This window comes from Paraburkholderia sp. Ac-20336 (assembly GCF_017105025.1).
GTDB lineage: Bacteria > Pseudomonadota > Gammaproteobacteria > Burkholderiales > Burkholderiaceae > Paraburkholderia.
The window spans coordinates 1-54,875 of record NZ_JAAGPS010000005.1; the positions used below are offsets into that span (position 1 = coordinate 1).

At 61.8% G+C, this 54,875-nt stretch carries 60 protein-coding genes, 4 tRNA genes and 1 pseudogene (1 of these 65 running past the window's edge); 32 read left to right on the forward strand and 33 right to left on the reverse strand.

Annotated features, from left to right (window positions below; translation table 11 throughout):
• Positions 1-213 precede the first annotated feature (213 nt).
• The gene (locus GXB81_RS03405; protein ID WP_167046742.1) at positions 214-1,230 is read left to right on the forward strand and encodes a class 1 fructose-bisphosphatase; all 1,017 of its coding nucleotides are present in this window, start codon (positions 214-216) and stop codon (positions 1,228-1,230) included.
• Between the two features lie 74 nt (positions 1,231-1,304).
• Positions 1,305-1,380 (forward strand) — tRNA-Thr (locus GXB81_RS03410).
• Positions 1,381-1,386: 6 nt separating this feature from the next.
• Here the strand turns inward: GXB81_RS03410 and GXB81_RS03415 are convergent.
• The 12 genes from GXB81_RS03415 to GXB81_RS03470 all read right to left on the reverse strand — a co-directional run bounded on the left by GXB81_RS03415 (position 1,387) and on the right by GXB81_RS03470 (position 11,037).
• The gene (locus tag GXB81_RS03415) at positions 1,387-1,878 is read right to left on the reverse strand and encodes a hypothetical protein (protein ID WP_205988380.1); all 492 of its coding nucleotides are present in this window, start codon (positions 1,876-1,878) and stop codon (positions 1,387-1,389) included.
• Positions 1,878-2,105 carry a hypothetical protein gene (locus tag GXB81_RS03420; RefSeq protein WP_205988381.1) on the reverse strand — a complete coding sequence of 76 codons (228 nt, stop codon included), beginning with the start codon at positions 2,103-2,105 and terminating at the stop codon, positions 1,878-1,880. The genes GXB81_RS03415 and GXB81_RS03420 overlap by 1 nt, the downstream gene beginning before the upstream one ends.
• Position 2,106: 1 nt before the next feature.
• Positions 2,107-2,508 carry a hypothetical protein gene (locus GXB81_RS03425; RefSeq protein WP_205988382.1) on the reverse strand — a complete coding sequence of 134 codons (402 nt, stop codon included), beginning with the start codon at positions 2,506-2,508 and terminating at the stop codon, positions 2,107-2,109.
• Between the two features lie 87 nt (positions 2,509-2,595).
• Positions 2,596-2,946, reverse strand: a complete 351-nt coding sequence (locus GXB81_RS03430; RefSeq protein ID WP_205988383.1) for a hypothetical protein — start codon at positions 2,944-2,946, stop codon at positions 2,596-2,598.
• A 9-nt stretch (positions 2,947-2,955) separates the two neighbouring features.
• Positions 2,956-3,444 carry a hypothetical protein gene (locus GXB81_RS31860; RefSeq protein WP_346777773.1) on the reverse strand — a complete coding sequence of 163 codons (489 nt, stop codon included), beginning with the start codon at positions 3,442-3,444 and terminating at the stop codon, positions 2,956-2,958.
• A gap of 354 nt (positions 3,445-3,798) precedes the next feature.
• Entirely contained in the window at positions 3,799-4,350 is a 552-nt protein-coding gene (locus GXB81_RS03440; RefSeq protein WP_205988384.1) for a hypothetical protein, read from the reverse strand.
• 87 nt (positions 4,351-4,437) lie between these two features.
• The gene (locus GXB81_RS03445; protein ID WP_167046590.1) at positions 4,438-5,472 is read right to left on the reverse strand and encodes a D-cysteine desulfhydrase; all 1,035 of its coding nucleotides are present in this window, start codon (positions 5,470-5,472) and stop codon (positions 4,438-4,440) included.
• 11 nt (positions 5,473-5,483) lie between these two features.
• Positions 5,484-6,236, reverse strand: coding sequence for an amino acid racemase (locus GXB81_RS03450; RefSeq protein ID WP_205988385.1), 753 nt, complete (start codon positions 6,234-6,236; stop codon positions 5,484-5,486).
• 45 nt (positions 6,237-6,281) lie between these two features.
• Complete coding sequence (locus GXB81_RS03455) at positions 6,282-7,394, reverse strand: porin (protein ID WP_205988386.1); 1,113 nt, start codon at positions 7,392-7,394, stop codon at positions 6,282-6,284.
• Positions 7,395-7,551: 157 nt separating this feature from the next.
• A complete protein-coding gene (locus tag GXB81_RS03460) occupies positions 7,552-8,451 on the reverse strand; it encodes a polysaccharide deacetylase (RefSeq protein ID WP_241016220.1) in 900 nt (299 codons plus the stop codon).
• Between the two features lie 80 nt (positions 8,452-8,531).
• On the reverse strand, positions 8,532-9,848 hold the full coding sequence (locus GXB81_RS03465; protein WP_167046580.1) for an MFS transporter: 1,317 nt from the start codon (positions 9,846-9,848) through the stop codon (positions 8,532-8,534).
• A 49-nt stretch (positions 9,849-9,897) separates the two neighbouring features.
• Positions 9,898-11,037 carry a M20 family metallopeptidase gene (locus tag GXB81_RS03470; RefSeq protein WP_167046577.1) on the reverse strand — a complete coding sequence of 380 codons (1,140 nt, stop codon included), beginning with the start codon at positions 11,035-11,037 and terminating at the stop codon, positions 9,898-9,900.
• A 154-nt stretch (positions 11,038-11,191) separates the two neighbouring features.
• Here GXB81_RS03470 and GXB81_RS03475 point away from each other — a divergent pair, with 154 nt between their 5' ends.
• Positions 11,192-12,124: a LysR family transcriptional regulator gene (locus tag GXB81_RS03475; RefSeq protein WP_167046575.1), complete on the forward strand. Its 933-nt coding sequence runs from the start codon at positions 11,192-11,194 to the stop codon at positions 12,122-12,124.
• Between the two features lie 142 nt (positions 12,125-12,266).
• On the opposite strand, the gene GXB81_RS03480 is transcribed toward GXB81_RS03475, so the two are convergent.
• From GXB81_RS03480 to GXB81_RS03490, 3 genes are all read right to left on the reverse strand, one after another.
• Positions 12,267-12,974, reverse strand: coding sequence for an alpha/beta fold hydrolase (locus tag GXB81_RS03480; protein WP_205988387.1), 708 nt, complete (start codon positions 12,972-12,974; stop codon positions 12,267-12,269).
• A 55-nt stretch (positions 12,975-13,029) separates the two neighbouring features.
• Entirely contained in the window at positions 13,030-13,908 is an 879-nt protein-coding gene (locus GXB81_RS03485; RefSeq protein ID WP_205988388.1) for a DMT family transporter, read from the reverse strand.
• 65 nt (positions 13,909-13,973) lie between these two features.
• Complete coding sequence (locus tag GXB81_RS03490) at positions 13,974-14,627, reverse strand: TetR/AcrR family transcriptional regulator (protein WP_241016221.1); 654 nt, start codon at positions 14,625-14,627, stop codon at positions 13,974-13,976.
• A 230-nt stretch (positions 14,628-14,857) separates the two neighbouring features.
• On the opposite strand from GXB81_RS03490, the gene GXB81_RS03495 reads away from it, so the two are divergent.
• The 5 genes from GXB81_RS03495 to GXB81_RS03515 all read left to right on the forward strand — a co-directional run bounded on the left by GXB81_RS03495 (position 14,858) and on the right by GXB81_RS03515 (position 18,569).
• Positions 14,858-15,439: a TetR/AcrR family transcriptional regulator gene (locus GXB81_RS03495; RefSeq protein ID WP_167046563.1), complete on the forward strand. Its 582-nt coding sequence runs from the start codon at positions 14,858-14,860 to the stop codon at positions 15,437-15,439.
• A gap of 98 nt (positions 15,440-15,537) precedes the next feature.
• The gene (locus GXB81_RS03500) at positions 15,538-16,041 is read left to right on the forward strand and encodes a hypothetical protein (protein WP_167046562.1); all 504 of its coding nucleotides are present in this window, start codon (positions 15,538-15,540) and stop codon (positions 16,039-16,041) included.
• 118 nt (positions 16,042-16,159) lie between these two features.
• Positions 16,160-16,795: a hypothetical protein gene (locus GXB81_RS03505; RefSeq protein WP_205988389.1), complete on the forward strand. Its 636-nt coding sequence runs from the start codon at positions 16,160-16,162 to the stop codon at positions 16,793-16,795.
• 56 nt (positions 16,796-16,851) lie between these two features.
• Entirely contained in the window at positions 16,852-17,718 is an 867-nt protein-coding gene (locus GXB81_RS03510; protein WP_241016222.1) for a cytochrome b/b6 domain-containing protein, read from the forward strand.
• A complete protein-coding gene (locus tag GXB81_RS03515) occupies positions 17,715-18,569 on the forward strand; it encodes a molybdopterin-dependent oxidoreductase (protein ID WP_205988390.1) in 855 nt (284 codons plus the stop codon). Before GXB81_RS03510 ends, GXB81_RS03515 begins: the two co-directional genes overlap by 4 nt.
• On the opposite strand, the gene GXB81_RS03520 is transcribed toward GXB81_RS03515, so the two are convergent.
• Both GXB81_RS03520 and GXB81_RS03525 read right to left on the reverse strand, forming a co-directional pair.
• Positions 18,535-19,125 carry an HD domain-containing protein gene (locus GXB81_RS03520; RefSeq protein WP_167281559.1) on the reverse strand — a complete coding sequence of 197 codons (591 nt, stop codon included), beginning with the start codon at positions 19,123-19,125 and terminating at the stop codon, positions 18,535-18,537. The two genes, GXB81_RS03515 and GXB81_RS03520, sit on opposite strands and share 35 nt — an antisense overlap.
• Positions 19,126-19,178: 53 nt before the next feature.
• Complete coding sequence (locus GXB81_RS03525) at positions 19,179-20,126, reverse strand: AraC family transcriptional regulator (protein ID WP_240159173.1); 948 nt, start codon at positions 20,124-20,126, stop codon at positions 19,179-19,181.
• A 195-nt stretch (positions 20,127-20,321) separates the two neighbouring features.
• On the opposite strand from GXB81_RS03525, the gene GXB81_RS03530 reads away from it, so the two are divergent.
• Complete coding sequence (locus GXB81_RS03530; protein ID WP_167046548.1) at positions 20,322-21,065, forward strand: SDR family oxidoreductase; 744 nt, start codon at positions 20,322-20,324, stop codon at positions 21,063-21,065.
• Positions 21,066-21,096: 31 nt separating this feature from the next.
• Positions 21,097-21,864 (forward strand): SDR family oxidoreductase, encoded by a 768-nt coding sequence (locus GXB81_RS03535; protein WP_205988391.1) that lies wholly within the window; start codon positions 21,097-21,099, stop codon positions 21,862-21,864.
• Positions 21,865-21,895: 31 nt separating this feature from the next.
• Here GXB81_RS03535 and GXB81_RS03540 read toward each other — a convergent pair whose 3' ends face one another.
• Positions 21,896-22,201: a hypothetical protein gene (locus tag GXB81_RS03540; protein ID WP_167281563.1), complete on the reverse strand. Its 306-nt coding sequence runs from the start codon at positions 22,199-22,201 to the stop codon at positions 21,896-21,898.
• A gap of 77 nt (positions 22,202-22,278) precedes the next feature.
• On the opposite strand from GXB81_RS03540, the gene GXB81_RS03545 reads away from it, so the two are divergent.
• From GXB81_RS03545 to GXB81_RS03555, 3 genes are all read left to right on the forward strand, one after another.
• Positions 22,279-23,121 (forward strand): alpha/beta hydrolase, encoded by an 843-nt coding sequence (locus tag GXB81_RS03545; protein WP_241016223.1) that lies wholly within the window; start codon positions 22,279-22,281, stop codon positions 23,119-23,121.
• Positions 23,122-23,768: 647 nt separating this feature from the next.
• Positions 23,769-23,918 (forward strand): hypothetical protein, encoded by a 150-nt coding sequence (locus tag GXB81_RS03550; RefSeq protein ID WP_167046539.1) that lies wholly within the window; start codon positions 23,769-23,771, stop codon positions 23,916-23,918.
• A gap of 351 nt (positions 23,919-24,269) precedes the next feature.
• Complete coding sequence (locus GXB81_RS03555) at positions 24,270-24,875, forward strand: chorismate mutase (protein WP_205988393.1); 606 nt, start codon at positions 24,270-24,272, stop codon at positions 24,873-24,875.
• Between the two features lie 40 nt (positions 24,876-24,915).
• On the opposite strand, the gene GXB81_RS03560 is transcribed toward GXB81_RS03555, so the two are convergent.
• Positions 24,916-26,085 (reverse strand): exonuclease domain-containing protein, encoded by a 1,170-nt coding sequence (locus tag GXB81_RS03560; protein WP_205988394.1) that lies wholly within the window; start codon positions 26,083-26,085, stop codon positions 24,916-24,918.
• Positions 26,086-26,500: 415 nt separating this feature from the next.
• On the reverse strand, positions 26,501-26,704 hold the full coding sequence (locus GXB81_RS03565) for a cold-shock protein (protein ID WP_062128797.1): 204 nt from the start codon (positions 26,702-26,704) through the stop codon (positions 26,501-26,503).
• A 398-nt stretch (positions 26,705-27,102) separates the two neighbouring features.
• Here GXB81_RS03565 and GXB81_RS03570 point away from each other — a divergent pair, with 398 nt between their 5' ends.
• Both GXB81_RS03570 and GXB81_RS03575 read left to right on the forward strand, forming a co-directional pair.
• Positions 27,103-27,351 carry a hypothetical protein gene (locus tag GXB81_RS03570; RefSeq protein ID WP_167046530.1) on the forward strand — a complete coding sequence of 83 codons (249 nt, stop codon included), beginning with the start codon at positions 27,103-27,105 and terminating at the stop codon, positions 27,349-27,351.
• A gap of 529 nt (positions 27,352-27,880) precedes the next feature.
• Positions 27,881-29,029, forward strand: a complete 1,149-nt coding sequence (locus GXB81_RS03575) for a porin (RefSeq protein WP_167281568.1) — start codon at positions 27,881-27,883, stop codon at positions 29,027-29,029.
• Between the two features lie 94 nt (positions 29,030-29,123).
• Here the strand turns inward: GXB81_RS03575 and greB are convergent, their stop codons facing one another.
• Positions 29,124-29,693: a transcription elongation factor GreB gene (greB, locus tag GXB81_RS03580; protein WP_167046524.1), complete on the reverse strand. Its 570-nt coding sequence runs from the start codon at positions 29,691-29,693 to the stop codon at positions 29,124-29,126.
• A 127-nt stretch (positions 29,694-29,820) separates the two neighbouring features.
• Between greB and GXB81_RS03585 the strand changes: the two genes are divergently transcribed.
• Positions 29,821-29,897: transfer RNA gene (locus tag GXB81_RS03585), tRNA-Arg, on the forward strand.
• A gap of 79 nt (positions 29,898-29,976) precedes the next feature.
• Positions 29,977-30,053, forward strand: a tRNA-Arg gene (locus GXB81_RS03590).
• A 130-nt stretch (positions 30,054-30,183) separates the two neighbouring features.
• Here GXB81_RS03590 and GXB81_RS03595 read toward each other — a convergent pair.
• From GXB81_RS03595 to GXB81_RS03615, 5 genes are all read right to left on the reverse strand, one after another.
• Positions 30,184-30,669 carry a phage protein NinX family protein gene (locus tag GXB81_RS03595; protein ID WP_167046840.1) on the reverse strand — a complete coding sequence of 162 codons (486 nt, stop codon included), beginning with the start codon at positions 30,667-30,669 and terminating at the stop codon, positions 30,184-30,186.
• Between the two features lie 145 nt (positions 30,670-30,814).
• Positions 30,815-33,175 carry a bifunctional (p)ppGpp synthetase/guanosine-3',5'-bis(diphosphate) 3'-pyrophosphohydrolase gene (locus GXB81_RS03600; RefSeq protein WP_167281570.1) on the reverse strand — a complete coding sequence of 787 codons (2,361 nt, stop codon included), beginning with the start codon at positions 33,173-33,175 and terminating at the stop codon, positions 30,815-30,817.
• 82 nt (positions 33,176-33,257) lie between these two features.
• Complete coding sequence (gene rpoZ / locus GXB81_RS03605; RefSeq protein WP_008921215.1) at positions 33,258-33,461, reverse strand: DNA-directed RNA polymerase subunit omega; 204 nt, start codon at positions 33,459-33,461, stop codon at positions 33,258-33,260.
• 60 nt (positions 33,462-33,521) lie between these two features.
• On the reverse strand, positions 33,522-34,205 hold the full coding sequence (gene gmk, locus GXB81_RS03610; protein ID WP_167046519.1) for a guanylate kinase: 684 nt from the start codon (positions 34,203-34,205) through the stop codon (positions 33,522-33,524).
• Positions 34,206-34,224: 19 nt separating this feature from the next.
• Complete coding sequence (locus GXB81_RS03615) at positions 34,225-35,148, reverse strand: YicC/YloC family endoribonuclease (protein WP_167046516.1); 924 nt, start codon at positions 35,146-35,148, stop codon at positions 34,225-34,227.
• 485 nt (positions 35,149-35,633) lie between these two features.
• Between GXB81_RS03615 and rph the strand changes: the two genes are divergently transcribed.
• The 5 genes from rph to GXB81_RS03640 all read left to right on the forward strand — a co-directional run bounded on the left by rph (position 35,634) and on the right by GXB81_RS03640 (position 39,316).
• A complete protein-coding gene (gene rph, locus GXB81_RS03620) occupies positions 35,634-36,371 on the forward strand; it encodes a ribonuclease PH (RefSeq protein WP_167046513.1) in 738 nt (245 codons plus the stop codon).
• Positions 36,368-37,045: an RdgB/HAM1 family non-canonical purine NTP pyrophosphatase gene (gene rdgB / locus GXB81_RS03625; protein WP_167046510.1), complete on the forward strand. Its 678-nt coding sequence runs from the start codon at positions 36,368-36,370 to the stop codon at positions 37,043-37,045. Before rph ends, rdgB begins: the two co-directional genes overlap by 4 nt.
• Positions 37,042-38,271, forward strand: coding sequence for a radical SAM family heme chaperone HemW (gene hemW / locus GXB81_RS03630; protein WP_167046507.1), 1,230 nt, complete (start codon positions 37,042-37,044; stop codon positions 38,269-38,271). The genes rdgB and hemW overlap by 4 nt, the downstream gene beginning before the upstream one ends.
• Before the next feature lie 65 nt (positions 38,272-38,336).
• Positions 38,337-38,426, forward strand: a tRNA-Ser gene (locus GXB81_RS03635).
• A 479-nt stretch (positions 38,427-38,905) separates the two neighbouring features.
• Positions 38,906-39,316 carry a hypothetical protein gene (locus GXB81_RS03640; protein ID WP_167281585.1) on the forward strand — a complete coding sequence of 137 codons (411 nt, stop codon included), beginning with the start codon at positions 38,906-38,908 and terminating at the stop codon, positions 39,314-39,316.
• A 61-nt stretch (positions 39,317-39,377) separates the two neighbouring features.
• Here GXB81_RS03640 and GXB81_RS03645 read toward each other — a convergent pair whose 3' ends face one another.
• A complete protein-coding gene (locus tag GXB81_RS03645; protein ID WP_167046837.1) occupies positions 39,378-39,608 on the reverse strand; it encodes a hypothetical protein in 231 nt (76 codons plus the stop codon).
• Positions 39,609-39,864: 256 nt separating this feature from the next.
• Positions 39,865-41,085 (reverse strand): Bcr/CflA family multidrug efflux MFS transporter, encoded by a 1,221-nt coding sequence (locus GXB81_RS03650; protein ID WP_205988395.1) that lies wholly within the window; start codon positions 41,083-41,085, stop codon positions 39,865-39,867.
• 325 nt (positions 41,086-41,410) lie between these two features.
• Here GXB81_RS03650 and GXB81_RS31310 point away from each other — a divergent pair.
• The 4 genes and pseudogenes from GXB81_RS31310 to GXB81_RS03670 all read left to right on the forward strand — a co-directional run.
• Positions 41,411-41,923, forward strand: a pseudogene (locus GXB81_RS31310) (hypothetical protein); the annotation flags it as partial.
• 541 nt (positions 41,924-42,464) lie between these two features.
• Positions 42,465-43,748 carry a glutamate-1-semialdehyde 2,1-aminomutase gene (gene hemL, locus GXB81_RS03660; RefSeq protein WP_205988396.1) on the forward strand — a complete coding sequence of 428 codons (1,284 nt, stop codon included), beginning with the start codon at positions 42,465-42,467 and terminating at the stop codon, positions 43,746-43,748.
• 71 nt (positions 43,749-43,819) lie between these two features.
• A complete protein-coding gene (ribD, locus tag GXB81_RS03665) occupies positions 43,820-44,971 on the forward strand; it encodes a bifunctional diaminohydroxyphosphoribosylaminopyrimidine deaminase/5-amino-6-(5-phosphoribosylamino)uracil reductase RibD (RefSeq protein ID WP_167046495.1) in 1,152 nt (383 codons plus the stop codon).
• Between the two features lie 15 nt (positions 44,972-44,986).
• On the forward strand, positions 44,987-45,622 hold the full coding sequence (locus GXB81_RS03670) for a riboflavin synthase (RefSeq protein ID WP_205988397.1): 636 nt from the start codon (positions 44,987-44,989) through the stop codon (positions 45,620-45,622).
• 469 nt (positions 45,623-46,091) lie between these two features.
• Here the strand turns inward: GXB81_RS03670 and GXB81_RS03675 are convergent, their stop codons facing one another.
• The 4 genes from GXB81_RS03675 to GXB81_RS03690 form a co-directional block, all read right to left on the reverse strand.
• Positions 46,092-46,490, reverse strand: a complete 399-nt coding sequence (locus tag GXB81_RS03675; RefSeq protein ID WP_205988398.1) for a hypothetical protein — start codon at positions 46,488-46,490, stop codon at positions 46,092-46,094.
• 173 nt (positions 46,491-46,663) lie between these two features.
• On the reverse strand, positions 46,664-47,146 hold the full coding sequence (locus GXB81_RS03680; protein ID WP_205988399.1) for a hypothetical protein: 483 nt from the start codon (positions 47,144-47,146) through the stop codon (positions 46,664-46,666).
• A 398-nt stretch (positions 47,147-47,544) separates the two neighbouring features.
• Entirely contained in the window at positions 47,545-48,729 is a 1,185-nt protein-coding gene (locus tag GXB81_RS03685; protein ID WP_346777774.1) for an MFS transporter, read from the reverse strand.
• A 124-nt stretch (positions 48,730-48,853) separates the two neighbouring features.
• Positions 48,854-49,327 (reverse strand): hypothetical protein, encoded by a 474-nt coding sequence (locus GXB81_RS03690; protein ID WP_205988401.1) that lies wholly within the window; start codon positions 49,325-49,327, stop codon positions 48,854-48,856.
• A 158-nt stretch (positions 49,328-49,485) separates the two neighbouring features.
• On the opposite strand from GXB81_RS03690, the gene GXB81_RS03695 reads away from it, so the two are divergent.
• The 5 genes from GXB81_RS03695 to GXB81_RS03715 all read left to right on the forward strand — a co-directional run bounded on the left by GXB81_RS03695 (position 49,486) and on the right by GXB81_RS03715 (position 53,028).
• On the forward strand, positions 49,486-49,905 hold the full coding sequence (locus tag GXB81_RS03695; RefSeq protein WP_205988402.1) for a MarR family winged helix-turn-helix transcriptional regulator: 420 nt from the start codon (positions 49,486-49,488) through the stop codon (positions 49,903-49,905).
• 170 nt (positions 49,906-50,075) lie between these two features.
• Positions 50,076-50,285 (forward strand): hypothetical protein, encoded by a 210-nt coding sequence (locus tag GXB81_RS03700; protein WP_205988403.1) that lies wholly within the window; start codon positions 50,076-50,078, stop codon positions 50,283-50,285.
• Between the two features lie 305 nt (positions 50,286-50,590).
• On the forward strand, positions 50,591-50,776 hold the full coding sequence (locus GXB81_RS03705) for a hypothetical protein (protein ID WP_205988461.1): 186 nt from the start codon (positions 50,591-50,593) through the stop codon (positions 50,774-50,776).
• A 79-nt stretch (positions 50,777-50,855) separates the two neighbouring features.
• Positions 50,856-52,790 (forward strand): chloride channel protein, encoded by a 1,935-nt coding sequence (locus tag GXB81_RS03710; RefSeq protein WP_205988404.1) that lies wholly within the window; start codon positions 50,856-50,858, stop codon positions 52,788-52,790.
• The gene (locus GXB81_RS03715) at positions 52,774-53,028 is read left to right on the forward strand and encodes a hypothetical protein (protein WP_205988405.1); all 255 of its coding nucleotides are present in this window, start codon (positions 52,774-52,776) and stop codon (positions 53,026-53,028) included. Before GXB81_RS03710 ends, GXB81_RS03715 begins: the two co-directional genes overlap by 17 nt.
• A gap of 19 nt (positions 53,029-53,047) precedes the next feature.
• Here GXB81_RS03715 and pal read toward each other — a convergent pair whose 3' ends face one another.
• Entirely contained in the window at positions 53,048-53,536 is a 489-nt protein-coding gene (pal, locus tag GXB81_RS03720; RefSeq protein ID WP_205988406.1) for a peptidoglycan-associated lipoprotein Pal, read from the reverse strand.
• Between the two features lie 396 nt (positions 53,537-53,932).
• Here pal and GXB81_RS03725 point away from each other — a divergent pair, with 396 nt between their 5' ends.
• Positions 53,933-54,875: the 5' portion of a chloride channel protein gene (locus GXB81_RS03725; RefSeq protein WP_205988407.1), read on the forward strand. The gene runs 389 nt beyond the window's last position; the window shows 943 of its 1,332 coding nt (coding positions 1-943); its start codon is at positions 53,933-53,935; its stop codon lies off the right edge, out of view.

The following is a 54,875-nucleotide window of genomic DNA, read 5'->3' on the forward strand; positions in this document are numbered from 1 at the left end:
CCACGCGCGGGCCGCGGCGCTCGCGGCGAGCGTCAGCGGCAACGCCGCCGGCAAGGCGCGCCGCAAGGGCTGAAGGCTGCCGCGCCATACGTGCGGCAAACGATGCCACGCCGCACCACACGGCGTCGCACGCCTCAGCACAGCAAATGCATGGAGCCGACACAACGAACGGTTAAAATCCCGATATTCCTCTAGCCTCCCCGGAGTACAGCAATGTCTTTGCAACGTCGTACCACTCTCACGAAGTACCTGATCGAGCAGCAGCGCGAAACCAACAACCTGCCTGCCGACCTGCGCCTCCTGATCGAAGTCGTTGCGCGTGCCTGCAAGGCGATCAGCTACCACGTCAGCAAAGGCGCGCTCGGCGATGCGCTCGGCTCGGCGGGCAGCGAAAACGTCCAGGGCGAGGTGCAGAAGAAGCTCGACATCCTCTCGAACGAAATCCTGCTCGAAGCCAACGAATGGGGCGGCAACCTGGCTGGCATGGCGTCCGAGGAAATGGAGCAGTTCTTCCCGATCCCGGCCAACTATCCGAAGGGCGAATACCTGCTCGTGTTCGATCCGCTCGACGGCTCGTCGAACATCGACGTCAACGTGTCGATCGGCACGATCTTCTCGGTACTGCGCTGCCCGGACGGCCATCAGGCCACCGAGCAGTCGTTCCTGCAACCGGGCACGCAGCAGGTCGCCGCGGGCTATGCGGTGTACGGCCCGCAAACCGTGCTCGTGCTGACCACCGGCAACGGCGTGAACTGCTTCACGCTCGATCGCGAACTCGGCTCGTGGGTGCTCACGCAAAGCGACATGCGCATTCCGGTCGAAACGCGCGAGTACGCGATTAACGCCTCGAACGAGCGTCACTGGTATCCGCCGGTTCAGCAGTACATCGGCGAACTGAAGGCCGGCAAGGAAGGTTCGCGCCAGGCCGACTTCAACATGCGCTGGATCGCATCGATGGTCGCCGACGTGCATCGTATCCTCAATCGCGGCGGCGTCTTCATGTACCCGGCCGACAAGCGCACGCCGGACAAGCCGGGCAAATTGCGTCTGATGTACGAAGCGAATCCGATGGCGTTCATCGTCGAGCAAGCCGGCGGCGCCGCGACCAATGGCGAAAAGCGCATCCTCGACATTCAGCCGAAGAGCCTGCATGAGCGCGTCGCGGTGTTCCTCGGTTCGAAGAACGAGGTCGATCGCGTGACCCGCTATCACCTCGAAGCGAAAAAGTGATCTCGAAATAAAAAAATGCGCCGAGGGGCTTGCCAAAGCACCAAAGTAATCCCTATAATCTCGCTTCTCCTGATGCCGGAATAGCTCAGACGGTAGAGCAGCGCATTCGTAATGCGAAGGTCGGGGGTTCGATTCCTCTTTCCGGCACCAACAGATTCAAGCACTTAGCCCAGCCCTAACCGGCTGGGCTTTTTGCTTTCTGAATCCGTGTAAGGGCCGGTGTAAGTGATTTTTCGCTATGTTTTGCACCGACCCACACAGGCGGCACGACGGGGCGGATTTCAGGTCACGCGCCCCTTCCGCCTGACCGGTTTCCCATACGCCGCTTGCTTCTTCGCCGACCGCTTGCACTTCGGCTTCGGTCAGGTCGGTAAAGCGGCGCAGTTCGCCCCCGGCGCGCACCAGCAGATAGACCGCGATCATCAGCAACGTCCCGACCACGGACCGGTCATCCGGTCGACAGTAGTCGAGTTCGGTCATCCGCTCCCGGCTCGCGTGACGCAAGATCAGGCTTGACACGCTCGTATGCACCTGCGCGCAAAGCACCCGATACCACGTATAGGCTTCGCCCAAACCCGCCCGCTTCAGCGACCATGGCGGCGGCATGGATCGGCTTGTGCATTCGAGCGATGCTCTATCGATATTCATCAATCTCGACCGTGCCACCCATCGCTTCCATCATCGCCGTGATCCCCCACATCGTCGGACAGCAATTCGGAAAGTTCGTCCGGGCGGAGCGCCCGCATCGCCTTCTCGATTTTCCTGTCATATTTGCGATCGTTCGGGTCAAGCCCGCCAGGGCGTGCCTTGCGCGCGTACTTCTGTACGAAGCAACCAAGTTCGCCAGCCAGGCGCGCGCGCTTTGTGATTCGCATCTCAATCGAATGATTGCGGCACAATCCGGCCACCTTCAATCACAAGATGCCGCGCATCGCGTTTTTTCTCGAAGAACCGCCAGTCCTCATCGTCCCCCGCTCCGTTCGTTGCTACGATCAAACGGAACGATTGCGACAGAGAAATGACCAGGCCGCATTCCGAGTTGGCCGATATACCTTCGACAATGACCGGGGCAAGTCGAGCTAACGCTTCTCTCAGAGAAATTACAAACGCGTTGACTTCCTCATCAAAACCCACCAGGGATTTTTCAGTCGGGATACTTTTTCCCGCCTTACTCAAGGTCCAGGCGCACTGAATATGCAAAGCCCATGCGCTGACTTGCCTGGGTACGCCATAGAAGTTTCTCTCCTCATGCTTCGGTCCAAAACCCAAGATGAGCATATCCGCTGCGCGACTAATGCCAGTCCACTGCAAAACCTTTTAGCACGGACAAACGCCATTCTATTTCTATGGCAGGGACTCTCATACTCATGCCGCAATAACCTCTAACGTTTCAAACTCGATAACAAGTTCTGCGCCACAGGTTGAGAAAAGCTGCGCAATTTTGCAAGGTTGTCTATCCGTCCAATGTTGGGACTTGGCGAGTACCAGTTGCGCTTTCTCATAACGCGGAGTTCCCGGTTCCAGTACTTTAATCTCGTATACGATGTTCTGTAGCCCGAGATCTTCGAGTACACACCGGTTCATCCCCACGAAAGATACGGACGCGCGCTGGTCTTGCAGGTACATACCAAGTGTTAGTGTTTCGCGTTCTTTTGATACATGAAGCGTGTCCATATACCAGTCATGAAAATACTCAAAATCTTTCAAATTATCCATATCGCAATATTAATAAGGGAGAATTGACACGGCATTCCCAAGGTCACGACTCCGGCCATCCCAATTGTGCGAATGCGGCGCACCAAAACCATGGTCGTGATCAAAATCAATATCAACGGCAGCGTTGCCGTTGGCATCATACAGCCGCAATTGCCCACTTCCAGATGGATTCTCGACCCACGTATTAGGCGGGCCGTTCTCAATTGGCATACCGCCATAGGTTTCAGCATCGCCGTTAGGCGCGTCAAGCGGCTTGTACCCGAACGGCTGTGCATTGCCGAGGTGCTGCGGCGGGGTTCGTGAGCGTCCGCGACAATCGCACGTCCATGCGATGCCCAAGGCTTCGGCCATCTCGTAACCGGTTGGCAGCGAGCGCAGCCGGTCAAACGGAAAGAACTCGCCGGTCTCGACGTTATAAGCCCGTGCCGATGGCATCGGCGGGAAATTGGAATAGATCGAATAGATAATGCGACAACCCAGACACTCTTTCTGGTCCAACCGATCCGCCCACCGTTTTCCTGTTTCATTTGCTCCATTTTTCAGGCCTGGTTGAAAACGTTCACCGTAAGCGCGCGGGCCGGTCGCGCGCTATCAGATAACTCCGAATTTGCCAGCTGAAGGGCTAACCCCTGATGGAGAACATGCAAAGGCAAACCAACGTGTACAACGATGGCCGCGCACCGCCTTCTTCGCTTCGGATAGCGAGCGGCCCGGTTCGACAATCGTGTGTGCGCAACAGACCGAAAAAAAGCCCGCGCAAGGCGGGCATGAGAGCAGTCGCAATGCGTTACCTGGGCGCGTGTCGACCACCTGTGACGATCCTACGCCAATTCGATGCGTGTGCAACGGTGCTCAGGGCTCGCGTATGAAGTCACCATCAGGAGCACCCACGCGCTCAAGCTGCTCGCGCACGAGGTCTGTGAGCACACGTAACGCGGCATCCGGGTCCACACCCAGGCGTGCCGCGAGAATCGGCGCGATACGCGCGGGCCAGTTGAGCCACGCATCACGCGCGCCTCTTGCCTCTTCGAAGAGCACACGGCGCGCGACATCGATTGCCACCACCGTGCCCGCACGCTGTTCGTACTCAAGCTGTCGAAGGCCCGCGAGTGCGTGCTCTTTCGCAAGCGTGATCCGCGCGAATTCCGTGGCCGTGCTCGGCGCAGCACCACCGGGGCGCTTGAGCGGCCTGCCCGGTTTGCGCTTCGGCGTGCCATCGGCGTTGATCTCGGTTTGCGGCAACTCGCTTTTTTTCTTTGGCACTGGCGCGCCTTTTTTTTCCGGCAGTGGTGTGCCACTTCGTGCGCGCGAGCTTCGGATTCGTAATGCAAAGGTCGGGGGGTCGATTTCTCTTTCCTGAATTTCAAGCAGTTCCGAGATGTTCCTGAAACCCGCGATAGCCAAAGCTTCGCGGGTTTTTTGTTGTCTACTCAGGGATTCACATACCGCGCCTCGACGCGAGCGAACCTCCCTGCGCTGTACCGTTGCACGTTACGCCGACGTACGCGTATCGGTAGCAGGCGCCAGCTGACTCGCAAACGGTTCGAGATAGCCGAACAGTGCGGCGCTACCACCCGTGTGCACGAATACGACGTTTTCGTCGCGGTCGAAGTGCCCCTTGCGAATCAGGTCGATCAGTCCGGCCATGCCCTTCCCCGAATAAACCGGATCGAGCAGGATGCCTTCGGTCTGTGCGACCAGCGTGACCGCTTCGATCATGCCCGGTGTCGGCAGACCGTAGCCGTCCCCGACGTAGTCGCAGTTCGCAATCACGCGCTCGCGCTTAACGGCATCCGGCATGCCAAGCTGCGCCGCCGTTTCGCACGCGAGACGGTAGACGCTGGCCTCCTGCGCCTCCTTCGGCGCGCGCACACCGATGCCGAGCACGCCGATTCCGCTATTCATGCCGTCGAACCCGGTGACGAGTCCGGCCTGCGTACCGGCGCTGCCGGTCGCATGCACCACGCGATGCACGACCAGATTCTGCTGATTGGCCTGGACCAGGATTTCCATCGCGCAATTGACATAGCCGAGCGCACCGATCCGGTTCGAACCGCCGCCGGGAATCACGTACGGTTTGCCGCCGGCCGCCCGAACTTCGTCGGCAACCGCCTGCATCGCCGCATTCATGTCGGTGCCGGCCGCGTACGTGCGCGTCGGCGCGCCCATGAGCCGTTCGAGGAATACGTTGCCGGAATACAGGTAGTTGCTGTCGCGATTGCCGGTCCGGTCTTCGAGCAGGATGATGCAGCGCAGCCCCAGCCGCGCCGCCGCCGCCGCGGTCTGCCGCGCATGGTTCGACTGCGTCGCGCCCTGCGTGATGACGGTGTCGGCTTGCTGCGCGAGCGCGTCGGCCATCAGGAATTCGAGTTTGCGGGTCTTGTTGCCGCCGGTCGCCAGCCCGGTGCAGTCATCGCGCTTGATATACAGCCTGGGACCCTTGAGTAAGGCGCTCAGGCGCGGCATGGGTTCGAGCGGCGTGTTCAGATGTCCGAGCGATAGGCGAGGAAACTTCGAGAGATGCATAGCAGACCTTGTCAATGGGAGTGAATCGGAAGAACGGGAAGTGCCTCGGCAACGCGCGCGTAACGTACGCAGCGCTGCGCGAGATTCGAGGTCGCATCGAGCACAGGGCACGGCGCGTCATGTTCGGATAGCGCGAGCGGCACTTCCGTGCAGCCCGAGACGATCGCCTCCGCGCCGGCGTCCGCGAGACTCGTCGCGAGAGCACGCATGCCGGCGCGAACCTCGTCGGACACCTCGCCTCGCTTGATGCGATAGATCAGCTGCATGAACGTCTCCTGGCAAGCCGGCGCGAGAACCAGCGCTTCGCGTCCCCGCGCGGCGAAAGCACGCTGATACAGTTGCGCGTCGACGCAACCGCGCGTTGCCAGTACTCCGATGCGTTTCGCAGTCGGCCAGCGCCGGCTGCATGCGTCGCCGGCTTCTTCGACCATGCTGACGAACGGCACCGTCAGCGCCGCCCGAATGTCGGCCTCGTACGCGTGCGCGGTGTTGCAGGCCATCACGACAAAGTCGGCCCCCGAGCGTACGAGACCGGCCGCCATCCCGGCAAGCGCCGGGCCCGGAGAAGGCCCGGCGCCGGCGAGCGCGACGTTGCGATCCGGTACCTTAGGATTGCAGTCGATCAGTATTCGCAGATGCTCCTGTTCGCACTCGACCGGAGTCGCCGCGATCAGTTTCTGCAGGAAGTCCGCCGTGGCCTGAGGCCCCATGCCACCGAGCACGCCGACGACGAGTTCGCGCGGTCTGCAAGACGTATCGCTCATGAGTTGTGCCTTGGTACAGGAACGAGTCAATGCGTGAAGCCTCGTTCAGAACGAATGGAAAATGCCGAGCTCCGTACCGAACTGCTTTTGTCCCGGCAACGTATAGCTACCCGAATCGACCGCGAGGTTGCTATTGGCTGAGTTATGCACGTAACTCATGTTCCAGTACAGCATCGTTCGCTTCGAGAGATTGTATTTGACCTCGGTGACCGCGCTGAACGGCTTGACGTCCTTTCCCGGCACGATGGTCTGATAGAGCGCGCCGACGAGCGCCCATTGCGGGCCGAGGCGCTGGCGAAACCCGGTCCAGAACAGATTGGCATTCAGGGATTGACGGGCGTAGTCGGATTTCAGAAGGCGGTAGCCCGCGTACAGGGTGGTGTCGTGGAAGTGATAGCTTCCAGCGGCGATGAATCGGCGGGCCCGGTCGGACGACGTCGACGGCGCCGCCGTCAGGGACGTCGCCACGGCCGTGAGACCCGCTCCGGACGCAGACAGCGGGCCGCGCAAATTGTCGTATAACAGCTCGTAGCCGAAGGCCGGGCCGCTGTAGTGCAGCGCGAGAGCAAGGTCTTTCGCGTTCGCCGACGCGCCTGCGGTGCCGCCGATCGGCGCGGCCAGTGTGTCGACGCCGAGGCTATAGAATGCATCGAAGGTGAACGATCCGAATGCGCGCTGGTAGCGGATCGAGTTGTCGCCGCGCGCGGAGAGACCCGGGTCCTGGGTCGGCAGCGAATACAGGGCATACGAAGCGGGGTCGAACAGGTTGCCCATCTGGTACATCGGATTGTAGGCACGGCCGATCCACAACTGGTTCCCATGGCCACGAAACCCGACTGTCGCCTGGCGTCCGAACAACCGTCCGTTCAGCGCGAGCGCACCTGTGTTAGGCGTAATGCCCGCCTCCAGCGTAAACGTCGTGTAATAGCCGCTGCCTATATCCTCGACGCCGAGTATTCCCCAGCGCGAGGCCTGAATGTTGCCCGACGACGCCACCAGCGCGGAATGACTCGTCTTGTTCGCGTTCGTCAGGTATTCGATACCCGTGTCCAATAAGCCGTACATCGTCACGCTCGACTGCGCGTGAGCCGTCGTCGCGCACACGGCGAGCTGGTACGTCAGCGTGCCGAATATCATTTTCCAGGCTAGAGTTCTCATGACCTTTCTTTATTTATTAAGAATGCTAATTGAGAATCCGATACAAACGGCACGCGGGTGCATTGGCTCCGGCATTGCGCCTATGTGATGAAAAAACTCTGCTGGCGCTTGCGCCAATCCTCGCGCAAGCGTCGTGAAAAAGCCGTGTCAATCGGTATCAATCGGCGTGCTCGCTGACCCATTGCGCAAGGTCGCGATGGGTCGTGAACCAGACGTCCGGGCGGCTCTTCGCCAGGCGCACGATCTCTTCCAGAATCCAGATGCGCGAGCGATGCCCGATCACGTGCGGATGCAGCGTCAATTGAAATAGCCCGCCTTCCGCATACGCGGCTTCGAATTCGCGTATGAAGATATCGAGCACTGCGGCCGGCGGCGTGTACGGGCGCAGCGACGAAAAGCGGTTCATCGCGAGGTAGGGAGAATCGTCGCGAATCCATTCGACGGGAATTTCGACGATGCCGGTCGGCTGCCCGCCTCCCACGAGTTCGTAGCAGTCGTCGTCGCCCATGAGCGAGGAGTCGTACAGCAGGCCCATTTCGGCGATGATGGCGAGCGTGTGATCGCTGAAATCCCATGACGGTGTGCGCAAACCGACCGGCCGCTCGCCGCAGATCGCCGTGAGCGTGTCGCTGGCACGCAGATAGAGCTCGCGTTCCGCTGCGGCGGGCAGCATCGAGTTCAGTTCGTGAATCCAGCCGTGCATTGCAATCTCGTGGCCGGCGCCGCACAGCGCGCGCTGTTCGTCCGGATGAAGCAAGGCCGATACCGCCGGCACGAAGAAGGTCGCCGGTACGTCATGGCGGCGCAGGATGTCGGCGATTCGTGGAATACCGGCGCGGCTGCTGTACTGGCCCGCCGACAGCCGGCTGATCGATCGGCCGCCGTCGCGCAGGTCGCTGGTTTCGTGATCGGAGTCGAACGACACGGCGAACGCGCAGCGCGCGCCGTTCTTCCATGTTCCCGGCTTCAGCGGCCGGCCGGCGCGTACCCGGTCGACCAGCATTTGCCACTGGGTGTCCGGCCATTGCCACGGCTCTTGATTCGATGTGCTATTCAAAAATACTCTCCAACGGGTTGACGGACATTGCGCCCGACGATGACAGGAAAGCCCACTGCAAGCGCAGTCTCGAAACGGTGTTACTTCAATGCGGTATGCGCGGTTTCGGGCAGGTGCCACAACGTCAAGCCGGACAATAGAGCGGCGGCGATCACGCAGAACACGGGGGAAATCGGCGAACCGGTGTGCTGGATCAGAAGCGTCGCGGCAAAAGGCGCGAAACCGCCGAACACCGCAACGCCAACGCTGTAGCCGACCGACATGCCGACCGCGCGTTCGCGCGCCGGGAATATCTCCGCGATCGCAGCCGGCGCGGGGCCGGAGTACATCGCCAGCACGATGCCGAACAGTATCTGCACGCCGATGACCGTGCCGAACGACACGCCGGACAACAGCAGACGGGCGAGCGGGTATGGCAACACCACGAGCAGCGCGCAGCAACCGAGCAGCAGCGGCCGGCGGCCGATGCGGTCCGACAGTGCGCCCGTCAATGGAATGAGCAGGATCATCACGACGAGGCCGATGCTGTCGGACCACAACGCTTCGGTGCGCGAAAGATGCGCGTAGCGGGTCAGATAGGTCGGCATATAGTGCAGCAGGATGTAATGCGACGTGACCCAGACCACGGTGAAGCCGATGGCCTGCGCGATCTTGCGTAACGCATGGCCCGGCGCATGCGGGTCGGCCGGTTGCTTCAGTTCGGCCGGCAGATGCTCGGCAACGTTGCGGCGCAGATAGAAGCCGATCGGCCCGATCAGTCCGCCAAAAAGGAACAGCATCCGCCAGCCCCAGCTTTCGAACGCGGCCGACGATAGCGCGCTGCTGAGCGACGCCGCAACCGCGGAGCCGAGCAAGGTGCCGGTCACCGTCGTGACCTGCGCGAAACTCGCGATCAGCCCGCGCTTGCCGTTGGGCGCCCATTCGACGAGGAACGTATTCGCGCTGCCCCACTCGCCGCCGGCACTGAATCCTTGCAGCAGACGCGCGAACAGCATCGCAAGCGAGGCGAACGCGCCGATCGCCTCATACGACGGAATGATGCCGATCGCGATCGTACTCACGGCCATCAGCATGATCGTCAGCGTCAGCGCGCTCTTGCGGCCGTGGCGGTCGGCGATGCGGCCGAAGCAGAAGCCGCCGAGCGGACGCATCAGAAACCCGACGCCAAAGATGGCGAACGTGCCGAGCAGCGCGGAGAGCTCGTCGACCTTCGGAAAATATTGGCGCGCAAGAATCGGCGCCACGAAGGCATAGACCGAAAAGTCGTACCACTCGAGCACGTTGCCGATCGCCGCCGCGCCGACGGCAGCCAGCGCATTGTCCGCCGGTTGCCGCTTGCCGCCGGCGACAGGTGCCGATTCGTCCGACTGATGAATGACCAACGTCTGCTTGTTCATGGCGAGGCTGTCTGATTGAAAGGCTCGGATGGATGGGTTGCGCGGTGGCTCATTCAAGCGCCGCGAGCAGCCTCGTCCAGAAATCGAGGCGCGGCAGTACGCTGGATGCCAGGAAGTACTCGTTCAAGGTGTGCGCGCCCGCGCCATCGACGCCGAGGCCGTCGAGCGTCGGCACGCCGAGCGCAGCGGTGAAATTGCCGTCGCTGGCGCCGCCGGTCTGCGGCACGTCGAGCAGGTCGAAACCGGCCGCGCGCGCATGTTGCTGCGCGATCTGCAACAGCGCGGCGGTGGCGGCGCTCTTTTCGTACGGCGGCCGCGTCAACTGCACATCGACGTCGAGCGTAAAGTCGCCACTCGATGCGCGCTGCCCGCGCAGCGCGGCCAGCATCCGCTCCGCTTCGGCCATGCTTGCGACGCGAAAATCGACGCGTATCGCGCATTCCTCCGCGACGACGTTGGCGCCGGTGCCGCCTTCGATGGTTCCGACGTTGAGCGTGGTGCCGACCGAATAGTCGGTCAGGTTCGAGAGCACGGCGACGTGGCGCGCCATTTCGACGATCGCGTTGCGGCCGCGCTCGTGATCGATACCCGCATGGGCCGCGCGGCCCGTCACCTTGAGCCGGGCCCGGCCCACGCCCTTGCGGCTCGTGACGCAGCGGCCGCCACTGCGCGCCGGCTCGCAAACGAGCGCGTAACGCGCATGCTGCGCGAAACCGGTTGTCACCGGGCGGGATTGCAGGCTGCTCGCTTCCTCGTCCGGAATGAACAGCATGTCGACCGGCAGTCGTGCGCGGCGTTGATGAGCCACCGTCGCAAGGGCGCGCAAGGCGAGATACGCGCCGGCCTTCATGTCGTAGCCGCCGGGACCATAGACGCGATCGCCGTCGATACGGTACGGATTGCGTTCGAGCGTGCCGTGCGGGTGAACGGTGTCGACGTGCGTCAGCACGAGGATGCCGGCGCGCGTATCGCCGGGGGCGCGACTCGATACGACGAGCACCGGCGCCGCGCTTGCCGAAGGCAGCGGAATCCAGCGCGTCGCGAGACCCGCGCGCTGCGCGTGCATGGCGATATTGCGTTGCAGCAGCTCTACGGCGGCGGCGTCCCCGGACGGCGATTCGTGGCGTACCCACGCGCCGATATCGTCGAGCAGCGCGTCGAGCCTTGTCGGCTGGCAAAGCAGGTTCATGTCACCTCGAGGTCGAAGGGCTGGCGCCGATGCGAGAGGAGCAGCGCGGGAATGAACCGATTATTGGGCGGTGACCGGGCTCGAACAACGAGATCAAAAATAACTGCCGAATAAATATTGTTTATGTTTCAATCCGACCGGAAAAGGAAAGCCGATGAGACATAACGACCTGAACCTGCTCGTGTATCTGGATCTGCTGGTGAGGCACGGCAGCGCGACGCGTGTCGCGGAAGTGCTCGGCGTGAGCCAGCCCGCCGTGAGCGCGGCGGTGCGCCGGCTGCGTTCGATGACGGAACATCCCCTGTTCGTTCGCACCGGACGCGAACTCGCGCCGACGGCCTACGCGCTGTCGTTGCAGCAGCAGTTCGCACCGCTCTTGCGGCAGTGGCGCGAACTGACGGACCGCGACGGCGATTTTTCTCCGGGCGTATCCGACCGGTGCTTTTCCATTCTCGCGTCGGACTACACGCAGTATCTGTTTCTGCCGCTGCTCGCGCGCCGCCTCGCGACAGAAGCGCCGAACGTGTCGCTGCGCGTCATTCCGTCAAATCCGTATCGCGGCGTGCAATTGATCGAGCAGCAACAGGTCGACCTCGGGATTGGCTACTACCGGAACGTTCATCCTCAGTTGCGGCTGTGTCCGGTGCTGGAGGAGCAGGCAGTCTGTGTGCTCGCGCGTTCGCATCCGGCACTCGACTGCTTCGACGAGCACGCGTATGCGAGCGCCAGCCATATCGCGATTACCGTCGAAAACGCGGCCTATAACGCGACGCTTGATCGTGCGCTGGCCGCGCACAAGATCCGGCGGCGGATCGCAATCTCGATGCCCAGTTACGTATCGGCCGCGCACGTGGTGGAGGAGACCGAGTACGTGGCAACGCTTCCGCGCAGCATCGCGGAATTTGCGGCGAAGACCGCCGCCATCGAGATTCGCCCGTGCGCGATCGAACTGCCGCCGCTGGACCTGTCGATGCTGTTCCACGTCAACTCGGAAGCGGACGCCGCGAGTCAGTGGTTTCAGCGCGTGGTGCTCGAATGCGCGGAGGTGATTGCGTCGAGCTGGGCGACCTCTGCCGCAAAGGGATAGGCATGAATCGCGCGTTTCAGCGTGGGTTGCCGCGCAGCGCGGCGGCTGACGGCTGGCGGCTTCGGGCCGCCGCTGCGTCAACGGGCTGAATCCGCGGTCAATAGCCGCCTTGCAGAAAGGCGGCCATCCGGACAGCTAAACGTCAATACGTCGCTTCAGCCAGGAGTAACTCGGCGAGGTCGGCCGGGCAATCCAGCATGATCGAATGCCCGCACGGTATTTCGTGGACCTTCCATCGCGGCGCATGCTTCAGCCTGGCATGGGTTTCGACGAACCAATCCCCACCGTTCCTCGTCGCGAACACGTAAGTGCGATTGGCAACGGGCACCGAATCCACTCCCTCCTTGACGCCTTGAACGAACGTGGCAAGCGGCTGCGGTCCAGACATCCTGTCGACCCAGGCGGCGTCTGCTTCGTTCACGTTGAACAGGGCCGCGGGAATAGGCGGAATCATGCCGTCGTTCCGGCCCGCCTGCGCCAGAAAAGCCAGCGCGGTGTCGGCACCGGTGATGTCGACGAGCGACTGCCCGTCGGCCGGCGCATAAGCGTCGAGATAGAACAGTGTGCGGATGCGTTCCCCGACTTCGTGCGCCACGCCGGTGATGACCAGTCCGCCATACGAGTGGCCGCACAATATGGCGTCAGTCAGGTCCTCGTACTCGAAAACGTTGACGACATCCTGAATGTGCGTGTCCAGGTTGATGGCCCGATCAGCCAGGTGAGAACGTTCTCCGAGGCCGGTCAGCGTGGGCGTGTAGACATCGTGTCCCGCCTCGCGCAGCCGGCGGGCGACTCTCGCGTAAACCCAGCCGCCCTGAAAGGCGCCATGAACCAGAACGAATTTCGCCATAACTAAGTGTTCCTTTGATTTGCCGTAAAAAATGCATCGTGCCGTCGCGAGCGATTCACCGCGTCCCGTTTCCTGTACGGAACCGCGCGGAGATCGGCCATTGACTGAGTGCGACTCCCGAGACGCAAATGATGGCGCCCAGCATCAGCGCCGGCGTAATGGGTTCATGCCTGAAGACAACGCCCGCGCTAATGGCGAAAAATGATTGAAGCAAGGCATAGGGCGCGACCCGGGCCATCGAGAACCGCCCGATAAGCCAGAACCAGGTGATGAAGGCGGCGATCCCGCCGAGCATGACGGTAAAGGCGAAAGCCAGCCACTCTGAACTCGAAGCCCTCTGCAGCGCGGCAATCTGACCGCCCTCCACGATCAGCGAAAGTCCCAGCAGCTGGAATGCCGTGAAGAACGACATCCAGGCAAAGAGCTTCACCGGATCGAACGGGCCGAATTTTTTGGCGAGTACATTGCCGATCGCCAATCCGAGCGCCGACCCGATCACGAAGAGCGTCGGAATGGCCGAGACCTTCAACCTGGGATCGACGATCGAAAGCGCCACGCCACATAGTGCGATACCGACGCCGAACACCATTCGGGCAGAGGGTTTCTCGCCCAGCATGGGCCAGGCAAGCATCAGGGTGAACGGGGTCCACAACTGGTTGGCAATCCCGGCGACACCAGCCGGCGATCTGGTGAGTCCCACGAAGGCGCAGGCGAAGTTCACCCCGCCCATGAAGCAGGAAATCAGGAAGATCGGTCGAATCTCCGGCCCGCGAATACGCCCCACGAAAGGGATAAGAATCGCGGCAATCACGGCAAACCGCAGGCCGGCGAAGAATAACGGCGGCAGCACCGTGAGCCCCGCCTTGATGACGGCATACTGCAATCCCCACAGCAAAGGAACCAGCAGGGCCGCGGCGATATGAATAGCTTTCATTGATAAATAAACCAATCAGTCCAAAAATCGACGCGCGAAAATGCGTCGTGCCTTGTCTTCCGTATTCAAGCCGTCAGGCTGCTGATCAGTGCCTGCACGGCATCCTTTGCCCTGTCGGGTTTGAAGCCGATCTTGCGAACGACACGAAGGCCTTCGAGAAAGCAAACGAGCACGTGAGCCGCCGCCGCGGGGTCGACGTTCCTCGCCAGATCCCCTTCTTTCTGGGCGCGTTTCAAGGCTTTGACCAACCGCGCCTCCATGGCGCTCCAAAAATGAGCGATCCGGCTCGCAACCTCTTCGTCATGTGCCGCTAATTCCATGGCCGTCGCCACGACGAGGCAGCCGCGCTTGCCGGCGGCGCCCGCCGTGCGCGCAACATAACCATTCATGCATGCCTTGAGCCCCGCCAGGGCTTTCTGGCCTGAGGCAAATTCATCGTCGAGGCGCTTGAGTGCCTGGACGATGTAGCGATCGAGGGCGAGCAGGAAAAGGCCGTGCTTGTCGCCAAAGGCTGCGTACAGGCTTCCTCGGGAGAGCCCAGTGACGTCCAGCAGGTCCGGCAAGGAGGTGCCCTGATAGCCCTTCGTCCAGAAAATCTGCATTGCGTGCTCGATAGTCTGGTCGAGGTCGAACTCGCGAGGACGTCCTCGCTGCCGGTCGGCGGTGGCATGTGGATTAGGCATGGCATATTTATAAACCAGATGGTCCAAAATAGTCAAGATTCCAGCCCAGTCATCTTTACCGCCATGAATCCATGGCCAGGACGAACGTACTGCCCGCATGCGGACAGCACCATCAGGCGTCCCGGATTAAAAATGTCTGCGGAAAGTCTTGACGCGAAACCAACCAACTAGTAGATTGCAATCCATTGCAGACGACAACGATCCTGTCGTATCGAACCGGGTGAATGTTGTCTCACGCGTCTATTCAGCCAATCGAGTCAATACTCATGAGTGTGGAACTGTCTCCCCGCGCCACCGAAATTGCCGAGCATACCAAGCTCCTGCTCGCCGCCGGCGGTTACAACGGGTTCAGCTATGCCGATCTGTCCGAGCGGGTCAATATCAGCAAGGCCAGCATCCATCATCATTTTCCGAGCAAGGCCGACCTCGTTCTGACCGTGGTCGCACAACACCGCGAGCAGGCCCGGGAAGGTTTGGCCGCCATGCAGCGGCAACTCGATGATCCGCTCGCGCAACTGACGGCCTACACCGACTACTGGGCGCAATGCATACGCGAAGGCACATCGTCCATGTGCATTTGCGCCATGCTGGCAGCCGAATCACCGATGATCCCGCAAGAGATTGCAGACGAAGTGCACGGCTATTTCGAAGACCTGACCACGTGGATCGCGACGGTTCTGAAGAAGGGCGCGGCAAAGTCGCAATTCCATTTGCGCGACAGCGCTCGCGTCGAAGCTCAAACGTTTATGTCCACCGTGCATGGCGCAATGTTGACGGCGCGAGCATTGGGCAATCCGGAATCGTTCCGTGCCATTTCGCGCTCGGCCATTGGCCGACTGACTGCGTAAAACCGATCGCCTTACTGGACTGGCGAACCAGTAAGGCGATCATTTTTTTGACCACCCAACCAATCAACTAGTTGGTTGCTTTTCGGAGCTACCGTCTTATGCCCCACCCTATTTCCACTTTGGGCGCTTGCCATACCATCGTCAGCCTGGTTCCGTTTGTTGCGGGACTCTATAGCTTCGTCCGCTATCACGGCATCGATAGCACCAGGCAGTCGGGACGGATTTATCTCGGCGGACTGGTCGTGTCGGTGCTTACCTCGTTCGGGCTATCCAGCACCGGCGGCTTCAACGCCGGCCATGCCCTGGGTATTCTGGCGCTCCTCGCAATAGGCGCCGCGCTACTGATTCCACGGATATCCATTCTGGGGCGCGCGCGAGCCTATCTATCCCAGTTCGGCTTCACATTCAGCTTCTTCCTGCTGCTGGTCCCCGGGATCAACGAGACGCTGACGCGGCTGCCCGTTGCCCATCCCCTCGCGGAAGGTCCCGCCTCTCCCCTTGTGCGCAGCACGCTGGCGGCGTGGCTCGGCATCTTCGTGGTGGGAGCGGCGTTGCAATACTGGTGGATGCGCTCGCAACGCGGGCGTGTGCAAGCTGCTTAGGATCGCTATGCACTGATTCGTCACTTTCGGAAGTTGCCCGGCGCGGCTTTCGACGGTTTTCTTCGTTCACGCGCCATGTATCGGTAACGCGATGCTTATATCACCCAGGAGAATCAAGATGGATATTGCACGACTTCGCCAACTTCTCGCCCGCAACCTGACCGGTGTCGTACTCGCGACCAGCGGCCTGGCCGCTGCCACTGCCGCTCACGCGGCGGACCAGGCGGTTCGTGTGCGGGGTACGGTCGTCTCGTTAGCGGGCGACCAGCTTCAGGTGAAATCACGCGACGGCCAAGCGCTCACGGTGAAGCTCAAGGACGGCTGGCGAGCATCGGCAGTCGTGAAAGCCCGTATCGGCGACATCAAGCCGGGCGATTTTGTCGGTATTGCATCGTTGCCCAAATCCGAAGGCGGCGACGGCGCCCTGGAAGTGCTGATTTTCCCGCCGGCATTGAAGGGGACCGGAGAAGGCAGTTATGGCTGGGACCTGAAACCCAATAGCACGATGACCAACGCGACCGTGGGAGACGCGGTCAAGTCGGTGGACGGCAGCACCGTGACCGTCAACTATCACGGCCAGGAAAAGAAGATCTCCATTCCGAACGGTACGCCTGTCGTGACATTGGCGCCCGCCACACCCGACGACGTGAAACCCGGCACGGCGGTATTTATCCCCGCACAGCAAGAGGCAAACGGCGCGCTGAGCTCGGGTCAACTGATCGTGGGCAAGAACGGCGTCGTGCCGCCGATGTAATGTAGCGACCACCATGACCGGCTGGTGTTATCCGCCAGCCGGTACGAGGCTTTTCAATGAACACCCCTGATTCAACGCATGCGCGGGCACCGCTTCCCCGCCCGACGCGCCGCCGGTTTATCCGGCGACATTCAGCGACAGTGCGCATCACGCACTGGATCAATGTGCTGTGCCTTTCCGTCATGTTGATGAGTGGGCTGCAAATCTTCAATGCGCACCCCAGACTGTATTGGGGCAAATATGGCGCGGATACCGACCATGCATTCATTGTCATCGGGTCGCGGAAACAGGCAGACGGTTTGCACGGTTTTTTGCGCATCGGTTCGCTGAGTATCGGGACGACAGGCCTTCTCGGTGTTTCCCAGGAAGGCAATGCAGTCGTGCCGCGAGCATTTCCTTCCTGGCTCACGATTCCTTCTTACTACGATCTCGGCGCAGCCCGGAATTGGCACTTTCTGTTTGGATGGCTGCTGGTTATCAATGGCGCGATCTATCTCGCGCACGGCTTCTGGCGTGGCCATATTCGCCGCGATCTATTGCCGGATCGAGACCAGCTCGCACCGCGGCATGTGTGGCGCGAAGTACTGGATCACGCGCGCCTTCGTTTCGCCAAAGGCGATGAGGCACGACGCTACAACGCCCTGCAAAAGATCACCTATCTGCTCGTGGCACTCGTGCTGCTGCCGTTGATGGTGTTGACCGGATTGACGATGTCGCCGGGTATGGACGCCGTCTTTCCATTCCTGCCCGACCTGTTCGGCGGCCGCCCTTCGGCGCGTACGTTGCACTTCATCACGGCGTCCTTGCTCGTGCTGTTTGTCGTCGTCCATGTGTTGATGGTCGTCCTGTCCGGCTTCTGGAACAACTTGCGTTCGATGATCGACGGGCGTTATGCGATCGACCACTCGGGAGAGGCACGATGAAATCAGGGTTTTCGCGACGGCGCATGCTGGCAGGCTTGATATCCGGTGCCGGCGCGGTTCTGCTTGCCGGATGCGATCGAGCAACGCAAAGTACCGGGTTCGGCGCCTTGCTGCGCAATAGCGAGAGGCTGACGATGGAGAGCCAGCGCTTGCTGCTCGGCCGTCAATCGCTGGCTCCGGAATACAGCGTGGCCGACTTGTCGCCCGTGTTCCGCGCCAATGGCACTCAAGCCCCCGACTCCGAGGAGTACAACCAGCTGCTCGAGAACGGCTTCGCCGACTGGCGATTGCAGGTGGATGGGCTCGTACAGCAACCGCTCAGCCTGTCGCTTGACGAACTGAAGCGTCTGCCATCGCGCACGCAGATTACCCGGCACGATTGTGTCGAGGGGTGGAGCGCAATTGGCCAATGGCAAGGCGTGCCGCTCGGGCGAATACTGGATCTCGCGCGCCTGAAGCCCGGTGCGCGCTATGTCGTATTCCACTGCGCGGACGAACTGGAGGTCACGTTCGACGGCAGCGGCCGCTATTACGAAAGCATCGATCTGCTCGATGCTTATCGCCCTCAAACCCTTCTCGCCTATGCGATGAACGGCAAGGCTCTGCCGGTGGCGCATGGCGCGCCGCTGCGGCTGAGAGTCGAAAGACAACTCGGCTACAAGCAGGCGAAGTACCTGATGCGGATCGAAGTCGTCCCGGCATTCGATACCTTGTGGGGTGGCCGGGGGGCTATTGGGAAGATCGGGGCTACGACTGGTACGCGGGCATTTGACGCCGTACGCACAAACGTACGACGAGTCTATGGCGAATCGCGAACTACACCGCTTGCCCGTTCCGGAAATGCTCGATGACCCATCGCTCGCATGCCGCCCACAGATCGGGCGCCCCGGCTTCGATCACCGGGCCATAGCGGGAGAGCACCTGATCGAGCGAGACGTCGTTCTCCGTCCAGGTGCCGCCGCCGGTCGCGAGGTTGACGAGCAAGGGCTGGAAGCGATCAAGCGCTTTGGCGAACTTCGCGTCCGCGGTCTGCGCAAGCTCGAATTCCTGCCACAGGCCGAGAAGCTCGCTACCTTGCGGCTGCGGCAGCAGCCCGAACAATCGCACCGCCGCCTTCGACTCCTGTTCGGCCTGCAACTCGCGCGACGTGCCGCCATGGATCGGAAAATCGCCGACGTCGATCTCGACGATGTCATGCAGCAGAAGCATCTGGATGACCCGAGTCGCATCCACGGTCTCGCCAGCATGCTCGCTCAGTATCAGCGCGTACATCGCGAGGTGCCAGGAGTGCTCGGCGGAATTCTCTTTCCTGCTGCGGTCCAGCAATGGGGATTGCCGTATGACGGACTTCAGTCGATCGATTTCCTTCAGGAATGCCAGTTGTTTATCCAGCGTGCTCGTCTGCATCGTTTCTCCTTGGGAAGCGGTGGGCCCGGTGCCGTTGCGCTAATGGGGCACGGCTAATGGGTCGCCGCTATTGCGTCGAGTTGCGCGGGCGCCATCAGCGCGAAAGCCGAGCGCATTTCGCGCGCCTCCTCGCCGGGACTGCGGCCAAAGAGCCGCTTGAACTCGCGGTTGAACTGCGATGCGCTTTCGTAGCCGACGCGCACGGCTGCTGCCGCCGCGGTGAGGTCGTCGCGGATCATCAGCAACCGTGCCTGATGCAGCCGTACCGACTTGATGTACTGGATCGGCGAGGTGGCGGTCACGGTCTTGAAGTGGGCATGGAAGGCCGGGATGCTCAGGTCCGCCTCGCGCGCCAGCGATCCGACGTCCAGCGCCTGGGCGTAATCGCTATGGATACGGCGCAGGGCGCGCGAGATCCGGCCGAAGTTGCCCTGGCTGGCCAGCGCCGCCCTGATCGCTCCGCCGCGCGGACCCATCAGAACGCGAAAGCACAGTTCCCGCACGATGGCCGGACCCAACACGCGGGCTTCGATCGGCGAGGTCAATGCCTTGAGCAGGCGCACGGTCGTATCGGCCAGCGCGGTGTCCAGCGGGGTGGAAATAATGCCGACGGGCGTGGTGGCCGGCGCGCAGGCGTGATGCTCCACCTCGATGACCAGATCGGCCACGGCGGTCATGTCCAGCCGTACGGAGACGGCGAGCAAGGGCTCCCTGGGGCTGGCATCGGTTTCGGTCGAAAACGGCAGCGGCACCGAGAGCACCAGGTAGTGCTGGGCATCGTAGCGATAGAGCTGATCGGCCAGATAGCCGCGCTTGCTGCCCTGGCAAACGATCACGATGCTCGGCTCATACAGCACCGGCGTGCGCCCCAGCGGCCGATCCGCCCGCATCAGGCGTACGCCGTCCAGCAGCGAACGGGTATGCCCTTCCTGCGGGGCGAGCTGCCGGATCAGTGCGGCCATCTCGGCCTGCCGGGATGTGTCAGGACGCGGCTTGCTCATGAAGCGAGTTATTCCTCAAATACGAATAAGCTACATTTTTTCATCAACGAAGTGGTTTTCATAGATGAGAAATAGGAATAGGCAACGACGCGATAGGCTTGCGTCTAGTCCGGGGGACGCGTCCTCTCTACGATTTCACCTTGTTCATTCCCCGCCACGGCTTTATTCGCTCGCACTGGGCAACAAGGAGAAAAGATGGAATCGACTACGTCGAATACAAGCAAGGTCATCGTGTTGACGGGCGCCAGCAGCGGCATTGGCGAGGCCACGGTCCGGCATCTGGCGCAGATGGGCCACCACCTGGTCATCGGGGCGCGCCGTATCGACCGCCTCACGGCCCTGCAGGAAGAACTGCGCGCTCAGGGCGCCAGTGTGGATGCGATCGCGCTCGACGTCACCCGGCTCGAAGACCTTCAGCAGATCGCCGCGTTCGCCCACAAGCGCTACGGCCGCATCGACGTGCTGATCAACAACGCGGGCGTCATGCCGCTGTCGCCGCTGGCCGCGCTGAAGGTCGACGAATGGAACCGTACGCTCGACGTCAACGTGCGCGGCGTATTGAACGGCATCGCCGCCGTCCTGCCCGTGATGCAGGCACAGGGGTACGGCCACATCGTCAACGTTGCCTCGATCGGCGCGCATGCGGTCACGCCGACCGCCGCCGTCTACTGCGCCAGCAAATACGCGGTACGCGCCCTCTCCGACGGGCTGCGCCAGGAGACGGATTCGCTTCGCGTGACCGTCGTCAGCCCCGGCGTTGTCGAGTCGGAGCTGGCCGATCACATCACCGACGAAACGGCACGCTCGGCCATGCGCGAGTTTCGCCGCATTGCCCTGCCGCCGCAGGCCGTGGCGCAAGCCATCGGTTATGCGATCGCGCAGCCGGACGGCGTGGACGTCAGCGAAATCATCGTGCGGCCCACTGCAAGCCCGTATTGATCCCACGCAATCATTCTCTTAAGGAATCCCTATGTCTTACGTCACTTCATCCTCTCACGACGCGCCGTTTGCCGGACGCGTCGCCATCGTCACCGGCGCAGCCAGCGGTATCGGTCTCGCCACGGTCGAGCTGCTGCATCGCCAGGGCGCGCGCGTAGTCGCCGTGGACCTGAGCGAGAACGTCAATGCCCTCGCGCGCGACGGCATCGCGCCGCTGGTCGCGGACATCGCGCAGGAAGCCAGCGCCACGCTGGCCGTGCAAACAGCCCTGGAGCAGTTCGGCCGGCTGGACATTCTCGTCAACAACGCCGGGATCATCACCAGCAAGCCGGTGGTCGAGATGCGCCTCGAGGACTGGAACCAGATACTGGCGGTCAACGCCACCGGCGCGTTCCTGTTCTCCCGCGAAGCCATGCGGCCGATGATGGCGGCCGGGTCCGGAGCCATCGTCAATATCGGCTCCTATGCCTGCTACCAGTCGTTCCCCAACATTGCCGCCTATGCGGCGTCCAAGGGCGCGCTGGCTCAACTCACGCGCACGCTCGCGCTGGAAGCCATCGGCCACGGCATCCGCGTCAATGCGGTCGGCTCCGGCGATGCCATCACCAACATCACCAATGCCATTCAGCCGGACGGGCCGGCCTATCTGGCCGAGCACGGCCGCAAAGCGCCGATCGGGCGGGCGGCCCGCCCCGAAGAGATCGCGGAAGTCGTGGCCTTCCTCGCATCGGAGCGCGCCAGCTACATGGTCGGTTCGGTCATCATGGCCGACGGCGGCATGAGCGTCGCCATCCCGTAACGCCATGCACAGGGAGTATCAGGACAGGCACTCACCAACCCATTCGAGGGTCTGGTTCAGCACGGAAGCCGCACGCGGCATCGGCCGCTCCCTCGCCCACCAAACGCTCGCCGACGGCGACGCCGTGGCTGCGCCCCCGCGCACGCCCGGCGGCCTGCGCGAGGCCTTCAACGAAAACCATGCGCGCCTGCTGGCATTGGAATGCCGATCTGGACGCATGGCGAGTCGCTCTCAACGCCGCCGCTTTCATCGACTGATTTCGCCGGTACGCGAATGCTGGAAAAAACGGTTGATCCTCCACCTGGGCGATGGCCGTTTCAATTTGTCGAACCGTCACGCACTTTCCCCATGCCCCTACCCACACTCAGAAACAAGAACCCGAAAATGAAAACGCATTCCCGGAAGCAAGGGTTGATGTCCACGCTGGCTGCCGTTGCGCTGCTTGCCGCCACCCATGCCGCTTTGGCCGTCGAGCGCTGGCAGACGCTGCCGCATACGCCGACGCCGCCGCACTATGATCGCTCGTCCCGTACCGAGCTTCGTGGCATCAGGCTTTACAACGCGGAGGTGGGACACGGCCGCCCGGTCATTCTGCTTCATGGCGGCCTGGCAAATTCCGATTGGTGGGCCCTTCAGGTCAAAGCGCTACGCGTGAATCATCGCGTCATCGTGGTCGATTCGCGCGGCCATGGCCGCAGCACGCGCGATACGACGCCGTACAGCTATGACCTGATGGCCGACGACGTCATCGCGCTGATGGACAAGCTCCGGATCAGGCAGGCCGACATCGTCGGCTGGAGCGACGGCGCCATTCAGGCTCTCGACATGGCCATGCGCCATCCGGATCGGGTGGGCAAGATCGTCGCGTTCGGCGCCAACACCAACACCGACGGCACGCGTCCGGACGCCGACAAGAACCCGACTTTCGCGGCGTTCATCGATCGCACCGGCAAGGAGTACGCGAAGCTGTCCCCCACACCGAACCAATACCAGGATTTTCTCGCCCAGATCGGCAATATGTGGGCGGCCCAGCCCAACTGGACGGACGACCAGCTCCGGTCGATCAGGTCCGAGGTGCTCGTGATGGACGGCGATCATGACGAAGCCATCAAGCGCAGCCACACGGAATATATGGCGAGAACGATTCCGCATGCACGCCTGACGATCCTGCCTGACGCCAGCCACTTCGCGTTTATTCAGGCTCCGGAGGCGTTCAACGAGGCCATCCTGAACTTCCTGGACGACGATAAGCAATAAACCCACTTGCTGGCGATCCGCACACGGTTCGCCAGCAAGTGGGCGTCACCTTCCGCATGCTCTCCGACGCGTTCCATCGTTTTTTTGAATTCAGGCAAGTGCGGCTAGGACCATCCGGAATGCTCTGTCGTCGAATGCGGATGTTTTGGCACAAAGTGCGGCCATGGGTTTGTTACCCAACCTTCAACGGTTAATTCCCGCATGAAAATCATTAAAAGGCGTGCGCAACGTCAACGAGGCGAGTGAATCTGTCGTTTACAAAAAATCAGGCCGGAAATCGTTCAACGGGTAAATAGCGAACGCTCGGCCTTACAGGCAGAAAATCTTGCCGATGTGGCGCCGCACAAACATTGTCATGATTGATTCACATAAAAACGTTAAGGCGGCGCACGAATTGCGCGGACTGCGGACGGGAAGGCAGGGCCCGGTACAGATGGGCATGACGGGGAGGAGCCGGCTAATTCAGATTTCGCACCGGAAAATGCAGACCGGCAATGGATGCGATAGTCAGACGATAAATTTTATTCAAACCCTCTGTTCAAGTGTTGGCTTGTGCCGTTAAAGCAACAGAGAACAGGTGACGTGCATCGGACGCTGGTGCGATGCGGGGACCGAGGCAGATAATCGGTTTGTAAAGGAGAAAGATCATGGATGCCAAGCCACCGAAGATTCCGACCCCGGATAAAGTCTTTTACCCGGATCCGGAACCCGTGGGCGTCGAGTTTCTGGGTGCCGAACTGCCTGAGCATGTTCGCGCTTTTTTCGACGAACAACGCAAGTCGTACGATCCGAAGTAATCGTGCAATCATGCGGTGCAACATCGACGCGCGTGCAACAGGTACGCGCTAAATGCACGCGCCCTCATTATCGTTATAACTTTGCGTCCGACATTCGCGTCGCGACGGTAAATCGGTTCGCCTGATTACAACGATGCCGCGCCACTCAGCCAGAGTGCGTGGACGCATGCGCGTTCTTTCTGTATGCCGCGTTTGTCGTACCTTCGGGCGCATGCCCCGCGTGCGACTTCATTGAGTCTCCGCTCGCAGTTTCAGTCGCGCCGTAGTTTCAGCCGCGTAATACGCGCCGTCTGCCGGACATCATTTATTCTTCTCATTTTTCCTCAGCGGCCACCCGGCCTCGTTCACTACATGAATCGTCCGCATCGCTTCGGCGCGTCATACGCGCTCTCCGCCCTTGCACTCACCGCCAGCTTCGCCCTCGCGCCCGCTCCGGCCTTCGCCGATGGCGACGACACCGCGCTCACTAATCTGATTGCGCTGGTTTCGCAACGCCTCGCGCTCGCGGAACCGGTCGCGCGCTGGAAATGGGCCCATCATCAGGCGATCACCGATACGCCGCGCGAAAACGCCTTGCTCGCCGACGTGGAGAAGCGCGCCGCCGCGGCGAACGTCGACCCCGCGTTTGCACGCGCGTTCTTCCAGGATCAGATCGACGCGAGCAAGGACGTGCAGAACGCGCTCTTTGCCACGTGGCGCAGTACACAACCGCCGCAGGGGCCCGCGCCCGATCTCGCCGCCAGCATCCGGCCACAGCTCGACAAACTGACGCAATCGCTCATGGCCGGACTAGCGCGCGTGCAGCCGTTGCGCACGGCAGAAGATTGTCCGTCGCGTGTCGCGCGGTCGCTGGCGAGCTGGAAATCACTGACCCGCTACGACTCTGCGCATTCGAGCGCCTTGACGCGCGCGCTCGGTCACGTGTGCGAAACTGGCGGCGTCGGCGCAACCGGTTGAACCCGGCAGCGCGCCCCGACAGGATGCCCGCGAGCCTCGTTCAGACGAGGCTCGACTCAGCGCTCGACGCGCTGTTCGACCTGGGCGCCTCGCCCGATGCGCCGAGCGGCATCACGCGCAGACCGCGCGCAAGATGACTCTGCAGGATGCGATAGGTCGACAGCTCGAACGGCCCCGCGCTCGCCGACGCATGCAATTGCGCGGCGAGCGCGAGCGACGGCGCATGACCGAGGTAGCGCCAACGGTCGACCACATGAAAAACGCGCGACGCGTCCTCGCGCTCCTCGAAAACGATCGCGCCCGGAAACGGCCACGGCGCGTCCGCGGGATCGCTCTTCGTCACGCGCGGCAGGCGATTCTGGCTCGGCCGCAGCGTCGCGATCCACTGGGCTTCGGCAAGCATCGCACCCAGCTCGCCGCCGGTCGCGCGCCATTCGACCCGCCGTACCTGCTGCGCGAGCCGGATATCTTTCGACGAGCGCCGCTCGCCCGTCAGATGCGAGCGCAGCCGCTGACGCACGCGCACGCTTCGTCCGACGTAAAGCGGCGCATCGCCTTCGCCGTAGAGCGCGTACACGCCGCAGCCCGGCGGCGCGGTATCGAGCAGGTCTTCGGTGATGTCGCCGGCCAGCCGGTAGCGCCGCGTGGTGCGCTCGATCTGCGCGCGCAGCACCTCGGGCGGCACGAGTGCAGGCAGACGCTGCCAGAACTGCCAGATCAGATCGGCATCGGCGAGCGCGCGGTGGCGATCGGCGGGCACGAGCGCGTGACGCTCGACGAGCGCATCGAGCCCATGGCGCTTTTCGGCGGGAAACAGCGCACGCGATAGCCGCACCGTGCACAGGACGTCGGGATCGAACGCGAGCCCCGCACGACGAAACTCGCCGCGCAGAAATCCGCGATCGAAACTCGCGTTGTGCGCGACGAACAGCTTGCCATTCAGGCGCTCGAAAAGCGCCGGGGCGATCGACTCGAAGGTCGGCGCGCCGCGCACCATTTCATTCGTGATACCGGTGAGTTGCTGGATAAACGAGGGAATCGGCTGCTGCGGGTCGATCAGACTGCTCCAGCGCGATACGCCGGCGGGCCCCACCTCGACGACGCCGACTTCGGTGATACGGTGCTCGCTCGTCGAGCCGCCCGTCGTTTCAAGATCGACGAAGACAATTGGTACATCCAGGGCCGGTTGCGGCGAAAACTGTTCAGACATGGAGGAAAAGAAGGCTTTAGACGCGTGACTTTGCGGCAAGTATGCACCAGTTATGCACCAGCCAAGCGTTATGCATTCAGGTGGCATCGCGCGACGCCCGCGAAACCGGGGAGCAAAAGCCGTTATGCAAGAAGGCGCAGTTTGCTGCTGACATTGAACGGACATTGAGCGGCGGCGGAATAATCCGCCTTGGCAGTCCGTCAGGCAGCCATTAGGCGGCAGTCAAAGCGGGACTATTCAAGAGTAGTCGAATTGCATTTTCTCCGTTATAGCCCGGGAGCCGTATTTTTGAACCATGCGGTTACACAAATAAGTGGCCACCCTTTAAATCTGTCCGAAAAATAAAAACCCCCGCACTTCGGCGAGGGTTCTCTCCTGATACGGCCGGAACCCAGGTCCCGGCGCGACGCAAATCCTACAGCGGCTGGATATTGGCCGCCTGCTTGCCCTTCGGGCTCGTCTTGACCTCGAAGGACACGCGCTGGTTTTCCTTCAGCGACTTGAAGCCTTCGCTACGAATCTCCGAAAAGTGCGCAAAGAGGTCCTCGCCGCCCGTATCCGAAGTGATAAAACCAAAACCCTTAGCATCGTTGAACCATTTGACGACACCAGTTTCCATTTTCCGCTTTCCTCTATGATTTATCAAAATCGGGCATTGCCCCGAATTGTTCCAATCCCGAATTCATCGGCGCTAATAGCTGACTATTGAAATACAGTATCGCCCAATGAAATGCAGCCTTGCCGTTATACGGGCAACCAGGAATCGTCGTCAAGTAAACTTTTCGTATGCGTTTAGCTCATTACGAGATAAATACACAATCCGCATCAAAATAAAAATATTCCGTCAATCTTACCGGGCAAGATTTAATCCACATCAAGCAACGGCAAAAATTGCGGCGTCACGTCAATTAAATGTAACGAAACCCTGGTTTCGGTAAGTGTTTGTCCGACTTGCTGCAGTGCATTCGTAATCGCATGATGCCAAGCAAGGGTAGCGATGCGCATCGGGAGGTTGCCATGCTCTTCAATGAAATTCGCCGTCTTTTCACCTGGCTTGCTCACTCGCGCACAAAGGTGGTTTCCGACCAGCCCGCCCGGGTTGCGGACACCCCCAGCGCTTTCGATTTCGATCCGATGTGGCACGGGGATCACTGGCAAAACCTGCTGTCCTCGCCGATGGACGCACGCCGTTACGTGATCGAAGACTGGAGCGTGGCGACCGCGGCCGACTGGAACGAGGCCGACGGCACGGCGCCGGCGCACTAGGCTGACCCGCGAATATAGAGTCCGCAGATAAAAAAAAGCGCGACTGGGAAGTCGCGCCGACAAAGGTTTGGAGATCTTTTTCGTCAACGAAAAAGTCTGCTTCGGAAAGCAGAACTTTCAGTATAGCGGCCATACGCGATTTCGTTTATTCGCACTATTAACAACCATCTATTGCCGCAATAACAACAATCGTTTTTCGTGTTTCTTTTCGTTGCTTTTTTGCATCGATTTGTGTCGCGGATCAACAACGCAATTCTCGCCATTCTCCTTCCGGGCTATCTCAATATGGCGCAAAGCCTTTACCTATAAGGCCCAAGCGGCATTCATACATCGTTTCCGGCTGCGTAATACTTTATTGCGAAAATCGGAATGCCCACTTCCGGAAGTGTCTCTCTACACTCTGCCTAATCGGAAACCGGCGCGAAGAATCTGATCGACGCGCTTCTCACGCGAATTCCGCTTCTCGCAGCGCCGCGTGAAGGTCTCCCAAGCCAGGGTTCAAACCTCTCTCGCTCTTGGAGTTATATCAATGAAGAAGACACTCATGGTCGCCGCCCTCACGGGCGTTTTCGCAACCGCAGCGCATGCCCAGAGCAGCGTCACCCTGTACGGCCTGATCGACGCCGGCATCACCTTCACGAACAACCAGCACGGCCACAGCAACTGGCAAATGACGAGCGGCTCGGTCAACGGCAGCCGCTTCGGCCTGCGTGGCGCCGAAGACCTCGGCGGCGGCCTGAAGGCTATCTTCACGTTGGAAAACGGCTTCGGCATCAATGACGGCACGCTCAAGCAGAACAGCCGCATTTTCGGCCGTCAGGCTTTCGTGGGTCTGTCGAGCGACCAGTTCGGCGCCGTCACCCTCGGCCGTCAATATGACAGCATGGTCGACTACGTCGCCCCGCTGGCGCTGACCGGCACGCAATACGGTGGCACGCAGTTCGCGCACCCGTTCGACAACGACAACCTGAACAACTCGTTCCGGATCAACAACTCGATCAAGTTCCAGAGCGCGAACTACGGCGGCTTCAAGTTCGGCGCGTTGTACGGCTTCTCGAACCAGGCTGACGGCTTCTCGAACAACCGCGCCTACAGCGCGGGCGCGTCGTACAACTGGGGCGGCCTGAACGTCGCGGCCGCTTACCTGCAACTGAACAGCAACGGCGCGAACAGCGCGGCGGCGGCGTTCAACTCGGGTGGCGCGGTATCGGGCGACAACACGTTCTTCGCGGCTCGTCAGCAAACGTGGGGCGCAGGTGCCAACTACGCGTTCGGCCCGGCAACGGTCGGCCTCGTGTACTCGCAGACGAACCTGCAAGGTCTCGCCGGCATCAGCCAGAGCGCATCGGGTATCTCGGGCGGCGTTGGCCTCCCGACCAACAGCGCCCAGTTCCAGAACATCGAAGCCAATGCCCGTTACGCTCTGACGCCGGCACTGAGCCTCGCGGCTGCGTACACGTACACGCGTGCAAACCTGTCCAGCACGCACGTGCACTGGAACCAGGTCGACCTGCAAACCGCCTATGCGCTGTCCAAGCGTACCGACGTGTACCTGCAGGGCGTTTATCAGGCAGCGAACGAAGGATCGATCGTCGACGCCAACATCAATGGCCTCGGCGCAGCTTCGGGCAACAACAAGCAAGTCGCTGTGACGGCGGGTCTGCGTCACCGCTTCTAAAAACTGCTGAGGTATTCGCAGTAAAAAGGCGCCGTTCGCGGCGCCTTTTTTTATGCCTGCGCTGCGCCCTGCCCGGGCGCTCAACCGCTGTTGCCTAGCCGCCGTTATCGGGCGGCGGATATTTGACGTCGAGAATATCGATCGGCTGCGGGCCTGCCGGTGTGAACAACGTGACCGTATCGCCGACTTTCGCCTTGAGCAGCGCACGCGCAATCGGCGAAATCCAGCTGACGTGGCCGACGTCCAGATCGACCTCGTCGATGCCGACGATCGTCACGGTATGGTCCTCGCCATCTTCCGTTGCATATTCGACGGTCGCGCCGAAGAAAACCTGATCGACATTCTCCTGCCTGCTGCTATCGACCACTTCAGCGAGATCGAGCCGCTTGGTCAGAAAGCGGATGCGCCGGTCGATTTCCCGTAGACGGCGTTTGCCGTAGATGTAATCGCCATTCTCCGAGCGGTCGCCATTCGACGCCGCCCACGACACGAGCTTGACCACGTCCGGTCGCTCGACATCGATCAGATTCAGCAGTTCATCACGCATACGCCGGTAGCCGGCAGGCGTCATGTAGTTTTTGGTGCCCGCGGGTACATCGGGCTGAGCGACGTCGAGATCGTCGTCACTGTCTTCGCTCGACTCTTTGACAAAGGCCTTGTTCATAGTGATCCAGTAACAGCAGCAAGCTACAACAACGTCCCAAGATGGTTACACGATCAGGCCTGTGACACAAATCTCCGTGATGGACTTCCATTTTTGGAATCCATTGGCTATAATCTCGTTTCTGTGTGCGGCTGTAGCTCAGTTGGATAGAGTACTTGGCTACGAACCAAGGGGTCGTGGGTTCGAATCCTGCCAGCCGCGCCACCTTATTCAAGGGCTTTCCTCTGGGAAGCCCTCAAGTTTTACCGATTTCATTGCTGTAATGCATCACCTGTTTTTGCGTGCGGCTGTAGCTCAGTTGGATAGAGTACTTGGCTACGAACCAAGGGGTCGTGGGTTCGAATCCTGCCAGCCGCACCACCTATGAAGGGCCTTCCAGTCGGAAGGCCCTTTGTTTTTTCCTGGCGCCCATCGGGTGCGTTATCGGACGGCCGCGAAGCGTTCTTACAGGAAGATACGCATACCGTTGCGGCGATAGTCGTCGGCGGTTTTATCGCGGCGACGACTGGATATCCCCAATCTGCCCATCCGGACGCGGCAGATCCTCGACAAAACCACCCACCGTCTGCTCGCTGATCGCCACGGCCCGCGCACCAGTCAATGCCTGCGTCTCGCGCAGCACGTCGCTCACGGTAACGCCGAAATGGCTCGCGACGAACGCCCGCAACAACGCCGTACGCAACGACTCTCCCCGCCCTTGCGCAGCACCATGCCCGCCCTGGAATTCCGCAACGCATACGGCACCGGCCTCGCCCTGCTCGCGCACGTCCAGCCGCCGCGCACGCTCGAGCACGACCACGGCAGTCTCCCACGACGTGGACGGCGTAAAGCGGCCATCCCACGGACGACCACGGTCATTGCCGCGAATCGCAACGATCTCGCCGCTATCGGTAAAGTAAATTTCGCGCACGAAGTCATGCAGGCTGCGGGCCACCCAATAATCGAGCGCCACGCCATTGAGGTCGGCTACGTTCATCAGCATTCCCCCAGTCGGTGAGACTTGCCTTCAGGCCACGCTCCGGATGCCGCACGAGGAATGCAAGAACCGCAGGCCAGCTACGGCGAGAGCACGGTCAAAACGAGCTTGCCGCGCAATCAGAACCCAAGCCGATACGCTCGACTCAATAGTCCGCGCGCTCGCGATCGACCCGCATGCCGCCATCGTGGCGGTGGTGCCCTTCCTCGCTCGGCCTCTCCCGCGTGATACGCATCACGTCCGGATTCGTGCGCACGCGGCGCATCACGTTGGCGAGATGGACACGATCGCTGACCTGGATCACGAAGCGCAGAATCGTGGATTCCTGCGACAAATCCTCGTCCATCGCGATATGCACGATGTTCGCGTCCGCCGACGTGATATCGGCCGCCACGCGGGCAAACACGCCCTTCGTGTTCTTGACCAGCACCTTCACGGCGACGTCGAACAGACGCCCCGGCTGCGGCGCCCATGCGACGTCGATCCAGCGGCCCGGATCGCGCCGGTGGATACGCTGCGCGACGCGGCAGTCGGTCGTGTGGATCGCCATGCCGAGGCCGATGCCGATATAGCCCATGATGTCGTCGCCCGGAATCGGCCGGCAGCACGCGGACAATTGCACCGACATCCCCTCGGTGCCCGTAATCACGACCGGCGGCGCATGCGGCGCCGAACCAGACTCGGAACGCGAGCCGTCGTCGTCGGCGTCGCGCCCGCTCATCAGCACTTCGATGCGCTTGGCCATGACCGCCGCGACACGCCGGCCGAGACCGATGTCCGCGAAAATTTCCTGGCGGTTCTTGTTGCCCGTCCATTGCACGAGCTTTTCCCACGCTTCCGGCGTCACGTCCGACAGCGCGAGCCCGTAGCCCTTCAGCGCCTGATCGACGAGACGTTCGCCGAGCTGCACGGACTCGTTCAGGCGCATCGTCTTCAGATAATGACGGATCGCCGAGCGCGCTTTGCCGCTGCGCACAAAACCGAGCCACGCCGGATTCGGCTTCGAATACGGCGCCGTGATGACCTCGACGATGTCGCCGCTCTTCAACTCCGTACGCAGCGGCAGCAACTCGTTGTTGATCTTCACGGCGACGCACTGGTTGCCGAGATCGCTGTGAATCGAATACGCGAAGTCGAGCGCGGTGGCGCCGCGCGGCAGCGCCATGATCTTCGACTTCGGCGTAAACACGTAGACCGCGTCCGGGAACAGATCGATCTTGACGTGTTCGAGGAATTCGCTCGAATCGCCCGCTTCGCTCTGGATGTCGAGCAGCGACTTCAGCCACTGGTGCGCGCGCTTCTGCACGTCGTTCAGATCGGCGCTGCCGTTCTTGTAGAGCCAGTGCGCGGCGACACCCGCCTCGGCGATCTCGTGCATCTTGCGCGTGCGCACCTGAAACTCGATCGGCGCGCCGAACGGGCCGACGAGCGTGGTGTGCAGCGACTGATAGCCGTTCACCTTCGGGATCGCGATGTAGTCCTTGAACTTGCCCGGCACCGGCTTGAAGAGCGCGTGCAGCGCGCCGATGCAGGTATAGCATTCGAGCGCGCTCTCGACGACCACGCGAAAACCGTACACGTCGAGCACCTGCGAGAACGACAACTGCTTGTCGCGCATCTTCTTGTAGATGCTGAAGATGGTTTTCTCGCGGCCGGTGACCTCGGCGTCGATCTTCGCATCCGAGATCGCGCGCTGCACCGATTCGAGAATCTTGCCGACCACCTCGCGCCGATTGCCGCGCGCCGCCTTGACGGCTTTTTCGAGCGTGGCGTAACGGTGCGGGTTGAAGTTCGCGAAGCTCAGGTCCTGCAGCTCGCGATAGGTATTGTTCAGGCCGAGCCGGTGCGCGATCGGCGCGTAAATGTCGAGCGTTTCGCGCGCCACGCGGCGGCGCTTCTCCGGCGGCACGGCACCGAGCGTGCGCATGTTGTGCAGGCGGTCGGCCAGCTTGACGAGAATCACGCGCACGTCGCGCGCCATCGCGAGCAGCATCTTGCGGAAGTTCTCCGCCTGCGCTTCCTCGCGATTGCGAAACTCCATCTTGTCCAGCTTGGACAACCCGTCGACCAGTTCCGCGACCTTCGCGCCGAAACGCTCGGCGAGCTCCGCCTTGGTCACGCCCTGGTCTTCCATCACGTCGTGCAGCAGCGCCGCCATGATCGCCTGGGCGTCGAGATTCCAGCCCGCGCAGATTTCCGCGACGGCGACCGGATGCGTGATGTAGGGCTCGCCGCTCTGGCGATACTGGCCGAGGTGGGCTTCGTCGCTGAAATGGAAGGCCGCCTTGATGCCCTTGATCTCTTCCGGCTGCAGATAGCCGGACAGGGCGGACGTCAGCCTGGCGATGGAAACGACGTCATGCCGGCGCGGCTGCTCCGGCGTGGCGGTCGGCCCGAACAGATGGCGGAACGACTGTTCGAGGACCGCGTCGATGTACTTGCGTGCAGACGAGGGCGAGTCGGCGTCGTGATCCACTTCCGTGGCGGTGGGCGGGGTGGTACTCATGGTCGCCTCCGTAGCGGTCAGGGTTGGACGCAGGTCTGCACGTTCAAATTACACGGCAATCAACAACGAAAAACAGCGCGCCTTAAACCGGCACCTTCTTCAGCATTTCGACGCCGACCTGGCCCGACGCGATTTCACGCAGCGCGAGCACGGTGGGCTTGTCGCGGCTTTCGATCTTCGGCGTGTGGCCTTGCGCGAGCTGACGCGCGCGATAGGTTGCGGCAAGCGCGAGTTCGAAACGATTCGGGATCTGTTTGAGACAGTCTTCGACGGTAATGCGGGCCATGTTGGGTTCCTTCTCAGTATGTTGCTTATTCTACCTTATGTGCTCGACACGACGCCGCGCTCACGCGTGCGGCAGATGGATGCCGAGCTGCATGAAAAGCTGCGTGTGACGCGCGTACTGCGAGGCGAAGCGCGAGCGCGTCGCGCCGACGAGGCAGCGCAATTCGGCGAGTGCGCGATCGAAGTTCTCGTTGATCACGACGTACTCCGCCTCGGCCGCGTGCGCGATCTCGCCGCCGGCCGCGAGCAGGCGTCGCGTGATCACGTTCGGCTCGTCCTGACCGCGCTTTTTCAGACGCTCCTCGAGCGCTTCGAGCGACGGCGGCAGAATGAAAATTTCCACCGCGTTGTGAAACTGCTTCTTGACCTGCTGCGCGCCCTGCCAGTCGATTTCGAGCAGCACGTCATGGCCGTTTTTCATCTGCTCCTCGATCCAGACGCGCGAGGTGCCGTAGTAGTTGCCGTGCACTTCCGCGCTTTCGAGGAACTCGCCCGCGTCGTGGCGCTGCATGAAATCTTCGACGGTCGTGAAGTGGTAGTGCTCGCCGTCCTGTTCCTTCGGACGCGGCGGGCGCGTCGTGTACGAAATCGACAGACGGATCGCGTCGTCGCCCGCGAGCAAGGCATTCACGAGCGTCGACTTGCCGGCGCCCGACGGCGCGACGACCATGAACAGATTGCCGGGATAAGCGCCGGCGTACGGATGGCGCGGCGCGCTGCTTTCGCGTGGGTGGTGGTCGGTCATGATGTGGGGTGCTCCAGCCTTATTCGAGATTCTGTACCTGCTCGCGCATCTGCTCGATCAGGAGCTTCAGCGTCATCGACGAATCCGCGAGTTCCTTGGCCGCCGCCTTCGAGCCGAGCGTGTTCGCTTCGCGGTTCAGCTCCTGCATCATGAAGTCGAGCCGCTTGCCGACCTTGCCGCCCTTCTCGATCACGTGACGCGTTTCGTTCAGGTGCGCGGTGAGGCGCGACAGTTCTTCGGCGATGTCGATGCGGATGCCGTACATCGTCACTTCCTGGCGAATCCGTTCGTTGATCTCCTCGCGCGAGACGATCGTCGCGGCCGCGTCGGGCGCGGCGATGCCGAGTGCTTCCTGCAGACGCTCGACGATCTTCTGCTGATGCCGCGTGATCAGCTCCGGCACGAGCGGGGTGATCTTCGCGACGATCGCCTCCATTTCGGTAACGTTGGCGAGCAGCATGTTCGCGAGTTGCGCGCCTTCGCGCGCGCGCACGTCGATCAGGTCGGCGATGGCCTGCTTGCCGCAGGCGAGCACCGCGTCGCGCAGTGTCTCGGGCGCGATGCCGCTTTCGGCGAGCACGCCCGGCCAGCGCAGAATTTCACCGGTGCGCAGACGGCCGGCTTCAGGGAACGTCGAAAGCACCGTGCGTTCGAGCAGCGCGAGTTGTTCGAGCGCGTCGCGGTTGAGCGCACCCGCGTTCGCCGACTGCTCGCTGCGCTGCAGATTCACGCGGATGTCGACCTTACCGCGCGACAGCTTGTTCATCAGCATTTCGCGCAGCGTCGGTTCGACGACGCGCACGTCTTCCGGCATGCGGAAATTCAGATCGAGAAAGCGCGAGTTCACCGTGCGCAGTTCGACCGACACGCTCACGCCGCCAGTACCCGAGGCCGCCACGAGTTCGCGCGTGGCGCTCGCATAGCCAGTCATGCTGTAGATCATCGTATTTCTCGCGATTGCGGCCATGCGTTCGACGCCGGCCTGAGAAGCGGATCGCCCGGCGTGTACGAGACGCGAGGCGGGGAACCGGCATTATCCCATTTTTGCTCGCGCCGCCCGCCCGAAGCGGGCGCGCAAGCGGGCCGGCATGCGCTCGCAGGAGGACAATCGGAGCGACGGCATGGTTGCGAACCGTTACGCGCGGCAGCACGTCGTTGCGTGCGAACGGCATGCGAACGTTCGGTGCGAACGCTCGTCGAAAAGCAGGACGATATGCCGCCGGCAACATGGCGCGCTTGCGCTCGCCGCAATCGCATTCCTCATGCGAAGCTGCGTTTGCCCGGCATCGGTTTTTGCTCCGGTTGCCATAGGAGCCTCCCCGCACGTGGCCTCGCGCATCGTTCGCCCGCGTCGCCGCGCCACCCGATCGGCGGTAAAATTGCGCCTTTCCCCCGCCTTCCTTCCGACCTCTTTCGACCCTATCCGACATGATCAACGACACCCGCCGCCCCAGCGGCCGCCAGGCCAACCAGTTGCGCGACGTGCGCATCACGCGTCATTACACGAAGCACGCCGAGGGCTCGGTGCTGGTCGAGTTCGGCGACACCAAGGTCATCTGCACGGCGAGCGTCAACGAAAGCGTGCCGCCGTTTCTGCGCGACCGCGGCCAGGGCTGGCTCACCGCCGAATACGGCATGCTGCCGCGCGCCACGCATACGCGCAGCGACCGCGAAGCCGCGCGCGGCAAGCAGACCGGCCGCACCCAGGAAATCCAGCGCCTGATCGGCCGCGCGCTGCGCTCGGTGTTCGATCTCGAGAAGCTCGGCGCGCGCACCATCCATATCGATTGCGACGTGATCCAGGCCGACGGCGGCACACGCACGGCGAGCATCACGGGCGCGTTCGTCGCCGCGCATGACGCGGTCGCGAAACTGCTCGCGACGGGCCGCATCGAAAGCTCGCCGATCAGCGATTACGTCGCGGCGATCTCGGTCGGCGTGTACGACGGCATGCCGGTGCTCGACCTCGACTACGACGAGGACTCGCAATGCGACACCGACATGAACGTCGTGATGACGGGCTCGGGCGGTTTCGTCGAAGTTCAGGGCACCGCGGAAGGCGTGCCGTTCTCGCGCGATGAAATGAATGCGCTGCTCGATCTCGCGAGCGACGGCATCGACACGCTGATCGCAAAGCAGAAGCAGGCGCTGGGAGTGCAGCAGTGAACGACGCGCGCAAGGACGGCGGCACGCCCCGCGCCAACGGCGCCAACCCGGCGGGCGCGCCGTTGCACATGCCGCTGAAAAAAGTCGTGCTCGCCTCGAACAACGCGGGCAAGCTGCGCGAATTCGCGGCGCTGCTCGGCGCGGCCGGCATCGAACTGATCGCTCAAGGCGAGCTGAACGTGCCGGAAGCGGAAGAGCCGCATCCGACCTTCGTCGAAAACGCGCTGACCAAGGCGCGCCACGCGGCCAGGCTCACCGGCCTGCCCGCGCTCGCCGACGACTCGGGCCTCTGCGTGCGCGCGCTACGCGGCGCGCCGGGCGTCTATTCGGCACGCTACGCACAGCTTGCCGGCGGCGAGAAAAGCGACGCGGCGAACAATGCACGGCTGGTCGACGAATTGCGAGGCGCGAGCGATCGCCACGGTTACTACTACTGCGTGCTCGCGCTCGTGCGTCACGCGGACGACCCCGAGCCGCTGATCGCCGAAGGCCGCTGGCACGGCGAAATCCTCGACGCGCCGCGCGGCGAACACGGCTTCGGCTACGACCCGTACTTCTATCTGCCGTCGCTGAACGCGAGCGCCGCCGAACTCGAACCCGCGGTGAAGAACGCCAGCAGCCATCGCGCGATCGCGTTGCGGCAACTGCTCGCGCGTCTGTCGGAGGAAGCGTGATTCCGATCAAGCCAACGCCGGCCGACGTCGGCAACGGCGTCATTCAGGCATTCACATCGCCGGGCAGTATCCGGCTGACCTCGCTGCCTCCGCTTGCGCTCTACGTGCATTTTCCGTGGTGCGTGCGCAAGTGCCCGTATTGCGATTTCAATTCGCACGAGTGGAAAGGCGAGACGTTTCCGGAGCACGACTACCTCGACGCGCTGCGCGCCGATCTCGAGATGGCGTTGCCGCTCGTGTGGGGCCGTCAGGTGCATACGGTGTTTATCGGCGGGGGCACGCCGAGCCTGCTGTCGGCGGCGGGACTCGAGCGCATGCTGTCGGACATTCGCGCGCTGCTGCCGCTCGACGCCGATGCCGAAATCACGCTCGAAGCGAACCCCGGTACGTTCGAAGCGGACAAGTTCGCGCAGTTTCGCGCGAGCGGCGTGAACCGGCTCTCAGTGGGCATCCAGAGTTTCAACGAGGCGCATCTGAAAGCGCTCGGCCGTATTCACGACGCGGCCCAGGCGCGCCATGCGGTCGAAGTCGCCGCGACCACATTCGAGAATTTCAACCTCGACCTGATGTTTGCGTTGCCGCAGCAGACGCTCGCCGAATGCCAGACCGACGTCGAAACAGCGCTGTCGTTCGCGCCGCCGCATCTGTCGCTGTACCACCTCACGCTCGAACCGAACACGCTGTTCGCGAAGTTCCCGCCCGCGTTGCCCGACGACGATGCGTCGGCCGACATGCAGGACTGGATTCATCAACGCACGGCCGAGGCCGGCTACGAGCGCTACGAGGTGTCGGCGTATGCGAAGCCGCATCGGCGAAGCAAGCACAACCTGAACTATTGGCGTTTTGGCGACTATCTCGGCATCGGCGCGGGCGCGCATACGAAGCTGTCGTTTCCGAATCGCGTGCTGCGCCAGGCGCGCTACAAGCATCCCGCGACGTTCATCGAGCAGGCGAAGGCCGGCGCGGCCGTGCAGGAAGAGCACGAGGTCGGGCCGCGCGATCTGCCGTTCGAATTCATGCTGAATGCGCTGCGGCTCGTGGAGGGGTTTCCGGTGCATCGCTTCGCCGAGCGCACCGGCCTTTCGATGACCACGATCGAGCCGGCGTTGCAGGAAGCCGAGCGGCGCAAGCTCATCACGCGCGATCACGAAAAGATCGCGCCGACACCGCTCGGCCAGGCGTTCCTGAACGATTTGCAGGCGCTGTTTCTGAAGGATGCGCGTTAATTCGCGGTAGCCGAGGCCCAACCGGGCTCCGCGACCGGCAATTTTCAGGTTACAATTTGCGGTTTGGAGGTGTGGCCGAGTGGTTTAAGGCACCGGTCTTGAAAACCGGCGAAGGAGCAATCCTTCCGTGAGTTCGAATCTCACCGCCTCCGCCAGTTTTGATCGATGAAACCCCGTAGATCGCGAGATGTGCGGGGTTTTGTTTTTGCTGTCCAGCATCGAGCACGAACTCGTTTCCAGCCCATCCCTGACCGATACCGGGATTCGCGCGCCTTCTGGATGCCTCCATACGTCGGCCTGCCCATATTCGGGCGTTCGCCATTCGAATCATGGCGTGTTACAGGCGCTCCACTTTCATCCCAATCCCATAGCAAAACACTGGAACCGCCTGGTAGGCTGAGATCCCGATAAAAATGGAAATGATGGGAATTTCTCAGTGATCCAGATCAATAACGATGACGATGGTGTTCGTGTTGTACTGAGTGCTCCGCAACTGGCCGCAGTACTAACACGCCAGTCGATCAGCCCGACGGAAATGCAAGGTCACCGTTGTTCTTCGGCATAAGGCATACAACGGAATGCCATATTTCATTCTTACCGCCTATCTGGATATCTAATTGAGGGGAATATTCAAATGAATCCAATCAAGGAAATCCTTGCTGCGAGAGGTCCAACGATGATCAGAATTTCCAGCATTCTGGATTATTCGAATGACCTGTCCCAGGTGTTGAAAAAATTCGGCTTGACCCCGGATAGAGCTGCGCTGGTAGCGCAGGATAGAGCCAACGCAATTGCTATCCTCACGCATCTTCTCTGGAAAGGACAGGCCTACGACTACGAATGCATGGACAGCAGGAAGGCAGCCGAACTAGCTGAAAGAATAATTTCCGAAAACGAATCTACTGATAGCAGATATTTTTCGAACAGGACATCGGCGCTGTCGAATTCATGGAACGGCCTGACAGATTCAACATTTGACTCAGGCATTGTCGTAAGTAGTGAAGATGGACAATATTTCTGCATCTGGCTTGAAGACGAGGATTGACTCGGCAAGGGAATGGCAAATACATCGCGCGAAGCCCCACTCCACTTAACCACCGCCCCCCTCACGCGCCAGCCATCTCCAGCTTCTCGCGCGCATCGGCGCAACGGCGATTCAGATCGCGATGCATCAACTGCCCTTCGAGCAGAGCCGATACATCCGTCAACCCGTAATCAAAGCGCAAGACGTATTCGATGTCGGTGTAATCATAATAAGCGCCGCTATCTGCCAGCCTTTGCGCTTCGGCGAATGCAGCGTGTTGCCGCTCGCCGTTCATCAGGTCTTTGATCGCCATGATTGCCGCTCCGAGGAACAGTGGCTTCATCATAGCAACGCAATCCGAAACTCACGGTGGCGCGCGCGCAACACCAGGTGTTTTCCGTAGATGCACATCATCGCGTCACACGCGACACCTCAACACAAGACAGGAGCGGCAACGCATACGGCACACCACGCCGACACCGCGCTCCGCCCACGGTGCATCCGCGCAATGGCGCCCGTACCAGCTTCGCAAAGCGCCCACGCAATAGTCAGCGTGCCCTCAGCCACGCTCACGCCGCCGCGACAGGCGCCTTCGGCCGATGCCAGCGAATCACGAGCATCCGTCCGACGTAACACAAGGTTCCGGCGACGCCGACCACGACCCCCATCCCCTGCGGCGAGCCGTCCTGCCACAAGCCGACCGCGATACTCGACAACGCGCCGAGCGCGAGCTGCACCGCGCCAAACACGGCCGCCGCCGCGCCCGCGTTGACGGGATAGCGATGCATCAGATCGGTCGTGCAATTGGCGGTCAACAGGCCCACCACGCCGACCACGAAGAACAGGCCGAATACGATCGACCACAAGCCGCCCAAACCGGTCAGCGAGACGATGCTGACGAACAGCGACGCGACGAAGCTCACGGTCGCCGCGAACGAAATGATCCGCACCGGGCCGAGCCGGCCGACCAGCCGCGTGTTCATGTAATTGCCGAACATGATGCCGGCGATGTTCAGCGCGAACAGAAAGCCGTAATGCTGCGCCGATACGTGGAAATACTCGATGTACACAAACGGCGTCGCCGTGATGTACGCGAACATCGACGCGAACGCCATGCCGCCGCACAGCATATGCCCCCACGCGACCGGATCGCGCAACAACGCGCCATACGCGCCGAACGACTTGAGCAGCGCCGACTGCGCGCGCTTCTCGCGCGGCCACGTCTCCGGCACCTTGAGGTAGGCGGTCACCGCGCACGCGCTGCCGAACAGCGTCAGCAGGACGAAGATCATGCGCCAGCCGCCGAGCAGCAACAACTGTCCGCCGATCAGCGGCGCGAGCAGCGGGCCGATCGACGTGACGATCGCGATCATCGACAGCACGCGCGCGGCGTCGGCCGGCTCGTGCGCGTCGCGCGCGATCGCCCGCGCGAGCACCGAGGCCGCGCCCGCGCCCAACGCCTGCACGAAGCGGAACGAGACCAGCGAGCCGATCGAGAACGACAGCGCGCACGCGATGCTCGCCAGCGCGAACATGGCGATGCCGCCGAGCAGCACCGGCCGGCGGCCATACGTGTCCGACAGCGGACCATAGAGCAGCATGCCGATCGAGAAGCCGGCCATGAAGCTCGTGAGCGTCGACTGCGCGGCGGCGGTGCTGACCGCGAAGGCCTGCGCGATGGTCGGCAGGCTCGGCAGATACATGTCGACGGAAAGCGGCCCGCATGCGGCCAGCGCACCGAGCAGCAGGATCAGCCGGCCATCGGGCCGGCGCTTGACGACGTAAGACATGGGGAAATCCGGATGGAGCCGCGCGGACATCGGCCGCGCGACGGGCAAAGCGGGGCCGTAACAGCCTGATGGCCCCGATTGTACGCGACGGTCGAACGATCACCGCCGCCCGCGCCTCGCCGCGTGAGCAATCGGCCACCATGGCCGCCGCACCGGCCCGGACGGCGGCGGCGGCCGTGGTAACGCTGCGCCGCAAGCGCCGCGCCGATCGGTTAAGCTGCCGCGTGCACGTCCTGCCGCATCACGAGACGCAGCCGCGAGCGCCGAGCCTCGCACGCGCGAAGCGCTGCGGCCCGACACCCATCCATCCTGTTTCGAGCTTGCGATGACCGCTTTCCTGCTGATCTGGAGCCCCAAGAAATGGCCGTGGCCCGAGCTGCCCGACATCGCGAAACGCGTCGCCGCCGGGGTCGCCGTGACCGATGTATGGGGCTGCGGCTTTGCACGCGGCATCCTGCCCGGGGATCGCGTGTTCCTGCATCGCGTCGCTCAGGAGCCGAAGGGCATTTTCGGCTCGGGCTACGTGACGCGCGCCCCCTACGAAGTGCCGGACGCGTCGACCAAACGCGGCTATCGCCTGTGCATCGACTTCGTCTACGACTGGCTCGTCGATGCGCACGAGGCGCCGGTGATTCCGCGCGAGCAGCTGCGCGTGCATCCGTTCTCGGTGCAAACATGGGACGCCCAGAGTTCGGGCACGATCATCAAGCCGATCGCCGAGGGCGCGCTTGAAAAGCGCTGGGCCGAGCTGACTGGCAAGCGCAAGCCGCCAAAGCTCGACATGCCGGTTGGGCGGACACGCTCGACGAAGGTCACGGCGCATGCAGCCGCAGCGCAAAAGGCGACGGCGAATGCCGCTGGCGGGAAATCCGCCGCGACGCGGACGAGCGGGAGCGCGAACAAGCGCGAAAGCGGGAGCGAAAGCACGGCACAGCCGGCCCGCGCCGGAACCCGCCACGCCCCGGCCGTCAAAACGCCTCGCGCCAAGGCCGTGCCACGCAAGACCGCGACAAAACGCGCAGCGGAAGATTGAACCCAGCCAGAACGAAAACCATCCGCCTCACCTCGCACAGTCCAACCCAGTCTCGCTCGCTCACGCGCCAGCGGCCAGCACCACGCCTCACCGAACCACAACGGAACGAAACGCCTAACCGGTACTCGAACGAGGCATCGAACCCGGCATCGAACGAAGCGCATCCGCCGAGGCCGATAAAAGCCCGCCGGCGCGCAACCGGCAAGCCCGTCTGCACAGCCCGTCCACGCCGACTCCGGTACAATTTCCCCACCTATCCCGGCATCGCGCGAATCGCCCGCGGGAATCACCCGCAGGCCCTCTGCGCCGCTGCGCAACCCCAATTCCAGCTATTCCAGCCATCGTCATGTCCAGAAACGAAACCCTCTTCGAACGCGCGCAACGCACCATTCCCGGCGGCGTGAACTCGCCGGTGCGCGCCTTCCGCTCGGTCGGCGGCACGCCGCGCTTCGTCGAGCGCGCGCAAGGCCCCTACTTCTGGGACGCCGACGGCCAGCGCTATACCGACTACATCGGCTCATGGGGGCCGATGATCCTCGGCCACGTGCATCCGGAAGTGCTCGAAGCGGTGCAGCGCGTGCTCGCGAACGGCTTCTCGTTCGGCGCGCCGACCGAATCGGAAATCGAGATCGCCGAGGCAATCTGCAAGCTCATGCCGTCGATCGAACAGGTGCGCATGGTGTCGAGCGGCACCGAGGCGACCATGAGCGCGCTGCGTCTCGCGCGCGGCTTCACGAACCGCAGCCGCATCGTCAAGTTCGAGGGCTGCTATCACGGCCACGCGGACAGCCTGCTCGTGAAGGCCGGCTCGGGTCTGCTGACCTTCGGCAACCCGACCTCGGCGGGCGTGCCGGTCGACATCGCGAAGCACACCACCGTGCTCGAATACAACAACGTCGCCGCGCTCGAAGAAGCGTTCAAGGCCTTCGGCAACGAGATCGCCTCGGTGATCGTCGAGCCGGTCGCCGGCAACATGAACCTCGTGCGCGCCACGCCCGAATTCCTGCAGACGCTGCGGCGCCTGTGCACCGAGCACGGCGCTGTACTGATTTTCGACGAAGTGATGTGCGGCTTCCGTGTCGCACTCGGCGGCGCGCAGCAGGTCTACGGCATTACGCCGGACCTCACCTGCCTCGGCAAGGTGATCGGCGGCGGCATGCCGGCGGCAGCGTTCGGCGGCCGGCGCGACATCATGGCGCATCTCGCGCCGCTCGGCGGCGTCTACCAGGCGGGCACGCTGTCGGGCAATCCGATCGCGGTCGCGGCCGGCCTGAAGACGCTGCAACTGATCCAGGCACCCGGTTTCTACGACACGCTCGCCGCGCGCACCACGCGTCTGACGCAAGGTCTCGCACAGGCGGCGCGCGAAGCAGGCGTGCCGTTCGCGGCCGATGCCATCGGCGGCATGTTCGGCCTCTACTTCCGCGAGTCGATCCCGGCGAGCTTCGCCGAAGTCACGCAAAGCGACGTGCCGCGCTTCAACGCGTTCTTCCACAAGATGCTCGACGCGGGCGTGTACTTCGCGCCGTCCGCGTATGAAGCGGGCTTCGTATCGAGCGCGCACGACGACGCGGTGATCGACGCGACGCTCGACGCCGCGCGCGGCGCGTTCGCGGCGCTGAAGGGTTGAAAAGCCCAATGCCTGAAGCAGCAACAGCCGCCACAACAGCAACACCCAGCCACCGTAGCCAACGGACACCGATGTTTTCGCAAACCGATTTCGTCCATATGGAACGCGCGCTCGCACTCGCGAAGCGCGGCATGTACACGACCGACCCGAACCCGCGCGTCGGCTGCGTGCTCGTCAGGAATGGCGAGGTGATCGGCGAAGGCTTCACGCAGCCGGCCGGCCAGGATCATGCGGAGGTGCGCGCGCTGAAGGACGCACGCTCGCGCGGTCATGATCTGCGCGGCGCGACCGCCTACGTGACGCTCGAACCGTGCAGCCACTTCGGCCGCACGCCGCCGTGCGCGAACGCACTGATCGAAGCGCAGATCGGCCGCGTCATCGCGGCGATGGAAGACCCGAACCCGCAGGTCTCCGGCCGCGGCCTCGCCATGCTGCGCGACGCCGGCATCGAGGTGCGCTGCGGACTGCTCGCCAACGAAGCGCAGGAGCTGAACATCGGCTTCGTGTCGCGCATGACGCGCGGCCGTCCGTGGGTGCGCATGAAAGTGGCGGCGTCGCTCGATGGCCGCACCGGCTTGCCGTCGGGCGAGAGCCAGTGGATCACGAGCGCGGCCGCGCGTGCCGACGGCCATGCATGGCGCGCGCGCGCCTCGGCCATCCTGACCGGCATCGGCACCGTGCGCGAGGACAATCCGCGCATGACGGTGCGCGCGGTCGATACGCCGCGCCAGCCGCACCGCGTGCTGATCGACAGCCAGCTCGATGTGCCGCCCGACGCGCAGATTCTCGCCGGCGCGCCGACGCTGATCTTCTGCGGCCATCTCGATCAGCGCCTCGCCGAACGCGCGAGCGTGCTGCGCGATCGCGGTGCCGAAATCGTGTCGCTGCCGAACGAGGCCGGCAAGGTCGATCTGCCTCGGCTGCTCAGCGTGCTCGGCGAGCGCAGCGTGAACGAGCTGCATGTCGAAGCGGGCTACAAGCTGAACGGCTCGCTGCTGCGCGAAGGCTGCGTCGACGAACTGCTCGTGTATCTCGCGCCGAGCCTGCTCGGCGTGGACTCGATGAGCATGTTCAACCTCGCCGCGCCCGACCTGCTCGAAAAGCGCGTCAAGCTGAACTTCCACACGATCGAGCGGATCGGCGACGATCTGCGGATTCTCGCGCGCTTCGCGGCGCATACCGTACCCGGGACCGATCACACGTCCCCTTCCGTTTCGAAATGATCAAGGACTAGCACGATGTTTACAGGAATCGTCGCGGCAGTGGGCCGCATCGAATCAGTCAAACCGCTCGGCACGGGCGGTGACGCGGGCGTGCGTCTGAACGTCGAAGCCGGCGGCCTCGACCTCACGGACGTGCAGCTCGGCGACAGCATCACGATTCAGGGCGCCTGCATGACGGTAGTCGCGATGACCGGCCACTCGTTCGAAGTGGACGTATCGCGCGAAAGCCTGAACCGCACGGTAGGGCTCGGCGCAACCGGCGAGGTCAATCTCGAGAAAGCGCTGCGCGCGCACGACCGGCTCGGTGGGCATATCGTTTCCGGCCACGTCGATGGGCTCGGCACGGTCACGCGTTTTGCGCCGGTCGGCGAATCGCATGAACTGCGCATTCTCGCGCCGCGCGAGATTGGACGTTACCTCGCGTATAAAGGCTCGATTACAGTCAATGGGGTGAGCCTCACCGTCAACTCGGTTGAAGATCGCGACGAGGGCTGCGAGTTTTCGATCAACCTGATTCCGCATACCGTGCAGGTGACTTCGCTCAAGCATCTGGGTGAAGGGGTGCGGGTGAATCTGGAGGTGGATCTGATTGCGCGGTATGTGGAGCGGATGCTCAGCGCGTCTCACGACGCATCTAAACCATTGAAATGACTCGGCTTTTTACTTGCAAACCGTCTATCACCGTCTCATCAAAACCAGCGAAGACTACGATTTGGTGACGGTATTTCTGACGGTATACGGCCGTTTTCTGTGGTTCGTATATCGTACTGATTCGCCAAGGAGCAGAAAGGTCCTTCATCGCTGACCAGGCGATAAAGGGCGACCAATTCCGCGAGGTCTTCCTGAACACCCGAGGCCACCAAGGAAAATGTCGGTCGCATTCGTCTGGATCGACAACGATTTGGAAACATACCTGTTTGAGATGGCCGCTTCGGTACGCCTCGGCATCGACACCTGGAACACCTTCCGCACCGACTGACCCGCGCCCAGACCCTGCACAGCACATGCCTTTCCGTATATGACGTGGCGCTTGATCTGTTCGTCCCGATGACCCTCACGCGATCGAAGCCCCGTCAGAAGACGAATTGTCCTCCGGTACATCAGTCAGATCACAGTCACGCTAAATATCGACGCGAAGCTGTGCGGCCACATCGCCCAACGCGCTGACGCCTGTGCTCCCCGCACCATACGAGGTACGATGCGAAGGAGTAAGTAAATACGGATAGGCGACGCTCGCTATATCCGGCTCGCGTATCGGCTCGCAATGCTGCACCTGCAGCTCGTCGATACTGGCGCGACGTGACCTCCGGAAGCGCCTTTCGGGCAGATTGCCTGCGTTGTGAAAATTCGCTGGTGCATCGCTCACAGACCCAGGCAAATTTCCCTGATCCAGATCGTCCTTGAGAGCAATCCCTGGTTCGCCGATCGTGGCGCCGAGGATAGCGACTACGATCAGCGCAAGGCGACTCAATGCGCCCGGAAGTCGTTGCCGATCAGATTTCTGTGAGAAATATCGCATTGTTACTCCTACAGCCTGCAAGCGGGAACGTCGTCAGTTTCGGCGCAGCAACACGCGCGCACTTCGTAAAGCGGAATCGACTCGCATTATCAACCACGGTCACTGCGCATGCTCCTGACTCACTTGCAGGGCAGGACAGTTGGCTAGAAGGCGCTTGCTCATCCGATCGCTGCTCAGGAAAGGGGCGATTTCTTCTGCGACAGGTGTGGCTGCCCGGGACGGCCACCGGAAACGGCCGCAGGCTCCCGCAGTCCCCGGTCGACTGTCGGTTGCACACAGTTGCCAATCCAGACGGGGTCGCTTGAATAGTGTGGCAGGTTCAGGCAATGGAACAGCCTCCCCGTCCTTTTATCCAACCCCAAAACCGATGTCTCATTCACGTTTCCAGCGGTCACAACTCCGCGAGCCAATATCAGGTCCGTGAGCTTGTCTTCAATGACCTGAAACTTCATGTCGAACGCTCGCATAGCTGGATGATGACAGGTCGACGCAACCGCTGTCGTTCCGGTGACGGTTATGGTGATATCGCTCGGTGACAAAGAGCGTGCGCTCATGGGCCCATACCCGCACACATAAGTCTCCAGCGCCATTGCTGCACGCGGTATGCAGTTCCACGCGATCAGCAAACCGACAAGAAGGACTTTAGGCATGATCATCCCCGGGATCATTGGGCGTTCTCGCTGTCGAAGCTGTCGCGATGCGATCACTGAGGGGGCCTGCATCGTGCATTGCCCTGTGCACGAATCCCGCAGGCCGGTGGCCCGGTACCGTTTCGGCACCACATTCTCCATATCGCCTCTGACAAGCCTGCAGCGCAGAGGAGTGATTCAACTGCGCCTGTTGCATCTCACACCATTTCGAATGGTTGCGCCAGACTGGCTTGCAAAGCAATAGGCATTGCCCCGGTGTCATAGCAACACGCGTGATTTGTACGACCACATGAAGGCGTCCCCTTGCCAACAGACGCACCCAACGGGGACAACTGCGCGTCCTGCCGCGGCATGCAAGGCCGACAGCAACCTTAACGCTGTTCCCACACATCGGTGATGGCCGCTCACCTGTGCGAAGGTACCTTCATACTGGCCGAGACCACCAGCCAGCAGAAGACAAGCCCTGAGCACGCGAAAAAGACCGTGCTCTGACCGCTCGACCTGAGTAGCCATCCACCAAGGATGCCGCCAAGCGCGAGGCCGATTGACTGGGTCGTGTTGTAGACACCGGTCGCCGCCCCCTTGCGACTACCTGGCGCCAGCTTCGATACAAGCGACGGCTGCGACGCCTCAAGGATGTTAAAGCCCAGGAAGTACACGAACAGGATGGCGACCAGGGCCGGGACCGGATGCGGCAAGGCGCCGAGCAGCAGTTGGGCGACCAGAACCAGCGCGACCGCAGAAAGCAGCACAGCCTTCATCCTGCCGTGCTTCTCGGCGGCAATGATCGCGGGCACCATCAACATGAAAGCGAGACCCATCACTGGTAGATAGATTTTCCAGTGCGACGCGACCGGCAGTCCGTCCGCCTCCAGGATACGCGGCACGACAAGAAAAAGAGCTGTCTGGGTAGCATGGAGCACAAGCACACCAAAATTCAGCCGCAGCAGTTCCGTGTTATGCAGAACCTCCGCGAAGGGCGCGCGCACGTGCACCGGCTTCGGCGCATCCGGCACGATCCAGAGCACGACACCAATCGCCAGCACAGAAAGCACGCCGACGAGCGCGAACAGACCGCTCATGCCAACCCAGTGGAACACGACGGGCGCGCCGATAATCGCGATGGCGAACGATATACCGATGCTGCCGCCGACCATCGCCATCGCCTTGGTGCGATGCCGCTCGCTGGTGAGATCGGCAAGGAACGCAAGCACGGCCGAAGACACAGCCCCCATACCCTGAATCACGCGGCCGACAATGATCCACGAAATGTCATGCGCGAATGCTGCCACAAAGCTGCCGATCGCGAAAATGGCGAGCCCGGTCGCGATCACAGGCTTGCGGCCTACCCGATCGGATATCCAGCCATAGAAAATGTATAGCAGGGACTGCGTGACGCCATAGACACCGAGCGCAATGCCAACGAGCAGGACGTCGCTACCGCCCGGGATGGTCTTCGCGTAGATGGAAAACACCGGCATGATCATGAACAGGCCAAGCATGCGCAGTGCGAATATCGCTGCGAGCGACACAGTTGCACGCATTTCGGGGGCACTCATGCGCGACGAGGTAACGGACGGATTGGACACGTGACAGGGGAATGACAGCCCGACTGAGAGTGAAGAAATGCAGGCGCCTGCGCCGTAGTGGATAGTGCATCCAGGCTTACGGACAGACGCTGCGTCCCGTGTCGATAATTCACACGCGAAGTGATCAGCCGATGGCGTCCTCACCAGTGTGAAAAATGGCACACCGTGACATTCTAGGCGAAGTCACCCGGCGAAGAGCGAAACGTGAAGAGATTACTGCGTCTTGCTGGAAGAATCCGGATCGTTGTGCGCTTCGCCCGGTCGGTTCTACGAGAAGGAGGTCTTGCGTATGTTCCCGCTTCCGCTGGCCGGCATGATCTTTTCCAGAAGCCAACTGAAAGTTGTTCCGTGCACGAGCGCCGAAAAGACCACAACGACATAGATAAGCCGGCGGAACCACAGGCCAATGGATATCGGCCAGTCCAGGCAGCACATATGTGCCGGCCTTCGGAATGGTGAGCACTTCAAGTCCGATTAGCAGAAAGAGAACGCTGTTCAGTATCTCGTCGACGACCTCCCGGAAGATACCTGCGTACTCCCAGGAATCGTGCGCTGCCTTGTCCTTTGTTCCCCGATTGCCGAGGAACAGGCCTGCCACGACCACCGCGATGGTGGCCGGACGTGTGGGTGAGAAGCATAACGTTCAGGTATCGGATGCATTCTCACGCGTCTGGTACGATGCTTCGCTGGCCCGCGCGCTCTGGTCGAGAAGCCCGGTGCGGCAGCGGCGTATATCGCCTTGAGCACTACCCGAGCATGAAAAAGAATCCCGAATCCGCCAGGTCGACCAGTGTCCCTCGCAAGGAGGACCTGGAGGCGATGTCGAATTTCCGCCACCAGTTGCGTCGATTCCTTCGATATTCCGAGGAAATCACTCACGCGGAAGGCGTCACGCCGCTCCAGTATCAGTTGTTGCTTCACGTGCATGGCTTTCCCGGACGTACGTGGGCGACCGTTGGCGAACTGGCGGAGCGGCTGCAGGCCGTACCAAATGGTACGGCGGCGCTTGTGTCGCGCTGCGAAGCTGCGGGCCTTGTGCTGCGCAGACCCGGCAAGGAAGACCGTCGGCAAGTCCAGGTCCATCTCACCGCCCGGGGAGAGCGCTGCATGCTCAAGCTGGCGGCATTGCATAAACCTGAGATCGAAGCGTTCGGCTGGGCCTTCGGCAACCGGTAGAACGCCTGCCGGCCTCGATGCGTCGCGGCTTTTCCCCGCCGGCACGGATAACGGCGGGATGCCCGGATGATGGCTGGCGGACGGCTGGCAACCCGGCGACACGATCCGGCTCAGAGTCGCGTCGCCCGGGCCCGGCAATCAATGACCGACATCACAAAAGGCACGGGACGATGACGTTCTTTCCGGCGCTGACCGTTCTGTTGGCTCTCACCGCACTGGGTGGTTACATCAACCATCGCCGAGACCATCTACCGCCGACAATCGCGCTCACGTTCTCACTCCTGACTGGAAGTGCTGAAGCCTGCTTTCAGGGGATCTCCGCCATTAACAAACCTGGACATAACAAAACCCGGCGCATCACAAAACGATGCGCGATCTGATGACGGAGCCGGGTTTCAGAAGTTCTCTGTCATGCCAGGAAGCATTCAGCCATGGCCTATGGAACCAGACGTTGATTAGAGCACAACGTGCCTGAAAGCCAATCGGTTGACAGAGGCGCCCGAAAGAGCCGTCTCGGTGAGCCCACGACCTGACGGGAATATGCAGGCTGGCCATGTGAGGCCAATCGAACTATAGTTTATGGCACAGAGTGACATGATTGCCGACCCCGGTTCCACCGTCCGCCGCAACCGGACAATAGTCATGAACATTTCACACTCCAGGGGTAGCGCACAAGGAGTTCGGCATGAGCACTTCCTCAGGCCTTACCCTCGAAGGGAAGCTTTGGCGCGATACCAGAATCGTTGGACTGTTGTTCGCCAGCACCACGAGCATGATCGGATCGGGCTGGGACATTTTGCTCGTGACGCTCTGGAGCCTCGTTGTGCTGTGGCTGGTAATGCGCTGTGCGCTCGACCGCGCAGACTACTGACATGATGACGCGCATGAATGGCACCAGTTGATGACTGGATGCCGACCGGAAATTGCGGCAATGGGAGGAGCGGTACGGGATGAGTCCAGCAAGGTCTGACAGTGATGAAAGAACGCGGGCATCGCCGGCTATCGTAACCGACGAGGTCAGGCCGCTCGACCTGTACCGGCTGAGCGCACTCGCATTGATGCTCGGGATCATCACCGGGCTTGGCGCGGTCGTCTTCCGCGCGTTGATCGGCGTAATCCACAACGCGGCATTCCTCGGGCACCTTTCACCGCTTTACGATGCCAGCCAGTTCACCCCGCCGGCACCTTGGGGCATCTGGGTGATCCTCGTCCCCGTCGCAGGCGGTCTCGTTGTCACGTGGCTCGTCAACCGCTTCGCGCCCGAGGCAAAAGGACATGGCGTACCTGAGGTGATGGACGCAATCTATTTCGGGCGAGGCGTGATCCGCCCGGTGGTTGCGGTAGTGAAGTCGCTTGCGTCCGCGATAGCGATCGGTACGGGCGCTGCAGTCGGACGCGAAGGTCCTATTATCCAGATCGGCTCGGCGATGGGCTCGACGCTGGGGCAGGTCATCCGGATGCCAGCCGGCCAGCGAATCATCCTCGTGGCCGCAGGCGCCGGGGCTGGCATTGCAGCGACGTTCAATACACCGATCGGGGGTGTGCTGTTCGCGACCGAACTGATGATGCCAGAGATCAGCGCGGGCACGTTCCTGCCGGTCGCGCTGTCGACGGGCACGGCCACCTTTGTGGGTCGCCTGTTCTTCGGTGGAGCGCCCGCATTTCTGGTTCCACTGCGCCTTGGTGCGCTCGACAACCATCCCGACAGCGCACTCACGCTCCTGCTGTATGCCGTACTGGGAATCGGGGCTGGAGTGGCGGCTGCACTGCTGATTCGCGGATTGCACTGGGCGGAAGACGCTTTTGACCGCATTCCGGGCCGCTTTGTGCGCCATGCGCTCGGAATGCTCGGCGTCGGCGTGATGATGTACGTCCTGATGCGATACGCCGGTCACTACTACGTGGAAGGAGTCGGTTATGCGACGATCCAGGCGACGCTGTATGGACAGGTGCAAGGCGGCCTGTTCCTGCTGATGCTTGCATTGTGCAAAACCTTTGCCACCTCGGTCAGCCTCGGCTCCGGTTCATCCGGCGGTATCTTCTCACCATCGCTGTTCATCGGTGCAACGCTTGGAGCGTCGCTCGCCTCGGCGTTCCATCTGCTCGTGCCCTATGTGTCCGTGAGCGCAGCGGCATTTGCCATCGTTGGCATGGGCGCCGTCGTGGCCGGAGGCACGGGCGCGGCGATGACTGCGGTCGCGATGATCTTTGAAATGACGCGAGACTACGACATCGTGTTACCGATGATCCTCGCGGTCGCATTCAGCATCGGCACCCGGCGTCTGCTTTCGCGCGAGACGATCTACACATTGAAGCTCGTGCGTCGTGGTCATGCTATTCCCTATGCGCTGCATGCCAACATGTTCCTCGTGCAGAGTGCGGCAAAGATCATGGAAACAGACGTGCTGATGCTGGATGCGGACACGCCGTTTCGCGACCTGCTCGACCGGATGGGCAACGCGGCGTTCCGGCACGTCGTCGTGACAAGGGAGGGCAGGTTATTCGGCGTGCTACGCATCAATACTGGTCTGCGCCGTGCGGTCAGCCATGACAACCCGGAGGTCACGATTGGTCAGCTCGCGCATCGCAACTTCATCGTTGTAGACCAGTCGGACGCGGCTTTTGACGTGATCGGCCTGCTGCGGCAGCGTCGCGCCCTGATGGCGGTAGTCGTTGCCGATTCAGGCGACGCCGGATTGCTCGACGTGACTGGCGTCATTGCGAAGGAACATATCGCAGACGCCGTTGCCGGCAGCATCGACATTTTCCAGATCCACTCTCGCAGGAAGGCATTCACGATGGCGCCATCGATCCGCAGCCGTGGCGGTTCGTATACTGCGTGTAGCCGTGCGATTGAGGAGACCGACAGTGAGGCTGAAAACTGAATGGCATGTGCTGCGCGAGCGGATCAAGGCAGTTGCGCATCTTCTCGAACTCGAAGAGGTCCGGAACGCCGCTGCCGGAGGCGAAGGCGTGGATGCGCGCCAGTGGGTAATCGTCTACCGCACGGCGCAGGGTTTCTGTTGCATGTACCGCAGTAAGCCAGTTGAATTCGACGAGATGCTGGATGTGCAGATCTGGTCGGAAGAGGAAGATGTGCGAACATGGTTCATCGGCCTGTGAGCCTGTCCGCATGCGTGGATCATCGGTACACCAGGTCAGCCCAGCGGTTCTGTGCCCACGACGCCTCGTCATGTCCTAAGGCCAGCGGCTTTTCCTTTCCGAGGCTGACGGCCTCGAGTTGCGACTCGGGCACCCCGAGCGTTTCCAGTTCGCGCATGACGGCCTGCGAGCGGCGCTCGCCCAGCGCGAGATTGTATTCGTCGGTACCGCGCTCATCGGTGTTGCCCTGTATCAGCACGTGCTGCGACGGGTGGTGGCGCAGATAGTCCGCATGTGCCTGAAGGAGCGACTGGTAGTTGTCCTTTACTGTGTAGCTGTCGAAATCGAAATAGATGCTGCGTTTCGCAAGCGGACTATTGGGATTGTTCAGTTCGTCCACAGTGGATGGACCGGTATTGAGTGCCTGCGCGTTCGCAGTCTGGCTAGTCGAGGATGTGGTCATCGGTGTCTTTGTGCCCGAATGACAACCTGCGAGCAATCCCAGCGTCACCAACACCAGGGCCGACATGCATTTTCTCATTTTCGCTTCCCGAGAGAGAGGGACGCTGGTAGCAACGCCTTCTGTCCGATACTGGACGCTCACAGTCTATAAAGCGTTCGCACGTTGCGCCTCCGTATTTTCCCGCGCTGTGCAACGCACACTCGTCCTCCTCGGCACACGAAGGCACTCTGAAAGGATTTGTACCTTGCGCCCGAAGTGGCGTTCCATGGTGGAGCAACTGAGCCCAATTATATGTCACAATGTGCCTATATGCATTTGCTGCCCGGCGGCAATGAAGCGATGTTACGTCGTGGTGTCGCCTGCTCTCCAGAAACGTCCGGTCGCCTTCATTGAGCAGCAGAAGGTGCACCCCTTTGCCCAGCATGACGTCTGGGCTTTTTTCTTCTCAACAGACCGCATCCGATGTCGAACCTGTCTGCCATTTTCATTCGCTTCCTCGACAAGAGAACGGTGCAGCGCGCACGGCGCCTGTGGCTTCACTACGGCGTTTTCTGGCTTGGTGCGATCGTCACCGGTCTCGTTGCGGTGCTTTACGCGCAGCTCATCGATGCAGGTTATGACATATTCCGGCGCGTCACCGCGGCCCACTGGTGGCTGCCTTTGCTGGCGACACCGTTGATTGGTGCCGCCGGTGCGTGGATCACGAGGCGATTTTTCCCGGGCTCCGAAGGCAGTGGCATTCCACAGGTGATGGCCACCCTGCGCGATCGCGGCGGCGGCCTTGCGCCGAAACTTCTGAGCATCAGGATTCTGGTCGGCAAGATCGCCGTATCGTTCCTTTCCATTCTTGGCGGATTCACGATCGGCCGCGAGGGACCGACGATTCACGTCGGCGCAGGGCTGATGTTCAATCTGCGGCACTTCTATCCCGCGCGCTTTCGGGCGATCCGGGGCATTGAGCTCGAACGGAAGCTGGCGCTCGCTGGCGCGGCCGCGGGCTTGTCTGCCGCGTTCAACGCTCCGCTTGCCGGGGTCGTGTTCGCCATCGAGGAACTGACCCGCAGCTTTGAGGCCCGAACTAGTGGCGTGACCATCACGGCGATCATTTTTGCCGGGGTCGTGTCGCTTGGACTGCAGGGCAACTACACCTATTTTGGCGCGATCGATATCGGTAGCCACCTTCCAGACCTGCTGGCCGTGGCCGTACTGATGATCGGCGTGATCTCTGGTGTTGCAGGCGGAATCTTCTGCTGGCTGCTGCTCAACACGCGCCGGTGGATGCCGTCCGCGCTGAGCACGTGGCGAGGTCGCCAACCCGTTGTGTTCGGCGCGCTTTGCGGACTGATCATCGCAGTCATCGGTGTCGCGTCGCACGGCCACACGTTCGGCAGTGGTTACGCGGAAG

What these genes read in the sequence shown, in the direction of transcription:
- greB (WP_167046524.1), bottom strand. Translation starts at nt 29,693, where the DNA reads ATGAACAAGGCCTTTGTCAAAGAGTCGAGCGAAGACAGTGACGACGAT.
- GXB81_RS03600 (WP_167281570.1), bottom strand. Translation starts at nt 33,175, where the DNA reads ATGAGTACCACCCCGCCCACCGCCACGGAAGTGGATCACGACGCCGAC.
- GXB81_RS03525 (WP_240159173.1), bottom strand. Translation starts at nt 20,126, where the DNA reads ATGAGCAAGCCGCGTCCTGACACATCCCGGCAGGCCGAGATGGCCGCA.
- GXB81_RS03415 (WP_205988380.1), bottom strand. Translation starts at nt 1,878, where the DNA reads ATGAATATCGATAGAGCATCGCTCGAATGCACAAGCCGATCCATGCCG.
- GXB81_RS03475 (WP_167046575.1), top strand. Translation starts at nt 11,192, where the DNA reads ATGAGACATAACGACCTGAACCTGCTCGTGTATCTGGATCTGCTGGTG.
- GXB81_RS03650 (WP_205988395.1), bottom strand. Translation starts at nt 41,085, where the DNA reads ATGTCTTACGTCGTCAAGCGCCGGCCCGATGGCCGGCTGATCCTGCTG.
- GXB81_RS03510 (WP_241016222.1), top strand. Translation starts at nt 16,852, where the DNA reads ATGAACACCCCTGATTCAACGCATGCGCGGGCACCGCTTCCCCGCCCG.
- hemL (WP_205988396.1), top strand. Translation starts at nt 42,465, where the DNA reads ATGTCCAGAAACGAAACCCTCTTCGAACGCGCGCAACGCACCATTCCC.
- GXB81_RS03550 (WP_167046539.1), top strand. Translation starts at nt 23,769, where the DNA reads ATGGATGCCAAGCCACCGAAGATTCCGACCCCGGATAAAGTCTTTTAC.
- GXB81_RS03485 (WP_205988388.1), bottom strand. Translation starts at nt 13,908, where the DNA reads ATGAAAGCTATTCATATCGCCGCGGCCCTGCTGGTTCCTTTGCTGTGG.
- GXB81_RS03545 (WP_241016223.1), top strand. Translation starts at nt 22,279, where the DNA reads ATGTCCACGCTGGCTGCCGTTGCGCTGCTTGCCGCCACCCATGCCGCT.
- ribD (WP_167046495.1), top strand. Translation starts at nt 43,820, where the DNA reads ATGTTTTCGCAAACCGATTTCGTCCATATGGAACGCGCGCTCGCACTC.
- rpoZ (WP_008921215.1), bottom strand. Translation starts at nt 33,461, where the DNA reads ATGGCCCGCATTACCGTCGAAGACTGTCTCAAACAGATCCCGAATCGT.
- GXB81_RS03680 (WP_205988399.1), bottom strand. Translation starts at nt 47,146, where the DNA reads ATGATCATGCCTAAAGTCCTTCTTGTCGGTTTGCTGATCGCGTGGAAC.
- GXB81_RS03645 (WP_167046837.1), bottom strand. Translation starts at nt 39,608, where the DNA reads ATGGCGATCAAAGACCTGATGAACGGCGAGCGGCAACACGCTGCATTC.
- GXB81_RS03450 (WP_205988385.1), bottom strand. Translation starts at nt 6,236, where the DNA reads ATGAGCGATACGTCTTGCAGACCGCGCGAACTCGTCGTCGGCGTGCTC.
- GXB81_RS03500 (WP_167046562.1), top strand. Translation starts at nt 15,538, where the DNA reads ATGCCCCACCCTATTTCCACTTTGGGCGCTTGCCATACCATCGTCAGC.
- GXB81_RS03640 (WP_167281585.1), top strand. Translation starts at nt 38,906, where the DNA reads ATGAATCCAATCAAGGAAATCCTTGCTGCGAGAGGTCCAACGATGATC.
- GXB81_RS03575 (WP_167281568.1), top strand. Translation starts at nt 27,881, where the DNA reads ATGAAGAAGACACTCATGGTCGCCGCCCTCACGGGCGTTTTCGCAACC.
- rph (WP_167046513.1), top strand. Translation starts at nt 35,634, where the DNA reads ATGATCAACGACACCCGCCGCCCCAGCGGCCGCCAGGCCAACCAGTTG.
- GXB81_RS03480 (WP_205988387.1), bottom strand. Translation starts at nt 12,974, where the DNA reads ATGGCGAAATTCGTTCTGGTTCATGGCGCCTTTCAGGGCGGCTGGGTT.
- GXB81_RS03700 (WP_205988403.1), top strand. Translation starts at nt 50,076, where the DNA reads ATGACGTTCTTTCCGGCGCTGACCGTTCTGTTGGCTCTCACCGCACTG.
- GXB81_RS03530 (WP_167046548.1), top strand. Translation starts at nt 20,322, where the DNA reads ATGGAATCGACTACGTCGAATACAAGCAAGGTCATCGTGTTGACGGGC.
- GXB81_RS03465 (WP_167046580.1), bottom strand. Translation starts at nt 9,848, where the DNA reads ATGAACAAGCAGACGTTGGTCATTCATCAGTCGGACGAATCGGCACCT.
- GXB81_RS03710 (WP_205988404.1), top strand. Translation starts at nt 50,856, where the DNA reads ATGAGTCCAGCAAGGTCTGACAGTGATGAAAGAACGCGGGCATCGCCG.
- GXB81_RS03420 (WP_205988381.1), bottom strand. Translation starts at nt 2,105, where the DNA reads ATGCGAATCACAAAGCGCGCGCGCCTGGCTGGCGAACTTGGTTGCTTC.
- GXB81_RS03405 (WP_167046742.1), top strand. Translation starts at nt 214, where the DNA reads ATGTCTTTGCAACGTCGTACCACTCTCACGAAGTACCTGATCGAGCAG.
- GXB81_RS03705 (WP_205988461.1), top strand. Translation starts at nt 50,591, where the DNA reads ATGAGCACTTCCTCAGGCCTTACCCTCGAAGGGAAGCTTTGGCGCGAT.
- GXB81_RS03505 (WP_205988389.1), top strand. Translation starts at nt 16,160, where the DNA reads ATGGATATTGCACGACTTCGCCAACTTCTCGCCCGCAACCTGACCGGT.
- GXB81_RS03675 (WP_205988398.1), bottom strand. Translation starts at nt 46,490, where the DNA reads ATGCGATATTTCTCACAGAAATCTGATCGGCAACGACTTCCGGGCGCA.
- GXB81_RS03495 (WP_167046563.1), top strand. Translation starts at nt 14,858, where the DNA reads ATGAGTGTGGAACTGTCTCCCCGCGCCACCGAAATTGCCGAGCATACC.
- GXB81_RS03560 (WP_205988394.1), bottom strand. Translation starts at nt 26,085, where the DNA reads ATGTCTGAACAGTTTTCGCCGCAACCGGCCCTGGATGTACCAATTGTC.
- GXB81_RS03615 (WP_167046516.1), bottom strand. Translation starts at nt 35,148, where the DNA reads ATGATCTACAGCATGACTGGCTATGCGAGCGCCACGCGCGAACTCGTG.
- GXB81_RS03455 (WP_205988386.1), bottom strand. Translation starts at nt 7,394, where the DNA reads ATGAGAACTCTAGCCTGGAAAATGATATTCGGCACGCTGACGTACCAG.
- GXB81_RS03430 (WP_205988383.1), bottom strand. Translation starts at nt 2,946, where the DNA reads ATGGATAATTTGAAAGATTTTGAGTATTTTCATGACTGGTATATGGAC.
- GXB81_RS03695 (WP_205988402.1), top strand. Translation starts at nt 49,486, where the DNA reads ATGAAAAAGAATCCCGAATCCGCCAGGTCGACCAGTGTCCCTCGCAAG.
- GXB81_RS03670 (WP_205988397.1), top strand. Translation starts at nt 44,987, where the DNA reads ATGTTTACAGGAATCGTCGCGGCAGTGGGCCGCATCGAATCAGTCAAA.
- GXB81_RS03425 (WP_205988382.1), bottom strand. Translation starts at nt 2,508, where the DNA reads ATGCTCATCTTGGGTTTTGGACCGAAGCATGAGGAGAGAAACTTCTAT.
- GXB81_RS03445 (WP_167046590.1), bottom strand. Translation starts at nt 5,472, where the DNA reads ATGCATCTCTCGAAGTTTCCTCGCCTATCGCTCGGACATCTGAACACG.
- GXB81_RS03555 (WP_205988393.1), top strand. Translation starts at nt 24,270, where the DNA reads ATGAATCGTCCGCATCGCTTCGGCGCGTCATACGCGCTCTCCGCCCTT.
- GXB81_RS03570 (WP_167046530.1), top strand. Translation starts at nt 27,103, where the DNA reads ATGCTCTTCAATGAAATTCGCCGTCTTTTCACCTGGCTTGCTCACTCG.
- GXB81_RS03520 (WP_167281559.1), bottom strand. Translation starts at nt 19,125, where the DNA reads ATGCAGACGAGCACGCTGGATAAACAACTGGCATTCCTGAAGGAAATC.
- GXB81_RS03595 (WP_167046840.1), bottom strand. Translation starts at nt 30,669, where the DNA reads ATGAACGTAGCCGACCTCAATGGCGTGGCGCTCGATTATTGGGTGGCC.
- GXB81_RS03470 (WP_167046577.1), bottom strand. Translation starts at nt 11,037, where the DNA reads ATGAACCTGCTTTGCCAGCCGACAAGGCTCGACGCGCTGCTCGACGAT.
- GXB81_RS03565 (WP_062128797.1), bottom strand. Translation starts at nt 26,704, where the DNA reads ATGGAAACTGGTGTCGTCAAATGGTTCAACGATGCTAAGGGTTTTGGT.
- gmk (WP_167046519.1), bottom strand. Translation starts at nt 34,205, where the DNA reads ATGACCGACCACCACCCACGCGAAAGCAGCGCGCCGCGCCATCCGTAC.
- pal (WP_205988406.1), bottom strand. Translation starts at nt 53,536, where the DNA reads ATGTCGGCCCTGGTGTTGGTGACGCTGGGATTGCTCGCAGGTTGTCAT.
- GXB81_RS03535 (WP_205988391.1), top strand. Translation starts at nt 21,097, where the DNA reads ATGTCTTACGTCACTTCATCCTCTCACGACGCGCCGTTTGCCGGACGC.
- GXB81_RS03515 (WP_205988390.1), top strand. Translation starts at nt 17,715, where the DNA reads ATGAAATCAGGGTTTTCGCGACGGCGCATGCTGGCAGGCTTGATATCC.